This window comes from Methylophaga sp. SB9B (assembly GCF_004832235.1).
In the GTDB taxonomy this organism is placed as follows: Bacteria; Pseudomonadota; Gammaproteobacteria; order Nitrosococcales; family Methylophagaceae; genus Methylophaga; species Methylophaga muralis.
Genome location: NZ_SSXS01000010.1, coordinates 1 through 57,301 on the forward strand (window position 1 = coordinate 1; position 57,301 = coordinate 57,301).

58 protein-coding genes, 3 tRNA genes and 2 pseudogenes are annotated in these 57,301 nt (G+C 44.5%); 35 read left to right on the top strand and 28 right to left on the bottom strand.

The features are described 5' to 3' along the window. A pseudogene (locus tag E8Q33_RS16130) lies at window positions 1-122 on the top strand (IS3 family transposase); the annotation flags it as partial. Window positions 123-151: 29 nt separating this feature from the next. Here the strand turns inward: E8Q33_RS16130 and E8Q33_RS11025 are convergent. The 6 genes and pseudogenes from E8Q33_RS11025 to E8Q33_RS11045 form a co-directional block, all read right to left on the bottom strand. Beyond that, window positions 152-640 (bottom strand): annotated as a pseudogene (locus E8Q33_RS11025) (type I restriction enzyme HsdR N-terminal domain-containing protein); the annotation flags it as partial. A 179-nt stretch (window positions 641-819) separates the two neighbouring features. Further along, window positions 820-906, bottom strand: a tRNA-Leu gene (locus E8Q33_RS11030). A gap of 52 nt (window positions 907-958) precedes the next feature. Then, window positions 959-1,579 (bottom strand): hypothetical protein, encoded by a 621-nt coding sequence (locus E8Q33_RS16135; RefSeq protein ID WP_247870059.1) that lies wholly within the window; start codon window positions 1,577-1,579, stop codon window positions 959-961. Beyond that, window positions 1,546-2,691 carry a chloride channel protein gene (locus tag E8Q33_RS11035; RefSeq protein WP_247870060.1) on the bottom strand — a complete coding sequence of 382 codons (1,146 nt, stop codon included), beginning with the start codon at window positions 2,689-2,691 and terminating at the stop codon, window positions 1,546-1,548. Before E8Q33_RS11035 ends, E8Q33_RS16135 begins: the two co-directional genes overlap by 34 nt. A 5-nt stretch (window positions 2,692-2,696) precedes the next feature. Continuing rightward, window positions 2,697-4,070 carry an oxygen-independent coproporphyrinogen III oxidase gene (gene hemN / locus E8Q33_RS11040; RefSeq protein ID WP_136554781.1) on the bottom strand — a complete coding sequence of 458 codons (1,374 nt, stop codon included), beginning with the start codon at window positions 4,068-4,070 and terminating at the stop codon, window positions 2,697-2,699. A gap of 86 nt (window positions 4,071-4,156) precedes the next feature. Then, window positions 4,157-4,828, bottom strand: coding sequence for a TIGR00730 family Rossman fold protein (locus tag E8Q33_RS11045; RefSeq protein WP_136554783.1), 672 nt, complete (start codon window positions 4,826-4,828; stop codon window positions 4,157-4,159). 196 nt (window positions 4,829-5,024) lie between these two features. On the opposite strand from E8Q33_RS11045, the gene purD reads away from it, so the two are divergent. The 4 genes from purD to hemF are packed head-to-tail and all read left to right on the top strand — an operon-like array spanning window position 5,025 to window position 8,724. Continuing rightward, on the top strand, window positions 5,025-6,317 hold the full coding sequence (purD, locus tag E8Q33_RS11050; protein WP_136554785.1) for a phosphoribosylamine--glycine ligase: 1,293 nt from the start codon (window positions 5,025-5,027) through the stop codon (window positions 6,315-6,317). 29 nt (window positions 6,318-6,346) lie between these two features. After that, a complete protein-coding gene (locus E8Q33_RS11055) occupies window positions 6,347-7,219 on the top strand; it encodes a phosphoribulokinase (protein ID WP_136554787.1) in 873 nt (290 codons plus the stop codon). Between the two features lie 36 nt (window positions 7,220-7,255). After that, a complete protein-coding gene (locus E8Q33_RS11060; protein ID WP_136554789.1) occupies window positions 7,256-7,810 on the top strand; it encodes an L-threonylcarbamoyladenylate synthase in 555 nt (184 codons plus the stop codon). Further along, window positions 7,807-8,724, top strand: coding sequence for an oxygen-dependent coproporphyrinogen oxidase (gene hemF, locus E8Q33_RS11065; protein ID WP_136554791.1), 918 nt, complete (start codon window positions 7,807-7,809; stop codon window positions 8,722-8,724). The genes E8Q33_RS11060 and hemF overlap by 4 nt, the downstream gene beginning before the upstream one ends. On the opposite strand, the gene prfA is transcribed toward hemF, so the two are convergent. After that, window positions 8,721-9,809: a peptide chain release factor 1 gene (gene prfA, locus E8Q33_RS11070; protein ID WP_069296415.1), complete on the bottom strand. Its 1,089-nt coding sequence runs from the start codon at window positions 9,807-9,809 to the stop codon at window positions 8,721-8,723. The genes hemF and prfA overlap by 4 nt on opposite strands. A 3-nt stretch (window positions 9,810-9,812) precedes the next feature. After that, on the bottom strand, window positions 9,813-11,072 hold the full coding sequence (hemA, locus tag E8Q33_RS11075) for a glutamyl-tRNA reductase (RefSeq protein ID WP_069296416.1): 1,260 nt from the start codon (window positions 11,070-11,072) through the stop codon (window positions 9,813-9,815). Between the two features lie 121 nt (window positions 11,073-11,193). Here hemA and E8Q33_RS11080 point away from each other — a divergent pair, with 121 nt between their 5' ends. The 13 genes from E8Q33_RS11080 (at window position 11,194) to E8Q33_RS11140 (ending at window position 21,117) form a co-directional block, all read left to right on the top strand. After that, window positions 11,194-12,969: a tetratricopeptide repeat protein gene (locus tag E8Q33_RS11080; RefSeq protein ID WP_136554793.1), complete on the top strand. Its 1,776-nt coding sequence runs from the start codon at window positions 11,194-11,196 to the stop codon at window positions 12,967-12,969. After that, window positions 12,966-13,565 (top strand): lipoprotein insertase outer membrane protein LolB, encoded by a 600-nt coding sequence (gene lolB / locus E8Q33_RS11085; RefSeq protein ID WP_069296418.1) that lies wholly within the window; start codon window positions 12,966-12,968, stop codon window positions 13,563-13,565. Before E8Q33_RS11080 ends, lolB begins: the two co-directional genes overlap by 4 nt. Further along, on the top strand, window positions 13,562-14,431 hold the full coding sequence (gene ispE / locus E8Q33_RS11090) for a 4-(cytidine 5'-diphospho)-2-C-methyl-D-erythritol kinase (RefSeq protein ID WP_136554794.1): 870 nt from the start codon (window positions 13,562-13,564) through the stop codon (window positions 14,429-14,431). Before lolB ends, ispE begins: the two co-directional genes overlap by 4 nt. Before the next feature lie 20 nt (window positions 14,432-14,451). Further along, a tRNA-Gln gene (locus E8Q33_RS11095) sits at window positions 14,452-14,526 on the top strand. Between the two features lie 89 nt (window positions 14,527-14,615). Beyond that, a complete protein-coding gene (locus tag E8Q33_RS11100) occupies window positions 14,616-15,551 on the top strand; it encodes a ribose-phosphate diphosphokinase (protein ID WP_176718921.1) in 936 nt (311 codons plus the stop codon). 115 nt (window positions 15,552-15,666) lie between these two features. Then, the gene (locus E8Q33_RS11105; protein WP_069296421.1) at window positions 15,667-16,335 is read left to right on the top strand and encodes a 50S ribosomal protein L25/general stress protein Ctc; all 669 of its coding nucleotides are present in this window, start codon (window positions 15,667-15,669) and stop codon (window positions 16,333-16,335) included. A 20-nt stretch (window positions 16,336-16,355) separates the two neighbouring features. Further along, the gene (gene pth, locus E8Q33_RS11110) at window positions 16,356-16,928 is read left to right on the top strand and encodes an aminoacyl-tRNA hydrolase (protein ID WP_136554796.1); all 573 of its coding nucleotides are present in this window, start codon (window positions 16,356-16,358) and stop codon (window positions 16,926-16,928) included. 103 nt (window positions 16,929-17,031) lie between these two features. Beyond that, on the top strand, window positions 17,032-18,123 hold the full coding sequence (gene ychF, locus E8Q33_RS11115) for a redox-regulated ATPase YchF (RefSeq protein WP_069296423.1): 1,092 nt from the start codon (window positions 17,032-17,034) through the stop codon (window positions 18,121-18,123). A 61-nt stretch (window positions 18,124-18,184) separates the two neighbouring features. Next, window positions 18,185-19,249, top strand: coding sequence for a phospholipase A (locus tag E8Q33_RS11120; RefSeq protein ID WP_069296424.1), 1,065 nt, complete (start codon window positions 18,185-18,187; stop codon window positions 19,247-19,249). 57 nt (window positions 19,250-19,306) lie between these two features. Beyond that, window positions 19,307-19,383: transfer RNA gene (locus E8Q33_RS11125), tRNA-Met, on the top strand. Between the two features lie 223 nt (window positions 19,384-19,606). Continuing rightward, on the top strand, window positions 19,607-19,990 hold the full coding sequence (locus E8Q33_RS11130) for a hypothetical protein (RefSeq protein WP_069296425.1): 384 nt from the start codon (window positions 19,607-19,609) through the stop codon (window positions 19,988-19,990). An 80-nt stretch (window positions 19,991-20,070) separates the two neighbouring features. Beyond that, window positions 20,071-20,634, top strand: coding sequence for a hypothetical protein (locus tag E8Q33_RS11135; protein WP_136554798.1), 564 nt, complete (start codon window positions 20,071-20,073; stop codon window positions 20,632-20,634). Between the two features lie 48 nt (window positions 20,635-20,682). Next, complete coding sequence (locus E8Q33_RS11140; RefSeq protein ID WP_136554800.1) at window positions 20,683-21,117, top strand: hypothetical protein; 435 nt, start codon at window positions 20,683-20,685, stop codon at window positions 21,115-21,117. Between the two features lie 3 nt (window positions 21,118-21,120). Here the strand turns inward: E8Q33_RS11140 and E8Q33_RS11145 are convergent, their stop codons facing one another. Both E8Q33_RS11145 and E8Q33_RS11150 read right to left on the bottom strand, forming a co-directional pair. Then, complete coding sequence (locus E8Q33_RS11145) at window positions 21,121-21,864, bottom strand: hypothetical protein (protein WP_136554802.1); 744 nt, start codon at window positions 21,862-21,864, stop codon at window positions 21,121-21,123. Window positions 21,865-21,950: 86 nt separating this feature from the next. Continuing rightward, window positions 21,951-22,928, bottom strand: a complete 978-nt coding sequence (locus E8Q33_RS11150) for a hypothetical protein (RefSeq protein ID WP_136554804.1) — start codon at window positions 22,926-22,928, stop codon at window positions 21,951-21,953. A gap of 184 nt (window positions 22,929-23,112) precedes the next feature. On the opposite strand from E8Q33_RS11150, the gene mscL reads away from it, so the two are divergent. Continuing rightward, window positions 23,113-23,514, top strand: a complete 402-nt coding sequence (gene mscL / locus E8Q33_RS11155; RefSeq protein ID WP_069296430.1) for a large-conductance mechanosensitive channel protein MscL — start codon at window positions 23,113-23,115, stop codon at window positions 23,512-23,514. 107 nt (window positions 23,515-23,621) lie between these two features. On the opposite strand, the gene E8Q33_RS11160 is transcribed toward mscL, so the two are convergent. The 14 genes from E8Q33_RS11160 to E8Q33_RS11220 form a co-directional block, all read right to left on the bottom strand. Further along, window positions 23,622-27,770, bottom strand: coding sequence for an EAL domain-containing protein (locus tag E8Q33_RS11160; RefSeq protein ID WP_247870061.1), 4,149 nt, complete (start codon window positions 27,768-27,770; stop codon window positions 23,622-23,624). A 217-nt stretch (window positions 27,771-27,987) separates the two neighbouring features. After that, entirely contained in the window at window positions 27,988-28,971 is a 984-nt protein-coding gene (locus E8Q33_RS11165) for a vWA domain-containing protein (RefSeq protein ID WP_136554808.1), read from the bottom strand. Between the two features lie 12 nt (window positions 28,972-28,983). Further along, window positions 28,984-29,556, bottom strand: coding sequence for an MxaK protein (locus E8Q33_RS11170; protein WP_245652135.1), 573 nt, complete (start codon window positions 29,554-29,556; stop codon window positions 28,984-28,986). Then, window positions 29,553-30,182, bottom strand: coding sequence for a vWA domain-containing protein (locus E8Q33_RS16140; RefSeq protein ID WP_247870062.1), 630 nt, complete (start codon window positions 30,180-30,182; stop codon window positions 29,553-29,555). Before E8Q33_RS16140 ends, E8Q33_RS11170 begins: the two co-directional genes overlap by 4 nt. Next, entirely contained in the window at window positions 30,164-30,529 is a 366-nt protein-coding gene (locus E8Q33_RS16145; RefSeq protein ID WP_247870063.1) for a hypothetical protein, read from the bottom strand. The genes E8Q33_RS16140 and E8Q33_RS16145 overlap by 19 nt, the downstream gene beginning before the upstream one ends. Further along, the gene (locus E8Q33_RS11180) at window positions 30,526-31,494 is read right to left on the bottom strand and encodes a hypothetical protein (RefSeq protein ID WP_211116147.1); all 969 of its coding nucleotides are present in this window, start codon (window positions 31,492-31,494) and stop codon (window positions 30,526-30,528) included. Before E8Q33_RS11180 ends, E8Q33_RS16145 begins: the two co-directional genes overlap by 4 nt. Next, window positions 31,484-32,314 (bottom strand): hypothetical protein, encoded by an 831-nt coding sequence (locus E8Q33_RS11185; protein ID WP_136554812.1) that lies wholly within the window; start codon window positions 32,312-32,314, stop codon window positions 31,484-31,486. The genes E8Q33_RS11180 and E8Q33_RS11185 overlap by 11 nt, the downstream gene beginning before the upstream one ends. Beyond that, complete coding sequence (locus E8Q33_RS11190) at window positions 32,311-33,345, bottom strand: MoxR family ATPase (RefSeq protein ID WP_069296436.1); 1,035 nt, start codon at window positions 33,343-33,345, stop codon at window positions 32,311-32,313. Before E8Q33_RS11190 ends, E8Q33_RS11185 begins: the two co-directional genes overlap by 4 nt. A gap of 81 nt (window positions 33,346-33,426) precedes the next feature. Further along, a complete protein-coding gene (locus E8Q33_RS11195) occupies window positions 33,427-33,705 on the bottom strand; it encodes a methanol dehydrogenase [cytochrome c] subunit (RefSeq protein ID WP_069296437.1) in 279 nt (92 codons plus the stop codon). Window positions 33,706-33,824: 119 nt separating this feature from the next. After that, complete coding sequence (moxG, locus tag E8Q33_RS11200; protein WP_069296438.1) at window positions 33,825-34,409, bottom strand: cytochrome c(L), periplasmic; 585 nt, start codon at window positions 34,407-34,409, stop codon at window positions 33,825-33,827. A 48-nt stretch (window positions 34,410-34,457) separates the two neighbouring features. Further along, entirely contained in the window at window positions 34,458-35,255 is a 798-nt protein-coding gene (gene moxJ / locus E8Q33_RS11205; RefSeq protein WP_136554814.1) for a methanol oxidation system protein MoxJ, read from the bottom strand. Between the two features lie 177 nt (window positions 35,256-35,432). Next, on the bottom strand, window positions 35,433-37,319 hold the full coding sequence (locus tag E8Q33_RS11210; protein ID WP_069296439.1) for a methanol/ethanol family PQQ-dependent dehydrogenase: 1,887 nt from the start codon (window positions 37,317-37,319) through the stop codon (window positions 35,433-35,435). A 204-nt stretch (window positions 37,320-37,523) separates the two neighbouring features. Beyond that, window positions 37,524-38,177, bottom strand: a complete 654-nt coding sequence (locus E8Q33_RS11215) for a response regulator transcription factor (protein WP_069296440.1) — start codon at window positions 38,175-38,177, stop codon at window positions 37,524-37,526. Between the two features lie 47 nt (window positions 38,178-38,224). Further along, window positions 38,225-39,193, bottom strand: coding sequence for a sensor histidine kinase (locus E8Q33_RS11220; RefSeq protein ID WP_069296441.1), 969 nt, complete (start codon window positions 39,191-39,193; stop codon window positions 38,225-38,227). A 225-nt stretch (window positions 39,194-39,418) separates the two neighbouring features. Here E8Q33_RS11220 and E8Q33_RS11225 point away from each other — a divergent pair, with 225 nt between their 5' ends. From E8Q33_RS11225 to E8Q33_RS11235, 3 genes are read left to right on the top strand one after another with little or no spacing between them, the layout of a single operon-like run. Next, complete coding sequence (locus E8Q33_RS11225; protein WP_136554816.1) at window positions 39,419-39,751, top strand: hypothetical protein; 333 nt, start codon at window positions 39,419-39,421, stop codon at window positions 39,749-39,751. Between the two features lie 34 nt (window positions 39,752-39,785). Next, window positions 39,786-40,310 (top strand): SRPBCC family protein, encoded by a 525-nt coding sequence (locus E8Q33_RS11230; RefSeq protein ID WP_247870064.1) that lies wholly within the window; start codon window positions 39,786-39,788, stop codon window positions 40,308-40,310. Window positions 40,311-40,313: 3 nt separating this feature from the next. Beyond that, window positions 40,314-41,252, top strand: a complete 939-nt coding sequence (locus E8Q33_RS11235; RefSeq protein WP_247870065.1) for a YncE family protein — start codon at window positions 40,314-40,316, stop codon at window positions 41,250-41,252. A gap of 25 nt (window positions 41,253-41,277) precedes the next feature. Here E8Q33_RS11235 and trmL read toward each other — a convergent pair whose 3' ends face one another. Genes trmL through E8Q33_RS11250 form a run of 3 tightly spaced genes read right to left on the bottom strand, consistent with a single transcriptional unit; the run spans window position 41,278 to window position 43,577 of the window. Next, window positions 41,278-41,742 carry a tRNA (uridine(34)/cytosine(34)/5-carboxymethylaminomethyluridine(34)-2'-O)-methyltransferase TrmL gene (trmL, locus tag E8Q33_RS11240; RefSeq protein WP_136554818.1) on the bottom strand — a complete coding sequence of 155 codons (465 nt, stop codon included), beginning with the start codon at window positions 41,740-41,742 and terminating at the stop codon, window positions 41,278-41,280. Between the two features lie 2 nt (window positions 41,743-41,744). Continuing rightward, the gene (locus tag E8Q33_RS11245) at window positions 41,745-43,355 is read right to left on the bottom strand and encodes a LysM peptidoglycan-binding domain-containing protein (protein ID WP_136554820.1); all 1,611 of its coding nucleotides are present in this window, start codon (window positions 43,353-43,355) and stop codon (window positions 41,745-41,747) included. A gap of 9 nt (window positions 43,356-43,364) precedes the next feature. Further along, a complete protein-coding gene (locus E8Q33_RS11250; RefSeq protein ID WP_136554822.1) occupies window positions 43,365-43,577 on the bottom strand; it encodes a hypothetical protein in 213 nt (70 codons plus the stop codon). Window positions 43,578-43,749: 172 nt separating this feature from the next. Between E8Q33_RS11250 and E8Q33_RS11255 the strand changes: the two genes are divergently transcribed. Genes E8Q33_RS11255 through E8Q33_RS11265 form a run of 3 tightly spaced genes read left to right on the top strand, consistent with a single transcriptional unit; the run spans window position 43,750 to window position 46,422 of the window. After that, complete coding sequence (locus E8Q33_RS11255; protein WP_136554913.1) at window positions 43,750-44,553, top strand: DUF2797 domain-containing protein; 804 nt, start codon at window positions 43,750-43,752, stop codon at window positions 44,551-44,553. Window positions 44,554-44,558: 5 nt separating this feature from the next. Then, window positions 44,559-45,578, top strand: a complete 1,020-nt coding sequence (locus E8Q33_RS11260; protein ID WP_136554824.1) for a quinone-dependent dihydroorotate dehydrogenase — start codon at window positions 44,559-44,561, stop codon at window positions 45,576-45,578. 1 nt (window position 45,579) lies between these two features. Continuing rightward, window positions 45,580-46,422, top strand: a complete 843-nt coding sequence (locus tag E8Q33_RS11265; protein ID WP_136554826.1) for a mechanosensitive ion channel family protein — start codon at window positions 45,580-45,582, stop codon at window positions 46,420-46,422. On the opposite strand, the gene gloB is transcribed toward E8Q33_RS11265, so the two are convergent. Further along, complete coding sequence (gene gloB, locus E8Q33_RS11270) at window positions 46,419-47,189, bottom strand: hydroxyacylglutathione hydrolase (RefSeq protein ID WP_136554828.1); 771 nt, start codon at window positions 47,187-47,189, stop codon at window positions 46,419-46,421. The genes E8Q33_RS11265 and gloB overlap by 4 nt on opposite strands. A 25-nt stretch (window positions 47,190-47,214) precedes the next feature. Between gloB and E8Q33_RS11275 the strand changes: the two genes are divergently transcribed. The 10 genes from E8Q33_RS11275 (at window position 47,215) to E8Q33_RS11320 (ending at window position 56,839) form a co-directional block, all read left to right on the top strand. Further along, a complete protein-coding gene (locus tag E8Q33_RS11275; protein ID WP_069295426.1) occupies window positions 47,215-47,940 on the top strand; it encodes a class I SAM-dependent methyltransferase in 726 nt (241 codons plus the stop codon). Next, a complete protein-coding gene (rnhA, locus tag E8Q33_RS11280) occupies window positions 47,940-48,383 on the top strand; it encodes a ribonuclease HI (protein WP_069295427.1) in 444 nt (147 codons plus the stop codon). The genes E8Q33_RS11275 and rnhA overlap by 1 nt, the downstream gene beginning before the upstream one ends. A 3-nt stretch (window positions 48,384-48,386) precedes the next feature. Further along, entirely contained in the window at window positions 48,387-49,118 is a 732-nt protein-coding gene (dnaQ, locus tag E8Q33_RS11285; protein ID WP_136554830.1) for a DNA polymerase III subunit epsilon, read from the top strand. Between the two features lie 96 nt (window positions 49,119-49,214). Then, complete coding sequence (gene grpE / locus E8Q33_RS11290) at window positions 49,215-49,766, top strand: nucleotide exchange factor GrpE (RefSeq protein ID WP_136554832.1); 552 nt, start codon at window positions 49,215-49,217, stop codon at window positions 49,764-49,766. A 100-nt stretch (window positions 49,767-49,866) separates the two neighbouring features. Next, window positions 49,867-51,789 (top strand): molecular chaperone DnaK, encoded by a 1,923-nt coding sequence (dnaK, locus tag E8Q33_RS11295; RefSeq protein WP_069295430.1) that lies wholly within the window; start codon window positions 49,867-49,869, stop codon window positions 51,787-51,789. Window positions 51,790-51,870: 81 nt separating this feature from the next. Beyond that, window positions 51,871-52,980: a molecular chaperone DnaJ gene (gene dnaJ / locus E8Q33_RS11300; protein ID WP_136554834.1), complete on the top strand. Its 1,110-nt coding sequence runs from the start codon at window positions 51,871-51,873 to the stop codon at window positions 52,978-52,980. 90 nt (window positions 52,981-53,070) lie between these two features. Further along, a complete protein-coding gene (gene dapB / locus E8Q33_RS11305; RefSeq protein WP_136554836.1) occupies window positions 53,071-53,880 on the top strand; it encodes a 4-hydroxy-tetrahydrodipicolinate reductase in 810 nt (269 codons plus the stop codon). A 74-nt stretch (window positions 53,881-53,954) separates the two neighbouring features. Then, window positions 53,955-54,743 (top strand): alpha/beta hydrolase, encoded by a 789-nt coding sequence (locus tag E8Q33_RS11310; protein WP_247870066.1) that lies wholly within the window; start codon window positions 53,955-53,957, stop codon window positions 54,741-54,743. Between the two features lie 44 nt (window positions 54,744-54,787). After that, window positions 54,788-56,152, top strand: coding sequence for a sensor histidine kinase KdpD (locus E8Q33_RS11315; protein WP_136554838.1), 1,365 nt, complete (start codon window positions 54,788-54,790; stop codon window positions 56,150-56,152). Beyond that, window positions 56,153-56,839: a response regulator transcription factor gene (locus E8Q33_RS11320; protein ID WP_136554840.1), complete on the top strand. Its 687-nt coding sequence runs from the start codon at window positions 56,153-56,155 to the stop codon at window positions 56,837-56,839. The last annotated feature ends 462 nt before the right edge of the window (window positions 56,840-57,301 follow it).

The window sequence follows — 57,301 nt, forward strand, 5'->3', positions numbered from 1 at the left end:
CTGCCAAAGCGGATTTATTTGACTATATTGAGCGATTCCATAATCCTCGGATGAGAAGACGAGTCGCTAAGGACGATATGAAGTTATCAACCGTTTTTAAACCGTCCGTAGAAACGGGGTAGAACCCCTGAGAGGCTTTAGGGATATCGGTAATGTCTTCAAAATAGTTTGGATCTTTTCGGTGATAATGGGAGATTTTCTCGCCATTTGTCCAAACTGCTATCGGGGCACCTGTTGCGTTACAGTATGAGCGTAACTGGGCCTTACCATCATTTAGCTTAGGCTTTTTTACTTCTATGATGATGTAAGGTGTTTCAGGCCGATCTTTGTCGAACACAATGATGTCAGCACTTTTTTTCTCACGACCAAAAGTGACACTTTGCTCAAAGCCGATTCTACTTAAAGGATAGCCATAATGATTAACTAGCCTTAGCGTATAGAGTTGTCGAATTACTTCTTCTGGCTTCAGTTGGATATGTTTGTTACGTTTGGTACATTCAATAAAGGCCGTACTTTTACCTCTAATTTCTTTGAAGATAATGCATTCTCTTAATGCTTGAATTTCTTCTGATGAAAATATGGCTAATTTATAGTTGGTATCTTTTAGAATTAATTGAAGGTGATCTTTGATAGAGGTCATTAGGACATGCTTACAGGTAAAAAAACTGATTGTAACAATTATCCAGAGTCTATCGACAAAAGGATGCCTAAATAAGGCTCAGATCTAAGTAGGAAATTAAGTAGGATTGCCAGAAATGGCAGGTTGATATAGTCTAAGGCCTTGATAAAAGGCCTGTTTTATTAGACTTTAGAATTGAATGGTGCCCGGGGCCGGAGTCGAACCGGCACAGCCGCAAAGCCGAGGGATTTTAAGTCCCTTGTGTCTACCAATTTCACCACCCGGGCAGCAAGCGGCACATTATAAACAAGATTGAGCAATTGTTCATACCCATTTCAGTTATTTTTTGCTTGAAGTGGGCAAATGGTAATGGCTTTCGATCATTTCTCTGGTCAAAATCCCATAAATTCGGTCGATCATTGGGGTGCTTTGTCGGCTGACGTATAGCGCCTCAACTTCATATTTATTAAGCGCCTGATAGGCTTCATGCAGGCTGGTATGCAGTGAGATTTTATGTACATTGCGTCTGGTTGCCGGAATTTGCATCAAATCGATTTCCGACTCATCTTCGTCTTCTTTAACGCTTACCGCTCTGGCCAAGTCGCTGGCGGGCATTAGGGCAATTGGGTTGCGTTCTTTGGTGATCACTATCCATTCCGGATTGTTTTCGAGTGTGTGTTGGGCCAGTTCACGAGTGATTGTCTGGTTCAATACGGCGATATTACGTTGCATCGCTGCACCGACACTGATTTTGCGAAGCGTTTGCGAGATTGGGTCATTACGAAAATCCAGCCCTTTTACTCGCATCAAGTTGACGAACATTGGTTCCTGTTTGAAATAATCGTGGGTAATCAAACTGGAAAAGACGATGGCGAGCATGCCGGGCAGAATGATTTCCGGGTTGCCGGTGAGTTCCAGCATGGCCATTAATGCAGCAAGCGCGCTTTTAAAGTGGACCACATCATCGCGCACATGCCTAAAACAGCATAAAAGGTCATTGATGACGCATAGTCGGGCAATATCAACTGACCGAAGTAACCCAAAATAGCGCCAGCACAGGCGCCTACCACCATGGTTGGGCCAATAACTCCGGCTGGAATTCCAAGGCCAACGGTGGCAGAAGATAACAGCAGTTTCATCACCATGATGATGACCAGCGTGCCGATGGCAATATCATTGGCGGAAATACTGCCGATAATGCCGTAGCCCATTCCCATTACTTCCGGCACCATCATGCCGCACAGGCCCATTAAAACTCCGGCGTAAACCGGACGTAACCATGACGGATGATTGGTGTAGAGATTGGTAAACAGCGTCAGCGTTTTTAACGCAATAGTGGCTAAGCCGCCGATGACGATACCCAGGAAAATAATATAGGGCAGCTCCCATAGCGACTGCATCTGAGCGCTGAGGTTAATAAATACAGTATCGTCACCAAAGGTCAGCCGACAGACTACTGCTCCGGTGACGGAAGCTAGAATCACCGGAATAAAACTGGCGATGTAATATTCCATCATGATGACTTCCATAGCGAAAATCACCCCAGCAATAGGCGTATTAAATGAGGCGGCTATAGCGGCGGCGGCACCTGAGGCGACAAGGACGCGAACACTGTTGTTGGGGAGTTCCAGACTATTCGCTAATAAACTGCCGCTAGCTGCACCAAGATGTACGCCTGGTCCTTCGCGACCCACGGAATGACCGGTGATGATGGCAATACTGGTACCGAGAAATTGGCGAACGGCATTTTGCCAAGGTAGACGGCCTTCATAGGCGGAAAGGCGTTCGATAACATGCAGGATGCCGGTGGTGCGTTGTTCTTGAGTTAATCCGCGAAATAGCAGACCGATAAGCAGGCCACCGAGAATAGGCAGACCCAACAGGCCCCACCAGGGCAGGCTGGCAAAACCATCGACTTCGCCGGAGGGCAATAACAGCATTTGGCCATGTTCAATGGTGAGTCTTAGAAGGATAATGGCAAGGCTGGCCAATAATCCGGTGATAACGGCGAGCACATAGAGCTTTACGCCTAATCTACCAAATATGAAGTACTGTCGGATTTTTTCCAGCATCAGCCCTATATAACTTTGGAAAATCGCTGTTTTGCTTGTTGACTGTATTTATCAAATGCCATGCAGATATTACGGATTAACAAGCGACCAGCTGGTAAGACCACAATCTCCTTCCAGTTATACTGCAACAGACCATCTTCGGCAAATTGTTCGAGCTGAGGATAGGCCTCGGCAAAATATTCTTTAAATTGAATGCCGTATTCCTGTTCGATTTCCACGATATTCAATTCGAAATCGCAAATTAAACGGGTAATGATTTGGCGTCGCAGTTTGTCATCTTCTGACAGGCTGATGCCCCGCATTAACGGCAGCTGATTTTGTTTGAGCAGAGTGTCGTATTCGAGCAAGGTTTTTACGTTCTGTGCATAAGCCTCACCGATATTGCCAATCGAGGTGATACCAAAACCTATGAGATCACACTCGGCATGAGTGGCATAGCCTTGAAAATTGCGATGCAGCCGATTTTGTTGCTGAGCCAGACTGAGTTCATCGTCCGGTTTGGCAAAGTGATCCATACCAATATATTGGTAGCCTGCCTGGGTTAATTTATTAATCGACAGTTGCAAGATACTCAGCTTCTGTTCGGCTGAAGGTAAGTCTTCACTTTTAATCTGGCGCTGGGTTTTAAACAGTTTTGGCATATGGGCGTAATTAAATAATGAGATGCGATCTGGATTTGCGGCGATGATTTTGTCGAGCGTGGTATCAAAGCCAGATAACGTTTGCAGCGGCAGACCATAAATCAAATCAACACTGATCGAGCGAAACTGATGCCGGCGCGCGGCATCAATCACCGCTAAGGTTTCGGCTTCAGATTGAATGCGGTTAACCGCTTTTTGCACGGCCGGATCAAAATCCTGTATTCCCAGACTAATTCTGTTGAAACCTATTTTCTTTAACAGGGCGATGGTATCGGCATTGGCTTCACGTGGATCAATTTCAATCGAGATATCGGCATCATCGGCAATATGAAAGTGACGACGGGTTTCATTCATCAGATCCTGCATTTGTTGTTCGCTGATAAACGTCGGGGTGCCACCGCCCCAGTGCAGTTGAGTCACTGGTCTGCTGCTATCAACTAATGCTGCCTTAAGGGCCAGTTCTTTGTAGAGGTTTTCCAGATACGGCGCGGCATGATCACGATTTTTGGTGATAATTTTGTTGCAGGCGCAATAAAAACACACGGTATCGCAAAACGGTAAATGGAAATACAGAGATAGTGGCCCGCCACGCTGATTGGATAGCTCGGCATGTTCGATGAATTCCTTCGCGTTAAAACTTTCGTGGAACTCTAGTGCCGTGGGGTAGGAGGTATATCTTGGCCCGGCGGTATCGTATTTCTGGATAAGTTTGCGGTCCATAATCAGCTGATTTTGCATGGCAAAGTCCTGTAAAACAGTTTGACGATGATTATAAACAGCGGTGTTTTATCGCGAGCGGCTAACGCCCGCTTTATTGATCCAGATCAGACAGGAAAACGTTGCTCGTCTTCCGGATGGGCTCCTAAGGCAGCAAAATGTTGCTGGATAATCGGCAATACTTCTTCGGGTTTATCGACCATATGGAAAAGATTCAGATCTTCCTCCTGAATGCAGCCTACACGTAAAACCTCGGCGCGAAGCCAGTCAATCAGGCCTTTCCAATAATCAGAACCATACAGAATCACCGGAAAATGGCGAATTTTACGGCTTTGGATAAGGGTTAATGCCTCAAAAAATTCATCCAGCGTTCCGAAGCCACCCGGAAACACCACGTAACCCATTGAGGATTTAACAAACATCAGTTTGCGAACAAAAAAGTAACGGAAACTCAGGCTGATATCCTGATTCGGGTTGGGTTTTTGTTCCATCGGTAATTCAATATTAAGACCAACCGAATGCGAGCCTTGTTTGAAGGCACCTGCGTTGGCGGCATGCATAATGCCTGGACCACCGCCGGTAATCACAGAAAATTTTGCCTGAGAAAGTGATTGAGCCACTTGTTTGGCGGCTTGGTAATACGGTGAGTCTTCGCGTAAGCAGGCACTACCGAAAATGGATACGGCGGGTCCCAGTCCATTGAGGGTTTCGATACCATCAATTAATTCAGATTGAATGCGAAAAACCCGCCAGGCTTCTGATGTTTTTAAATCTTCCACAATTATTTCCTAACTATCGGCGCTTAACTTTAATCGCCACATTACTGGACATCACAATAATGAAAAGCCTTGATAGTTACAATCTGTGGCTTGTGCTGGCGATTATTAAGTGGTCAAGGACAGGTATTAATATTTGGTTATACAGTCATCTCCGGTATCATTAACGCTTTATTTCAGTAGGTATGGCAGCAATATAATGAAAGTTCTGGTCATTGGTAGTGGCGGTCGTGAGCATGCGCTGGCTTGGAAACTCAAACAGTCACCGCGTTGCAGTGAAGTTTTTGTTGCGCCGGGTAATCCGGGAACCGCAAATGAAGCAGGTGTCAGCAATGTCGACATCGCAGTGGATGATATTGATGCGCTGGTGGCATTTGCACAGCAGAATGACATCGGTTTAACGGTTGTCGGCCCTGAAATTCCATTAGTTAAAGGCGTCGTCGATGCCTTTGAAAAAGCCGGTTTACGTTGTTTCGGTCCGAGTAAAGAAGCCGCTCAACTGGAAGCTTCTAAATCCTTCACCAAAGATTTTCTAGCACGTCACCAAATTCCCACTGCTGATTATCAAGTCTTTACCAACATCTCTAATGCTATCGAATACATTCTGAAATGTGGCGCGCCTATCGTTGTAAAAGCAGACGGTCTGGCGGCTGGCAAAGGTGTAATTGTCGCGCAAACCGTTGAAGAAGCCATTGCGGCAGTTGAAGATATGTTGTCCGGTAATGCCTTTGGTGAAGCCGGTCACCGCGTGGTTATCGAAGAGTTTATGGCCGGTGAAGAAGCCAGTTTTATCGTAATGGTTGATGGTGAAAATATTCTGCCGCTAGCCACTTCTCAGGATCATAAAGCCCGTGATAACGGCGATAAAGGTCCGAATACCGGTGGCATGGGAGCTTATTCGCCTGCGCCAGTGGTCACCGATACGGTATTTGAACGAGTGATGCGTGAAGTTATTGTGCCCACAGTAAAAGGGATGGCTGCAGATGGTCGTCCGTATACCGGTTTCTTGTATGCCGGTCTGATGATTGATGAAATGGGCGCGCCACGGGTAGTGGAATATAACTGCCGGTTTGGCGACCCTGAAACCCAACCAATTTTGATGCGTCTGCTTTCTGATTTAGTTGAACTGTGTGAAGCCGCTTTGGATAAACGTCTGAATGAAGTTACTGCTGAATGGGACCCTCGTGCGGCAGTCGGTGTGGTGATGGCGGCTGGCGGCTATCCTGACAGTTACAAAAAAGGCGATGTGATTTCCGGGTTGGATACAGTTGATTCGGCTGATACACGCGTATTTCATGCTGGAACAGCATTTGACCAAGATAAAGTCGTTACTGCTGGTGGCCGCGTGTTATGTGTTACCGCACTGGGCCATGGTGTTGCAGCTGCTCAGCAGCAGGCTTACGCTGGCGTTGCAAAAATTCAATGGCAAGATGCCTATTACAGGACTGATATCGCTTACCGTGCAGTGGCTCGCGAACAACAACAAAACTGATTGGTTACGACTTTAAGAGGAGGGTTGAATTGTCTGTATCCCATCCGATTATTGCGGTAACTGGTTCGTCTGGAGCTGGAACATCCACCGTAAAACGGGCATTTGAGGATGTTTTTCGTCGAACTCAGGTTAAACCTGTGGTGGTCGAAGGTGACAGCTTTCATCGATACAATCGTGAGGATATGCGCGCTGCAGTCGCTGCCGCTGAAGCAGAAGGGCGTTCACTGACTCATTTCGGGCCAGAAGCCAATTGTTTGGATAGATTGGAAAGTTTGTTTCGGACATATTCAGCAACTGGTCGCGGCGAAAAACGTTATTACATTCATGATGAAACTGAGGCGACACAGTTCAATCAATCACCAGGTACCTTTACCGATTGGGAAGAACTGGATAGCGACAGTGATTTGCTGTTCTACGAAGGCCTGCATGGCGGTATCGTCACTGACGAATTCAATATCGCCCAATACACCGATTTACTGATTGGTGTGGTGCCGGTCATCAATATCGAATGGATCCAGAAGATCAAACGTGATTGCAGCAACCGAGGATATTCTCAGGATGCGGTGGTCGATATTATCCTGAAGCGCATGCCGGATTATATTCATCACATCATTCCGCAGTTTTCTCGGACTCATATCAACTTTCAGCGGGTGCCATTGATTGATACTTCTAACCCGTTTGTGATGCATGAAATTCCGACGGCAGATGAAAGTCTGTGTGTTATTCGCTTTAAAGATCCGAAAATGGCTGATTTTCCCTACTACCTGTCGATGTTAAAAGATTCCTATATGTCTCGACCCAATAATTTGGTGGTGCCGGGTGTAAAAATGGGGCTAGCCATAGAGGTTATTTTGACGCCGTTTGTAGAAGAAATGATGCAGAAAAAGCGACAAAATGTTTAAGTTGGTTTCTAAAAGTAGCGAAGAGCGGCGAAATATATGAAATTCTCTGATTGGCAATTACGACAAGCATGTAAAGCTCTGGATGATGATGGTGTCATTGCCTATCCGACTGAAGCGGTATTTGGCGTTGGTTGTGATCCCTGGAGTGAAACTGCCATCATCAAATTGCTGGCGATGAAGCGCCGACCATTTGATAAAGGACTGATTCTGATTGCGGCCGACTTTAATCAGTTACAGGATTTTATAGAGCCTTTATCTGCCGATATTCTGGCGAAAATCACCCAAAGCTGGCCAGGTCCTAATACCTGGCTTTTACCTGTTCAAAATCATGTTTCTCCATTTTTGACCGGTGGGCGCTATACGTTGGCCGTACGCGTTACTGCCCATTCTTTAGCGGCAGAATTATGCAGACGATTTGGTGGGCCACTGGTTTCAAGTAGTGCTAATTTGACAGGCCTTCGACCCGCTAAAAATGTGCATCAAGTGCATTGGCAATTACCGGAGTTGGATTATGTATTACCTGGTGCATTGGGTGGGGCAGCGAAACCATCAACGATTCGTGACGCATTAACTGGGGAAATACTGCGATGAGTGCCCCCAATATTGATGCAGTGCGTGAGTATTTACTCTCACTTCAAGACTCTATTTGTAAAGAAGTAGAGATTTCGGATGGTAAAGAAAAATTTGTCGAAGATGACTGGCAACGGCCAGCTGGCGGCGGCGGGCGCACCCGGGTTTTAAATAACGGTGCAGTGTTTGAGCAAGCTGGTGTGAATTTCTCTGAGGTTAGTGGCGATAATTTACCACCCTCAGCTACAGCCAATCGTCCAGAACTGGCGGGCCGTAGTTTTCAGGCAATGGGTGTTTCTTTAGTTATTCATCCACATAACCCTTACGTGCCCACTTCGCATGCAAATGTGCGCTTTTTTATTGCCGAAAAAGCTGGCGAAGAACCTATCTGGTGGTTTGGCGGTGGCTATGATCTAACACCTTATTACACCTTCGATGAAGATGTTATTCATTGGCACCAAACCGCTAAAAATGCCTGCGATCCTTTTGGTGAATCGGTTTATGACGATTACAAAAAATGGTGCGATGAGTATTTCTTTCTTAAACACCGTAACGAGCCGCGCGGTGTGGGTGGTTTGTTTTTTGATGATTTGAATGAGCCGGATTTTGAGCAGTGTTTTGGCTTATTACGCAGTGTCGGCGATAGTTATACAACCGCTTATTTACCAATCGTCGAACGCCGTAAGGATTTAAGTTATACCGAGCAACAACGTGACTTTCAGCTGTATCGTCGTGGTCGTTATGTGGAATTTAATCTGGTGTATGACCGCGGCACATTATTCGGCTTGCAGTCGGGCGGACGGACCGAGTCAATTCTGATGTCTTTGCCGCCACTGGTGAAATGGCGCTATAACTGGCAACCTGAACCGGGCTCTGCTGAAGCCCAGTTATATGATCACTATTTACAGCCGCAGGATTGGCTGGCGAAAGCCTAGGATTCTTTGGACAGTAACGCCAACTGATCAGCCTGATATTCACTGATCAACGGATCGATAACTTGATCCAGTTGTCCTGACATCACTTCATCCAATTTATAGAGCGTCAAATTGATTCTATGATCGGTAATTCGGCCTTGAGGATAGTTATAGGTACGAATACGTTCACTGCGATCGCCGCTACCAACTAATAAACGTCGAGTTTCGGCCTGTTCGGAAGCTTGTTTTTCCTGTTTAGCCGCCATGATGCGTGACTGTAAAACCGACATCGCTTTAGCGCGGTTTTTATGTTGTGAACGTTCTTCCTGACATTCAACAATAATGCCGGTCGGAATGTGGGTAATACGCACCGCTGAATCAGTGGTGTTAACGTGCTGACCACCGGCACCGGAAGAACGGAAAGTATCCATTTTGATATCGGCTGGGTTGATATCAATCTGATCGATTTCATCGGCTTCCGGCAAAATAGCTACCGTACAGGCGGATGTATGAATACGACCTTGCGATTCAGTTTCCGGAACCCGTTGTACACGATGCGCACCGGATTCAAATTTCAATCGTGAATAGGCACCATCACCCACAATACGCGCGATGATCTCTTTATAACCGCCATGTTCGCCTTCTTGCGCGTTTATTATTTCAACCTGCCAGCGACGAATCTCGGCATAACGGCTGTACATACGGAATAAATCGCCAGAAAAGATTGCAGCTTCATCACCACCGGTGCCGGCGCGCACCTCAAGAAAGATATTGCGCTGATCATTTGGGTCTTTCGGCAGCAACAGTTTTTGCAGATCAATTGCCAGCTGCTCCTGTTTTTCTTCGGCGATGGCCAGTTCTTCTTTGGCCATTTCACGTAATTCGGGATCTTTTTCCTGCATCATTGCTTGCGCGTCTTTTAGATCACTCAAGGTCTGCAGATACAGTCCAAAGTGTTTTACAACGGGCTCAAGCTGAGCGTATTCCTGCGATAAGGTGCGAAATTTATTCTGATTGGCCATGGTTTCGGGGTCTGAGAGCAGACCGCTGATCTCTTCATGGCGATCAACCAAGGCTTCAAGTTTATGCCTGATGGAATCTTTCACAGATCAATCCTTAATGTTAAATAAACGGCGAGCAGCATCAATCATGGGATTATTTTCATCTGATTCAAATGCTGAAAGCCGCAGTTGTCTACTAGGTTCATGCAATAATTTATTGGTCAGGGTGCGTGCCAGTTCGGTCATGACCATTTCGGCATTCATGCCTTGTTCCAGTTGACGTAATGCTTTATCAACTGACTGCATACTATGAAATTGCCCCTGATCGCGAATTGCTCTGATGACCGGTACAGCATCCTGACTACGCATCCAGCCGGCAAAATGATCGGCTTGTGTTTCAATGATCTCTTCAGCTTGCTTGGCTGCATCACGGCGAGACTGTAAATTTTCTTCAATAATGTCGTGGAGATCATCAACAGTATAAAGATAGATATCTTCCAGCTGGCCGACTTCGGCTTCAATATCCCGTGGTACCGCAATATCCACCATAAAAATCGGACGACGTTTACGTTGTTTCAATGCGCTTTCGACGGTACCCTTACCTAAAATAGGCAGTTGGCTGGCGGTCGAACTGATGACGATATCAGCTTCGGCCAGATGGGCGGGTATTTCACTTAAGCTGATGGCGTAACCATTTACTGAGGTTGCCAGCATATGGGCTCTTTCAACGGTGCGATTAGCAATGATCAGCCGTTTAATGCCATTATCATACAAATGGCGCGCCACCAGTTCGATGGTTTCTCCAGCACCAATTAACAAGGCAGTGGAGTCGGCTAGATTACTGAAGATCTGTTTTGCCAGACTTACAGCGGCAAAGGCAACGGAAACCGGGCTGTTGCCAATCGCCGTATCTGTACGTACTTGTTTGGCAACGGCGAAAGCATGTTGGAATAGTCTTCCAAGTGATTTACCTAAAGCATGAGCATTCAATGCCTGAGTGTAGGCAGTTTTGAGTTGGCCGAGGATCTGTGGTTCACCGAGCACTAATGAATCGAGACCACAGGCAACCCGGAACAAGTGTCTTACGGCATCGGCGCCTTCATAGTGATATAGATAAGACTGGAGAGCATTAGCATCTTGTTGCTGAAAGTTATGCAACCATAGCAAGACACTATTGTCATAATCCTCGTCAAGGTGACAGTATATTTCGGTGCGATTGCAGGTTGAAACAATGACCGCTTCAATCACGCTGTCATTTAACATCAGTGACGCTAAAGCCAAAGGTAATTTATCAGCATCAAAGCTAAGCTTCTCGCGCACAGCAACCGGAGCGGTTGTGTGATTAATGCCGTAAGTGACAAGATGCATAATTAAGGAGTCGTGTTATATGCTGTTAAACTTTACAGCCTTCAGCTAAGTTGTCTGATATTAGGTCTGGACAAAATTAATTCACCATTCTATCAAACTCAATCAGTCAGGTCGTTGAATTATGGATTTATTGCAACAGTTACGCGGTTATTGCAAGCAGTTTGCCTCATCGGCAACGTGGTTGATGATACCTATTTTACTGTTTGGATGCGCTGCAACTGCTCAGCAATCAGACGAAAACAATTCTCTTGAAGCTGTTGAGCTAATTGATGCGGATACTGAAAAACCAGCGCAAACCGAGATGGATTTGCCGCTTACTCCGGAACTGGTTTATTACATCCTGACCGCTGAAATCGCCGGACAACGAGGGCAACTCGATATTGCAGTCGATTTATACAATCAAGCGGCAGAATTAACCGATTCGCCCGAGTTGGCGGGGCGTTCCGCAAGAATTTCAACTTTTTCACGCGATCCACAACGAATTAACCGTGCCTTGACGCGCTGGCAGGAAGTTTCTCCAGGAGAAGCTGAAGTCTACGTAATGCGGGTGCCATTTTTGTTGATGGAAGATAACTATCCGGAAGTAGTTAAAAGCATGAACCGCGCCTTAGCGCTGGATCCGGAAAATAAAGAAAGATATTTAGAATCGCTGGCGGCCAATTTAAGTGAAAAAGGTGATCCGGAAAGAGGTTTGCAGACACTTCTGGAACTGGACCTTTATCAACAAGACGATCCTGACGCACGTTTTACCTACGCACGACTTGCCGCTTATTTTCAACGCTTTGAAGTGGCCGAAATTGCGGTGGATGGATTGCTTAAGGAATATCCGCGCAATGAAGCTTATCTCGGTTTAAAAGCGGATCTGCTGCAAACATTTAATAAAAACGAAGAAGCTTTAAAACTTATCGCTAAAGCAGCCGAGCAAGATGGTGCCAGTGAATCTTTACGCTTCACCTACGGAAAGCTGTTAGGAGAAAGTGGTCAATCCGATAAAGCAAAACGCATCTTTGAAGAACTGCATTTGGAAAACCCGGATAACCCGGATGTTATTTTTGCACTGGGATTATTAGCTCTCGAACGGGAAGATGGGCCAACTGCTAAAACCTTTTTCAGTCAGCTGTTGCAGATGGGAGATGCGGGAGGTCAAGCCAGTTACTTTATGGGGCTGGCCGAAGAAATGAATGACAATATCGATTCGGCGTTAGTGTGGTTTGCTTCGGTACCTGCCGACAGCCAGCGTTTTGAAATGGCACAAACCCGTTATATCAATTTACTCGCTAAACAAGGCGATATCGATAAAGCACGGCAGCATTTGAAATTATTGCGTCAGGAACGTCCGCAACAGGCAATTGATTTTTATTTGTTTGAAGCTGCTTTTTTGCGCGATCAGGGGATGCCGGAAGAGTCGTTCAATGTATTGAGCGAGGCGTTGATAAATCATCCAGGCAATATTGATTTGTTGTATAGCCGCGCGATGGTGGCCGAATCAATTGATAAACTGGATGTGCTGGAAAGCGATTTGCGCACTATTTTGAAAATCGATCCGAATAATTCACAGGCGCTCAATGCCTTGGGATACACCTTGACCGATCGTACTGATCGTCACGACGAAGCATTGGAACTGATTAATAAAGCATTGGAATTACGTCCCAACGATCCTTATTACCTGGATAGTTTGGGGTGGGTTTATTACCGTTTAGGTGATTTGGAAAAAGCGGAATATTACCTGCGTGAAGCAGTTGCGATTCAAGCAGATGTAGAATTCCTGGCGCATCTTGGTGAAGTTCTCTGGGTGCAGAATAAAAAATCAGAGGCTAGAAAACACTGGGGCGAAGCATCTAAGCTTGATGCTGATAATAAAGTGCTTCAGGAGACCCTGCAGCGGCTGACTAAATGAAACAACTGCTCATCATTATGGCGGTCATGTTGATGACCGCCTGTACCCCTTTCTGGCAAACCAAACCAATCGCTCCTACGGAAGTTATGTGGGAAAACCGCCAGGCTTCATTAAGGCAAATGAACGATTGGTCATTTCGTGGTCGTACCGTTATCCGTCAGGACAAAGAAGGCTGGAATGTTGGCGTAACCTGGCAGCAGCAACAAGACGACTTCAATATACGTTTGTTTGGTCCTTTTTCGCAGGGTGCCGTTGAATTAAAAGGTGATGATGTATTGGTCACCATGACCTTTTCCGATGGCGAAAGCTATTCTGCGGAGACACCCGAACAGCTTTTGGCCGAAGTCTTAGGTTGGTTATTACCGGTAAGTGCTTTGCGAGATTGGGTGAGAGGTTTGCCGCATGAGGCAATCAAAATCGATGAAAAAACACTGGATGAAAAAGGTCGCCTGGCCACACTTTCTCAAGCTGGATGGCAAGTGGAATTTGTCGATTATGTGCCGTTAGAGGGCAATGACATTCCAGCCAAAATTTTTATTGAACATCCGCAATTAAGTATTCGCCTTGTAATGAATGGTTGGAAAGTTGGTAAATGATTGAATGGTGGCCTGCCCCGGCAAAAATCAATTTGTTTCTGCACATCACTGGCCGCCGAGCGGATGGCTATCACGAACTGCAAACAGCCTTTCAGTTTCTGGAGCATGGCGACAAGCTGAAATTTACCATTACAGAAACCCCAGAAATTATTCTGCAAACGCAACTTACCGATGTCGCTGCCGACGATAATCTGATTGTTCGAGCCGCTAAACTTTTACAAACAACAGCTAAAGTCACTTCAGGCGTCGCTATTCAACTCGACAAAAAACTACCTATGGGTGGCGGTCTGGGAGGCGGTAGTTCAGACGCTGCAACCACTCTGGTTGCGCTGAATAAGCTCTGGCAATGTGATTTAACCGAAGATCAGTTGGCAACATTAGGATTACAGTTAGGCGCAGATGTACCGGTTTTTGTCCGGGGACACGCTGCTTGGGCAGAAGGGGTTGGTGAAATATTTACTGAGATTGATCCACCAGAACCATGGTATTTAGTTATTTTTCCAGACTGTGCTGTCTCTACTGCAGAAATATTTTCCGCAACAGAATTGACACGTGATTGTGAACCAATCACAATAGCGGGCTTCCTTGCGGGGGAAGGCAGTAACATTTGCGAATCGGTGGTGAAAAAGTTACATCCACCAGTTGCACAAGCACTGACTTGGTTGGCACAATATGCAGCCATTCCACGTATGACCGGAACGGGTTCTTGTGTTTTTGCCCGCTTTAATTCAGCCGATGAGGCTGAAAATGTTTTACAAAATGTGCCGGAACATTGGCATGCTTTTACTGCCAAAGGGTGCAACGAATCACCGTTGAGTCTTTGTGCAAAAGACTTCGATAGAAGTCTGAATGTAACTGCAAATTGATAGAGTTGTGTAATAACAGTTGGGGTATCGCCAAGCGGTAAGGCAACGGGTTTTGATCCCGTCATTCCCAGGTTCGAATCCTGGTACCCCAGCCACTCTTTTTGTTTATTGAACGAACTCGGCATCTCTCATAGTGACTCAAAACCGACTCCTCCAGTTACATCAGCGTACCGCAGACGACAATATGATGGTCTTCACCGGTAATGCTAATCGTAAACTGTCAGAAAGTATCGCCAATTTCCTGAATATCAGCTTGGGTAAAGCCACTGTTGAGAAATTCAGTGATGGCGAGATCATGGTGGAAATTCTTGATAATGTTCGCGGTAAAGACGTGTTTATCGTCCAGCCGACCTGCATGCCCACCAATGATAACTTGATGGAACTCATGGTCATGACCGACGCTATCCGTCGGGCCTCTGCCAAACGAATTACGCTAGTTGTTCCTTATTTCGGTTATTCCCGCCAAGATCGTCGTCCCCGTTCAGCCCGTGTCGCTATTACTGCCAAAGTTGTCGCTAATATGCTGACTGGTGTCGGTGCCGATCGTGTTTTAACGGTCGATTTACACGCGGATCAAATTCAGGGCTTTTTTGATTGTCCTGTTGATAATGTTTACGCCTCGCCGGTATTACTGGGTGATATCTGGAAGCACAAATATGAAGATTTAGTCGTCGTCTCACCAGATGTTGGTGGTGTAGTGCGTGCACGTGCACTGGCCAAACATCTTGATGTTGAGCTGGCGATTATTGATAAACGTCGTCCGCGCGCCAATGTGGCAAAAGTCATGAATATCATCGGCGATGTAGATGGCCGTACCTGTGTGATGGTTGATGATATGGTCGACACTGCCGGCACATTATGTGCTGCGGCAGCCGCCTTAAAAGAACATGGTGCGACGAATGTAGTTGCTTACTGTACCCATCCGGTATTGTCGGGTGCAGCCGTTGCCAATATTAATAAGTCTTTATTAAACGAATTAGTTGTTACTGACACCATTCCATTGCAGCCCGATGCGGCGGCATGTGACAAAATCCGCGTGCTAAGCATTGCCGAAATGCTTGCAGAAGCGATGTACCGAATTAGTAACGAAGAGTCAGTTAGCTCTTTGTATATGGATTAACCAAAGGTTTTATATTTTTGGTTGTATGTGCTGAACCTGGTCGCGGGGGAGGCGAAAAGCCGTAAAACGGCATATTTAACGGACCTTAGTCCGTTTTTTAGTCTTGGAGAAAAAGATGGAAAATTTATTTGAAGTACATGCTGAAGCACGTACAGACGAGGGGAAAGGTGCGAGCCGCCGCCTACGTCGTTCGGGCAAAGTACCAGCAGTAGTATATGGCGCTGAAAAAGAACCTGTTTCAGTCTCTGTCAATCACAACCAGTTCATCCGTCACCTGGCAGAAGAAGCGTTTTATGCGCATATTCTGACATTGGTTATTGATGGCAAGAAAAATCAGGTTGTATTGAAAGATCTGCAACGTCACCCAGCCAACGACAATAAAATCATTCATGCTGATTTCCTGCGTGTTGATGCCAACCATGCAATGACAATGACAATTCCATTGCATTTTCTTAATGAAGAAAAAGCGGTTGGTGTTAAAGCCGGTGGTTTGGTTTCGCATCTGATGACCGAGGTTGAAATCTCTTGCTTGCCTAAAGATCTGCCTGAATTTATTGAAGTTGATGTGGCAAAACTGGCTATGGATGAAGCAATCCATTTGTCTGAACTGAAATTGCCTAAAGGCGTTACCTTAACAGCCTTGACTCACACTCAGGACGAGCATTTGGAAGAAGGTGAACGTTCTTCTTACGATCAAGCGGTTGTCAGCATTCATGAGCCACGTGTAGCTAAAGTGGATCTTGAAGATGATACCGAAGCTGATGAGGACGCGACTGAAGAGTAATTCAGTCGTCGGGAACCGTTATGACAAACTGGATTATCGCCGGTCTGGGCAATCCCGGTTCTCAGTATGAACAAACCCGTCATAATGTCGGGTTTTGGTGGTTGGATCAGTTGGCTAATGATTTGAGGCTAGGTTTTAAAACCGAGTCACGCTTTCATGGCCAACTGATTCAATACACAACCCCAGAACATAAAATCTGGTTAGTTAAACCACTCACCTTTATGAATCGCAGCGGACAATCTGTTGCGGCACTGGCCAATTTTTACAAAGTCCCTCCAGAAAATATTCTTGTCATTCATGACGAATTGGATTTACCTGCAGGTACGGTTCGTTTAAAACGTGGTGGTGGCCATGGTGGTCACAATGGTTTGCGTGACATCATCAGCCAACTAGGCAGTAAAGAATTTTTACGTTGCCGGATCGGCATTGATCATCCCGGTAACAGCAAGCAAGTGGCAGATTACGTGTTGAGTAAACCCTCAGCAACGGATCGAGAGAATATCCTGACTAGTATTGATAATAGCCTACGGGTTTTACCAGAAATACTCAGTGATAACCTCGACAAAGCCATGAACTGGCTGCACTCACAGTAAAACATGTTTAATTTCACGCTCGGCAGATAACTTTGACGTCTCGGTTCGACGCGAGTTAAAAGTAGTTAAGTCGTTCTAAATAAATGAACCCTAAGGATTTTTCATGGGATTTAAATGCGGTATCGTCGGTTTACCTAATGTAGGCAAATCCACTTTATTTAATGCGCTGACACAAGCGGGAATCGAAGCGCAAAACTACCCGTTTTGCACAATCGAGCCCAATGTTGGCATTGTGCCAGTGCCTGACCCTCGTATGGATAAACTGGCGGCCATTGTGAAACCGCAACGCGTTTTACCGACCACCATGGAATTTGTCGATATTGCTGGACTGGTAGCAGGTGCTTCTAAAGGTGAAGGCTTAGGTAATAAGTTTTTAGCCAATATTCGTGAAACCGATGCTATTGCCCATGTTGTTCGCTGTTTTGAAGATGAAAATGTCGTTCATGTGGCGGGCAAAGTATCACCAGTAGATGATATTGAAGTTATCAATACTGAATTGGCGTTATCGGATCTCGAATCCGTCGAAAAAGCTATTACCAAAACCACAAAAGATGCCAAAGGCGGCGATAAAACTGCCAAGGCACGTCTGGATTTATTAATACAGATTCGTGAACATTTAGATCAAGGTTTACCGGTTCGGGCAATGAATCTGGATGATGATCAATTGGGATTATTGACCGGTTTGCATTTACTGACCATCAAGCCCACGATGTATATTGCCAATGTGGCCGAAGATGGTTTTGAAAATAATCCAGCTTTAGATGCCGTAACCAATTTAGCAGAAAAAGAAAATGCGATTGTCGTGGCTATTTGTGCAGCCATCGAATCGGAAATAGCTGATCTGGCTGATGAAGATAAAGCCGAGTTTCTTGAGGAACTTGGTCAGGAAGAACCGGGTCTGAATCGGGTGATCCGTAGCGGTTATCAGTTATTAGGTCTGCATACCTATTTTACCGCCGGAGTTAAGGAAGTTCGTGCCTGGACGGTAGAAGTCGGCGCGACAGCACCTGAAGGAGCTGGTGTTATTCATACCGATTTTCAGAAAGGCTTTATCCGCGCTGAAGTTATTGGTTATGAAGATTTTGTTCAGTATAACGGTGAGCAAGGCGCAAAAGATGCCGGTAAATGGCGTTTGGAAGGTAAAGAATATGTCATCAAAGACGGTGATGTAATGCATTTCCGATTTAACGTTTAATCCAACATACTGTCTTCGTCATATATGTTTGTCGAGGCGCTCTGAATCTTAAGGAATAATCATGAATAAATGGTTTGTCGGTGCGTTGTTGGCACCTTGTATGATGAGTGTGGCGTATGCGGATCAGACAATGGATTCATGCATGCTGTCTAAAATGGCCACCTCTGATGAGAGTGTGACAGTGGGCAATATTCGTGAACTTTGTACTGCAGAAATTGCGGCGCAAAAGCCAAGTGAAGTTGCACCAGTATTGCTCTCTGATATTCCTGAAGATCAGCAGCCAAGTATTTCCGTTGTAGATGACAGTACAACTATTCAAACAGCAGATGGGTCGGCTTTGTCTCGTCGACTGCTGTTGGAAAAAACGCAATCAAACAATCCATTTGCATTTTTACCACATCGTCCGAATTACTTTATTTTCAGCAATAATCTTGGTTCGGCGAACGAAGCACCTTTTGATGCAGCCGATCCTGATCGTGATTATGATTTTCAACCCTGGGAAAGCAAATTTCAGATCAGTTTAAAACTGCCAGTGGTTCGTGGTTTGTTTGACGGTCGTGCAGACGCATTTATTGCCTACACCAACCGTTCTTTCTGGCAAATGTTTAACAGTGACAGCTCAGCCGCATTTCGTGATTCCAATCATGAACCGGAGGCTTGGCTGTCTTTTGCTAACGACACAGAACTGTTCGGTTTCAAAAACTCATTGATTAATGTGGGTATCAATCATCAATCTAACGGTCAGAGTGGTGAACTTTCACGTAGCTGGAATCGCGTGTTTGCCGAGTTTGTTGTCGAAAAAGGAGATTTCTATTTCTCAGCGCGTCCTTGGTATCGGGTTCCTGAACGTAGCAGTTCAGATGACAATCCCGATATTGAAAAATATCTGGGCAACTTCGATTTCACTTCTGTTTACAAATATGGCGATCATAGTTTTGACCTGATGATCCGCAATAACCTGCGTGGCGATAATAAAGGTGCGACTCAGCTTGGCTGGAGTTTTCCTTTGTATAAAAACTTCCGGGGTTATGTGCAATGGTTTAATGGTTATGGTGAGAGTTTAATTGACTACGACCATCGCACTAATAGTGTTGGTTTTGGTATCCAGTTCAGTGACTGGTTGTAACGCTATCGCTAAATTGTTGATATTTACGGCCCAGACAAGTAAAATGCTCGGCTTCGTGGCTACATAGCTCAGTTGGTTAGAGCACATCACTCATAATGATGGGGTCCCTAGTTCGAATCTAGGTGTAGCCACCACAAATTCAAAAACCTGCTCCGGCAGTTTTTTATGTCTGTAATATTTCATCTGAACATTTACCCCTAAAAATTTCCTGATCGATTGTCAGGGTAGAGCTTATCTCAATAATGACTTCCTGAAATAAATAGGGAAGATCGCCTCAATTATAGCTCGGTAGAAACTTTGAAAATTACTACCTAGTCTGCTTTTGGTTCACCTAACTTATCATTCTGGAGTTAATTCATGTCCACTAAGCCGGTCTATGCCGTATTACTCAGTTCTCTTGTCGGGATATTTTTTACCATCAATAGTTTAGCGATAGCTGGGGATGATGATGGAAGTCAATATGTTGAGTTTTATGAGGAGTCAGATGAGGATTGTGAAAAGAAAGGTGGCGCTAGAATATTTGTTAAAAACAATCATGCAGAGCAAATCCTGGATTTGCATTTAGATCGCTATTTTTATGATGTGCGGCAGGGGGGGCGTTCGATGTTCCCTTTAAAACCTTCTACTTCGCAAGCCTTGGGGTGTAGCCGAGTGTTTGACGCTGAGCAACGATGGGAATTGGTTTCAGCAACGTTTATCAGTGAGGTGGCGGTTAAAGAGCGTTACGGAGATTTTGAATAATCAGTGATTCATTAAAAACAAATCTGTGTGAGTTGTGATTGAACACTTTTAAAACTGTGATTGGCAAACGGAGCATACAAATGACCATATCAGCTTATTTGGCAAACATTAGACGATGGTTGTTTCTCATGTCTGGCTGCATAACTATCGTGGTTTTAACTGGCTGTGAAGATGATACACCGCAACAGTCTCTTGAGTTTGAAGAACAACAGCCTTCTTATGCCATTGTTAAGCCGGTCCCACAGAATTTACAGGGTGGAATGCCCACAGCAAAACCAGCAGAAATGTTGTCTGTTGCAGATCCAACACCTCCTGAACAATGGTTATTAACGCTTTATCTGGGCAAACCAGATGCAGATGAAACGCGAGATATAGGTTATTACCAGAAGCTGTTGTCATCGATTAAATCACATGTGCATGAGCAGCCTCGTGTCATTGCCAATCGCACAGTACAGACGACCCGGCAATTACAGGAAATGGGTATTGAAGCTGATGAAGATCAGCTTCTGCAGGATTTTGCGGACCAATTGAAAACGACGACGGGGCGTTATGTTTACGGAGAGTTGTGCGCTAATTATAGTAATTTGAGACAACAGCAATTAAGCCACCAACAGGCAATGCAGGATCTCTTAGAGTCACTCTAATCTATCTTTTTCAATCGCAAGTATTGCGTCACCACTGGAGTCTTAGACATGCAGGATATCATCCAAGGTTTAATGGTTTGGGCGGTGACTTTAACCGGATATCAACAACCAGTGGATCCGCCAAGGGTTGAGGCGGTTAGTCACCAACAACTGGTCAAAACCTTATGTGATGATCAATTCTGTACGGCTGTGGCCTACTACGATACGAAAACTCAGACTATCTATCACGACGAGCGAATGCAGCTGGAGCTGGATCAAAGTGCCAGAGGCTTTATTGTTCACGAAATGGTGCATTATCTGCAGGATTTAAATGGTGAATTGGTACCAGACGAAATGAGTTGTGAACAACGTATTGAAAAAGAACAGGAAGCATATCGGGTTCAGCGGTATTTTTTACGAGAACATCGCCAACCCACTTTTCAGCTTGATCTGGCGGTTTCTGTGTTAGCCAATGTGTGTAAAAACACCAAGGCCATCGATTAAGGCTTAATGTATCGGCAGATCAATGTAATCATCTTTGAGATCAACCGCCTCTATCAGAACGTTACTTACCGATGTTGGGATTTCACTCACTGTAGGCTCGTCACATCCACTATGGTAATGCTCTAACTTAAATTCATCAGGAGAGTTCTCATCAAACAAAATACGAAATGAATTATGTTCACTGTGCTCGCTGAGTGTTGCACAGTTTTCCTCAACCAACGGAAACCTGCCGAGTAAAGTCGTTGAGCTATTATCTAGAGATATCAGGCTCAAAGTTGTCTCATTGCTGCCTCCTATTCCAAAACCGCTAATCAGGGCTAATTCGTCCAGCCCATCCTTATTGATATCAGCAACGGAATACAAATGATGGGTGCCGCCAGCAAATACAATATTACGAATCAGCTGCTCATTTTCGATGATGGCGAGTCCCATATTGCTGCAACAGCGTGGCCATAAACTAAGTAAATACAACACAGCGGTTTGTTTACTTTCTGGCCGAGTGAAATTACCTTCGGTGCTAGCCATGATTCGGAAATCGTCTTCGTAAACACTATTTTGTTCGAGCCAATAGTTTTTAGCTTGGTCGGAAGCCTGCAAAATAGCGGGATGTGTTGCCCAGCTACTTTGATCGATTCTTTCCAATGACTGGCGACCATCGCCAATGAGATAAAGCTTGTCTGTTTGCTGAGCCTGACTGATATATGGCAAGCTGAGGCAGAGCAACAAGACGATTGAATAGTTATTCATTACCCTGCCTCCTATGCTTTTTCTGCCAGTCATTTCAATCAAGTAATGACAAGTTTTACTTTGTCGATTAGTGCCGGTATAGCTGTTTACTCCGGTTTTTTCTCATCAATATCAACATTATCAATGCTGAAAGTTGGTTCTTTGCGTGCTGTGGTTTTGGGTTTTTCAGCGGCCTTTTCAGGGGCAATAACTACTGGTTCTTTGCGATCGGTCTTGGTTTCTTGCACGATGATCGGCGCTTCATCCATCACCACAGGATCTTTGCGATGAACATTATTCTGTCTGGCTGCTTCCAGGCCTGGTTTCATGCCTTTAGGAAGTTCATCGAAAAATAAAGGATCCAGGCGGCCATTGATATAGCTTAATGGCTGAGCAAGTTTTTGTTGCTGACAGTAGCGAATAACACCGATAAGCACCTGACGAATAGCTTCAACATCCTCCAGATCATCCTCAGTAAAATAAGCAGCCAAAAAGCTAAAACGGTTATCGAGGGCAAATGGCAGGATTTGACGCCATAGACTATAAAGATCTTCGACTTTAATTAAGTCACTTGATACGGCTCGATCCAGATGGCGGAACCAGAATAAAATCTCATCCATTACGCTGGCCGTCAGTAAATCATCCTGATCGGTTATCACAATCATGCGATCTCCCATATGCCAGGAGGTTTGAATATTTTGTGGTGCATGCCAGCGTATGTCTGGAGTAAGGGCCAGAGAAAATTCATAAACCACTTTGGCATCAAAAGTAGATCGGTTAGTCATCCAGACTGCTGGTTTGGTATTGATAGCCAGAAATTGACTTTCCAGCTCCTGCAATAACTGTTGGCGTTGTAGCTCTTTGTTATTTGTAGATGCTGGATTGGCTCGTCGTTTAACCATCCACAATAAAAATAATCCGACCAGTAACATGCCCGAGAGAGTGAGCAATACGGTAGAAAAATATAACGCCAGGTCTGATGACAGTTGTGCCATCTGTTCAGCTGACAATGCTGCAGAATCGTCAGAGCTCGCAACGTTATTGAGAATGTCTTCAATGCGTTTTTGAAAAAAACCAATTGCCATAAATAGCCTTAATAGATTTGTCGATGTAACGAATAAAACGTCGTGGAAAGAACAAGAGACAGTTATTGTCCGCTAATTCTTCCAAAGAAAATTTTTTTATGTCATATATTCTAAACTGCTGATATAAAAGCCGTAACAATCAATTTTGTTGGGAAGTTTATTTAGTTAAAAAAGGAGAGAGATGATGAGCATGGTACAAGAATTTAAGAAATTTGCGATGCGCGGTAATGTAGTGGATATGGCAGTCGGGATCATTATTGGCGCGGCTTTTGGCAAAATTGTTTCTTCATTTGTGTCGGATGTGATTATGCCGCCGCTGGGTTTGTTGCTAGGTGGTGTGGATTTCAAGGATCTTGCGATTGTGCTTAAAGAGGCGGTAGGCGAAACGCCAGCAGTTGTTATTGCTTATGGACAGTTTATTCAAACTATTGTCGACTTTGTGATAATTGCCTTTGCTATTTTCATGGCAATCAAAGTGATGAATAGATTGAAAGCTAAGGAAGAAGCGGCTCCAGAGGCGCCACCAGCACCGACTAAAGAAGAAATTCTGTTAACCGAAATTCGTGATCTGCTCAAAGAGAAGTAAGGCTTAAATTAACAAACCGGATGTCATTTGATATCCGGTTTGTAATCTTCAAAAAACATACTGCTTGAAAATGCACATTGGCTGAATGTCTGCCGGTTTATCATTTATTATGCTGGTGAAGCCAGAAGCTGTTGTATTTCTGCGTACAAGTTTTGTAAATCATCAATACCTTTTCGGGCTAACACGATTTCGTTCTCTTCAAATTGGTTACGCAAACTGGCTGCAGCATGAAACAACTCGTAATAGGCTAGTTTGAGGCGATCCAGCCACAATTGATTAAACAATTCTTCCTGTTTGCCTTGTTCCAACCAATGAGTAAAGTGGCTGCGTTTAGGGTTCATTAACGGCCAGTTGCTGATTTGAGCGGGACTACTGCGAAGGTTATCAATGACCAGTTGCAGCCATTGTTCTCCCTGCATTTGCATCAATGTCAGCAATCGCTGTTGAGGTGATAATGAATTGCGAGCATGATTCAACCAGCGGGGTTCAGGTTGGTAGTTGTGCATCCATTGAGTTAACTTCTCTGCAGGCATGGGCTGGGCAATGATGAAGCCTTGAGCCATATCACAGCCAATGGTCATCAACATTAAACCATGCTCTACACTCTCAACACCTTCGGCAATTACCTGATGTTGAAAGGCATGACTTAAACCAATTACACCCTCAACAATAGTAAAGTCATTTGGATCATCCATAATGTCGCGGACAAAACTCTGATCGATTTTAATCACATCGACCGGCAAATGCCGCAAATGGCTTAACGAAGAATAGCCCGTACCAAAGTCATCCAAGGCGATTCGAACCCCAAGGCCATCTCGGCAGGTGCCGATAATCGAAGATATGCGGTGGATGTCGGTTAACACACTGCTTTCCAGTACTTCCAGTTGTAAATACTCTGCTGGTAAATCCGGATATTTCGATAGCAGTCTTTCGAGCGTGTCAAAAAAGCCAGACGATTGCAGATGATGTGCAGAAATATTGACACTGATTTCGATCATCCGACCTTGTTGATGAAAGCTCAGTAATTGTTTCAACGTTTGGTCGATAACCCAGTTACCGATACGAATTTCCAGATCGGTGCCGGCTAATGAACTGAGAAAAGTTGGTGGTTCGAGAATGCCGTGCTCCGGATGATCCCAGCGAAGCAGGGCTTCAGCACCATAAATACGCCCATTGCGCATATTGATTTTAGGCTGGAAGTACAGGCAAAACTCATTATTGGCAAATGCCAGGTGCAGATTATTTAATTGAGTGCGTTGCAGTAAAATTTGCTTGTCATGTATCGCATCAAATATCGAATAACGATTTCGACCATTTTGTTTAGCCTGATACATTGCCTGATCAGCATGACGTAACAATGTGTCGGCATCAGCCTGATCTAATGGATAAAGCGTGACGCCCATGCTGGCACCTAATTGGATTGTATCGCCATCAACTCGATAAGGCAGTTGAATGGTGCGTAATAGTCTGCTGACTAAGCGCTCACAATGTTCTACCGAGCTGATGTCATTCAGCAAAATAGCAAACTCATCTCCACCTAATCTTGAAGCTGTGTCATCCAGTCGAATACACGCTTTGATGCGCTGAGCTACCTCAATCAACACTTGATCGCCTATTTCATGACCGTAGTTGTCATTGATTGGCTTGAAGCCATCCAGATCCAGAAACACCACGCCTAAAAGACTGTGTTGACGAATACTGTGTGCGATAGCCTGCTGAAACCTGTCCGCAAATAATGTGCGATTCGGCAATTGAGTCAGCATGTCAAAATGCGCCATCATTTCCAAGGCATGCTGCTGCTCTTTGATTTCGGTGATATCTGAAAATAAACCCAGATAATGCAAGGTTTCCCCATGGTCATCAGTTAAGGTCGATATGGTTAATAACTCGGCAATTAATTCGCCATTTTTACGACGGTTCCAGATTTCTCCCTGCCAATAACCTTTCTCAATCAGGCTCAGCCACAATTCCCGGTAAAAGGTTTCACTGTGTTTGCCGGACTTAAATAGAGACGGTTGTTGATTAACTACTTCCTCACGGGTGTAACCGGTGATGTTACAAAATGCCGGGTTTACATCGACAATTCGACCATCCGGATTGGTGATCAGAATGCCTTCATGTGCTTGATGAAATACCCGGCCAGAGAGTTTCAATTTTTCTTCAGCAAGCTTGCGTTCGCTAATGTCATAAAAAATAGTGATAAACACATTGGCATTGCCATCTTTAATGACTGTGCTGGAAATCAAAACTTGTCTGGCTTGCTTTTGTTGCGTCAGTATTTTTACTTCAACTGCCTCACCTCGATAAGGAAGCGGTTGCTGTAAAGCTTCGGCCACAAAGTCATTCCACATTTTTTTGATTTTCAGGCGATAAAGCGGATCAGGATAGGCAAGTTCAAACCATACATCCAAGTTCGGTACTTTAGTTTCATCAAAACCGAAGCTTTCGACAAAAGCCTGATTCATATAATGAATTTTGTGTTTTCCGTCAGATATTACATGAGGTATTGGAGAGGCATTTACGATATTGCGTAATTTAGACTCGTTACGGGCTAATATCTCGCCAGACTGCTTGAGGCGGTAGATCCATATGGCAAAAACCAGAATAATGGCAATGATGGACAATGTAATATTGATAATCGTTGTTCTGGAGATGTCGTGGTTAATCGTCAGCCCCATCCAGTTTTGTTCTATACGTTGTCGTTCTTCTTCACTGAGCGTGTTCAGAGCCTTATTGATAATGGATTGCAGCTCAGGGTGTGAAGGATTCACGCCCATGCGATAGGCATTGTATTGACGGGTTTGCCCGGAGAATTGCAGGTTAATCAGATTGGCTTGTTTGATTGCATAATTGGCATAAGCGGCATCACCGACATAGGCATCCGCATCTCCTGTGGCAACTTTCTTTAATGCTTCAATGGTAGTGTCGGTCAGAAGCAGCGTTATATCAGGGTAGTTCTGCGCCAGATTTTCCTGAACATGGTAGTTTTTTTCCACTGCTACCGTTTTACCCTTTAGGTTTTCCAGACTGCCGATATAACCAAAGCGGTTAGCATTGACGATAACGACGGGGTTTGTAATGTAGGGTTGACTGAATAATAAATATTCAGACCGTTCTGGGCTCATATTCAAACATGACAGCATATCCAGCTCGCCACGTTGTGCCATCGCGATTATTTCATGCCAGGGTTTATCTGCAATGATCTCAAACTCCACGCCTAGCTTGGCTTGCAATAACTGGATATATTCTGCCGCAAGACCTTGATAATGGCCTTTGTCACTCATCCATTCATAGGGGGCAAAGTCACGATCAATACCGAGTTTGATAACCGGATTATCATCCAGCCAGGATTGTTCCTCTGGCGTCAGTCTTAGCGCGGCGTTTGACTGATAAATAAATCCTTCTAATTGGGACTCAGATAACGCAGGGGCAATATTTAAACGTTCGTAAATTTGAGCACTACGGCGTAAACGTGCCGGATCCAACTGTCCTAGAGGAATCAACTCGGGCAAAATCAGTTTCTTAATTTCACGGGCTTCATGTTGTAGTTGTTGGCGACTGGCCTGACTGCCGTATTGATTGATGATCAAGTCAATCAATTTATCGGGATTATCAAGTGCGTATCGCCAACCCTTTAAGGTTGCCCGTCGAAAACGATCAGCTCGGCCAGGATGGTTACGCAGCTCTCGGTCGCTGGTAAATAAAATGTCGCCGTAAAAATCAAAACCATAGCTTTGCGGATTAATAATATTAACTGAAACACCCTGCTCCGCCAGAGTAAAGAGTTGATCGGTTCGATAAATTGACATGACATCAACTCGATCATTAATCAAACTGTCGAGTTGTTGATCTTGAGCAATAAATTGGTAGTCTTCCGGCGAGATGCCAGCATCAGCAAACATGGCAAGGAATACTGCATCATTGCCCGCTGAATCATCAAACATGAGACGTTTGCCAATCATTTCGTAGGGGCTGATGATTCCTGATTGGGCTTTGCTGACCAGTACTAATGCGTCGTGTTGAAATATAGCAGCCAATGCTCTGACAGGACTGCCACCAGCATACTCGGCTAATAACCCAATACCACCGACGCCATAATCTGCACGGCCACTGCTGACTTCATTTAATACATTAATACCGGGATGACGTTCGCGAAGAGTGACCTGCAGGCCTTCTTGCTGATAATAACCTTGATCAATAGCCGCATAAAAACCGGCAAACTGAAACTGATGCCGCCACTTGAGTTGCAGGGTCACTGAATCAGCCGAAGCCGCATTTGCTTGAACAAAAAAGCTGCTAGCAAAAAGAGTAAAGAGTAACTTTATAGTTAGTTTGTAGAGGGTGACGTGCATGTGATTCGTCTTAAAAAAGCTTGCCGATAATAGCAAGAATTTCAATTTCTTGACGAATTAATCCACCGATAAAGTATTGATAGGTTTGATTTTAATCATAATTAATTAACTAACCATTAAGTTAGCCAGACATTATTTTTCTCGATTTATGTTTAAAAGAGAGCAAGTTCTCTGGCAGATACGCTAAAAACAAAAAGATCAGCGCCAACGCGGCAGGGATAAAACTTAAATCTGTTTGGCGGATTTGTCGTTGAGAGAAGTCTTCATGGGTTATAGCGTCATACAATTCATTAGCACTCTGCAGATGGTGATAATGCAGTTTTGCTGGTTCAGCCAATGATTTTAAATAATCTTCTTTAACGTTGGAAAGATGCTCACTACCGGCACGAGCTTGATTGCCCCATGGGGCATTCCTCGGTACATAACCTTCAATTTGACTGGGGTCTTCTGGTAAGCCAAAGGTGGTGCCCTGAGGTACATCCTCAGCGGTATAGAAGCCTATCTGTAGACCTTCTTCATCATATTTTGGGATTCGGCTCAAAGCATGATCACCAGTGCCAATAATGATACCTTTGATGGGATTACGATCTTCTTCTGCGAATTGTATCTCTGCCAGATCCGGCGCATAACGGGAATTCATCGGCGGAGCTTCTTGACCATCGGTAAAAAACACTAATGTGGTGTTGCTTAGTTCTACCGTATGTATCAATTCAAGTGTGTTCGCCAAGGCTTGAATGATATTACTATCCGCCACCCAGGCCATCCGCCAATCTATTCGCCTAATGCTCTCACGTATTTCGGGGTAGTCTGAACAGACTTCCATTGGTGTATAAAGTAGCGTCGGCATGCGTTCGGTAAACACACCTAGACCAACACGCGATCCGCATGGCAGTTTTTGTATAGCAAGCAATGCATCTGCTTTGACTTTTTCCAACCGGCTTATCGGATCTCCGTTGTTATCCTGGTAATCCTGAACATTCATGCTTCGGGTAATATCCAGCATAAAAAAATAATCATATTTTTTACTGGGGAAAGGCAGATTGGGCATCAAAACCGCAGTTAGCAGTAGCAGTGCTGAACTGATAAGTAACCAGATGGATTTCATCAAACAAATACCTCAGGGCAGCCCAATTGGAAAGCCGGGCATAGCAGACCATAGTTCTGTGCTGGCATCTTGAGACTCTTCGCTGATAGTGACATCCCCCATTGGCAAATCTCGCGATAGGCGCTGTGCTGCTTCTAAGTTGTATTTTGCTTCCCAGAATGTCGGTTGATTTTTTAATGAAGACCGATAGAAATCTTTTGCTACATCGGCCATTGCCACAGCGCGATCAACATAAAGATTTTCTGCTAAATCAATAGCCTGAGATAAATAAAGGTTGCCAAGGTTATAGTGAATTTGCACCAACTGTTGCTGGTTAGCAAGGCGTTCCGTAGCGCTATAGGTTTCAACAGCTTCATCAAATAAATTTAATCTGCGCTGCAGGTGGGCGTAAGCAATTCTAACCTCAGGTGATCGCATATTTAATGCCTCCATATCAACCATTTCACCTTGATTGAGCAGGGAGATTTGCTGATTGATCTGCTGTTGCTGCTTTAATGTGTAAAGGTTATAAACCAATCCGCCAATAACCATAATTGTCAGCAAGCTAATCAGGTGAATAAGTTTATTTCGATTTAGATAGATCATTTTGCCTCCAGCGCTTTGATGCCGACTAAAAGTAGAACTGCAAGCAGGGCGCTCAAAAAACATAAACGCGTTAAATCATTGCGGGGAATCAATTCGTTATAAACCAGTGGCAGGCTTTCCAAATCATCTAATTGATCGATGGCAGCTTCAAGCGATTCCGGGGTATCTACTTCATAGGCGTGATAGGGAATCGGCAAGGTACGGAAAAACTGATCGAGATAGCGCTCAGGCATAACCCGAGGATTATCATCTCTTGCCGAACCCGGCTCAGAAGTAATGCCCAAACCGTTTTCGGTACGCAGGAAAAACCAATATAAACTGACTTGATAACGTTCAAACCACTCACGAAGTACCCGCTGCGCACGGTGGTCCAATGTTGCTGCGCCATCCGATACCAATACGATGACGCGAGAGCCGGTATGCGGTTGATCCTGGAAGTAACTCAGCCCCATGCCTAAACCTTTTGCCACATTGGTAAATGCGAGGCCTGGACTGGTTAAACTGTTAATCGCCGCTTGGGTGGCTGATTTGTGTTCGGTGAGTGGGCTGATAAAAAAAGGTTGGGTACTAAATCCAACAACCCCGAATAAATCATGTGGACGTTCATCTACAAAATTGGATAACAAACGGCGCGCCACCTGACTTTTAGCTGGGGTGTCCTGATCAGAACTTTGCCACCAAAGGTTTCATTCATACTGGCACTGCGATCCAGTACAAAGACGATATGTGCGCCGGTACCAGTGCGAGTGAAGGTTTTTTCTGATTGGTACATTCCCGCCAAACCCAACACAACGCCTGTGAAGGCTAATAAACCTAACAGTTTGATGATTCTGTTGACCCAGCGGGTGACATCTGAGGCTGGAATTAAACGATTCCAGCTTGCAGGCCGCTTCTGGAAGATTCCACCTAAAAAAGGCAACAAGACAAATAGCAATAAAATAAGTGCCCAAGGTTGGGCAAACGCGATGTTCATGATTTTTTCAGAGCCAGTTTTTCGGCGCCGGCCAATTGTTTGCAAAGACTTAATAACTGATCGAAGTCTGTTGGGTCACCCTTTTTCTGTTCTGAGTAAAGTGTTTCGGCAGAGAGCTGATAAAAGTTATCAATCTTTTCTTGATAGGCTTTTAGTTCTGGGTGCTGTAACACAAAGTCTTCTATTTGATGGGCAAATAATGCTTGTTTGGCACGACGATTAAACGCCCGATGAACGGCTTGTAACGCCTGGCTAAAAGCCGAGTCTTCAGCGTGGTACTTACGTAGTTTTTTTACTTCATGAAAGGCTTGTTGAAAAGGCGAACGGGTAAATGAAAATAGGTAACCATTCAGACTTAACCAGAGAATGACCAGCATAATCAGGCTAACCGCCAATATCCATATTTGTTGTTTCAGGTCAGCAGTTGAAATAGTTGTAGGACGCAGATCTGCTTTCATAAAAGCATTTTGGGTTGAATCACTGGCGACACCACGCGGCACAATTTCCTTAATTGGAGACATGGTAAAACCCCAGGCAGGGATGGTGATTTGATGCGCATTATCGTCAGCGGTAAATCGAACGGCTAATGACGGAATGGTTAATGCTCTGACATCAAGAGGGGCATAAAATGTTTGAAAGGTGAAATGCAAACGATAACGACGCAGTTGATCGTTTTCACTAATTAATTGGTAATCGCTGTTCAGTAACTCCAACCAATAATCCATATCCCCATTTGGCGGTAAGGATGCGGGTGTCAAATTGTAGTTCGCGGGGACTTGAACAACATAATAATGTTCAATGATGTCACCTACCACGATACCGAAATCCCTTCCTAATGATTGTTCGACGATGCCAATATGGGGGGCTGGTTCAGCATTAATCGGACGGATAAACATCATTAAAAACAGCAAAACAATAAAGTTAGCCTTATTAATATTTAGATTTAGAAGTGGATTAATGACCATGAAAATATTCACTCATGTTTTGTGCTGAAAATTGATCAATCATCCAAATGGCTCTGCTGTTATATTTTTGAAAAAGTTTATTGAGGAATAACTTGCGATCAACAAACGTTGATTCAATAAGTTTTTTTTGCTTTGGAGTGACAAAAACCAAACGATTTTCGCCAGTTTCAGCATCCCGCAGTTGTACAAAACGCCATAACGGAAAATTTTCATACTCAGCAGAGCGCCAGATAACAATCGGTACCAGATAATGCCCTGACAAGCTGTTGAAAACCTGATGCAGCTTTTCGTTGCTCCAATGAAAATCAGATAACAAAAATATTAATGAGCGACGAACAGGTAATAAGCGGTCGATATCAGCAAAAGCATTTGCAGAGTTGTGATGCTCTCCATTCCCTAAAGCAGAAAAATACTCTGTTAAAGTTTGCGGATTCGTTACAGAGTGAATTGAATCGCTAAATAAATAACTTTGATACTGGTCATTGCGTGCAGCAACAGAACAGGCAATGCTTGTTTCGCTCAAATTCAGCAGATCAGCTTTTCCGGGGATAGTCATTGAGTCAGAACCATCAATGAAAGTGAGCACATCAAGTTTGCTGCGTTGTCGAAAGGTTTTGACATAAATGGACTCAAACGGATCGGTTACGCTGCTTGCCAGATCAATCCGAGCAGGATTGGGGTCGGCTAAAAAAGCGGATTTTTTGTAAAAATCACTGCCTGGTCCCTGACGTTTGCTTTTATGTTCACTTTCGCGCAAGGCATTGAGCAAAAATGGGGTTTTATAATCAAAGACTAAATGTTGAATATCACGCTGATTCATGGAGATGGAATAGTATTCAGTACACCACTTATCAGTTCTTCGATAATGGCTTCACCGTTATAGTTGTATACAGGATTGAGAAAAATACGGTGTTTGCTGATTGCACGTATAACAGCGTGAAAATCTTCAGGGATAACATTGTTGCGTTGTTTCAGCCAGGCATTGGCTCTGGCGCATCGCGCTAAATAACTTATGCCGCGTGGCCCCATACCGCCTAAGACTAATTTTTCACTATCGACATCACTTATCTGGATGTTGTAGTCCTGTGGGCGACGTAGCGCCTGACACAGGTGATAAGCATAATCCTGAACGGCATCACTGGCGTGGATCTGTGACTGAATCGCCGTGGCAATATCATTTAATTGGTTAAACGGTAACACCGCTTTATCAGCGCTATCGACTAATTTATCCGCATCGTAATAGCGGGTATTGAACATCAATTCCTTGAGTTGAGCTTCTGCTTTGGGTTGTTTTATATGCAGTTCCATCATAAAACGATCACGCGCAGCAGCGGGTAATTCAAAGGTTTCGTCTTTTTCAATTCGGTTCCTATCGGCAAAGACTTGCAGATGCGGAAAATGAAACGTTTTATTAAATGCAGTAACACTACGTTCAGCCATCACGCGTAGCAATAATGAATGTACTTGAGGTCTGGCGCGGTTTATTTCATTAAAGAAAAAGATAGATAAATCTTCACCGTGCTTCAGTAATGGGCCTTCACTAACAGCAGGTTTACCGTCACTGGAAATATGCGTGTAATACACCAAATCATGAGGCATTAAATCTATCGTGCCTTCAATACGCTCAAAATCTCCACCCAAACTCTCTGCTGCCGCTCTTAATAAAGTTGTTTTACCTACACCAACATCACCTTCCAGCAGAATATGGCCTCGGCAAAATATTGCTAACACCATTAGTTCAATGATGTTTTCCTGGCCTAAAATTGTCTGGTTGATGTTGTTTTGCAGAGTGACGGCTTGTTGATGCCAATCGCTTAGATAGTTATCAGAGTATGTAGCAGCGTTGCTCATGAGTTTATGCCTGGACAGACGGTGATGTCATTAATAAAAAAGAGGCCAGTTGTTACCAACTGGCCTCACTTAGGTTTTGGCTTAGTAAGACCACTTACCCGTTTGTTTGAAGTTTTCTACACGCTTAGCATTACGTGCTTCCATCGCTTCCATTGCACTGGTTTGTTTGTCCAGTTCAGTTTGGCTATGTTTAGGATCAAATTTAGATCCTTTGATTTTTTCAGGAAATCCTGGTTTAGCTTCCCAGCAGTTGCCTGATGCTTTGCATTTTGTACCGTCGTAAGCCATTGCTGATGACATGCCGAAGGTTAACAAGATTGCTGTCGCGCCAGTTACGGCTAATGTTTTAATTTTCTTCATATTTCTCTCCTTTTGGTTTTGACAACATAATGCTTGATAGCGTGGTTGCCCTGAGCTGGCTAAGGCCACGCTATCAATCACTAATCTTTAAAATTTGTCTTGAGACACATTTAATTTCATTAATGTGTTTTATTAAAATTTTCTAAAGCTTCTTTGAACTCGGCTGGCATTTCCGCAGGAACCAATTTGGCGCGTTCCTCTTCAGGTAACCACAGCGCTTTTTCTGGCTCATCCCAATAAACACTGCGAACGTAAGCCATAACCTGCAAAATCTCATCAATACTTAGGTTGTTACGTTGCGGCCCCATCATTGCCCGTGCACCGTCATAAATGATTTCAAAGAAACCTTTGTCATAACGACCTGCAGGATAAGTCCAATACGCATCACCTAAAGCTGGGCCCAATTTGCCTTCTACATGGTGACCATGACAGCCTGAACATGCTGTCATATAAAGGTCTTGGCCGATTGTGATGGCTTCTTCATCCTGGTTGTAAAGATTTTCTGCTGTTTCCATAAAATGTTTTACGGCTTCAGTTTCTTCACCTTTTTTACCAAATGAAAAATCAATCACATCACCTGTTGTGGCATTACGAAAGGTGACTTGAGCTTCTGCAGTCATTGGCGTCAAGCTGACAGCAGTAATCATCGATAAACCCAGCAGGCATGCTGCTTTACTGGTTAAACTTTTTACATTTTTAATCATAGTGTTTAAGTAGTCCTGTTGAATTAAAAGAGACTGCATGACAAGGCATCAAAGCAGTGGAATCCCTTCTTTTTTGAGGATGGCATTTATCTTCGGTGCCGCATCAGCCAAACCTTTATTTATTGCTTCCAATAAAGCCTTGTCATCTTCACGAACTGCTACAGATTGATCGTAATGTTGAACAATGCCTTCACCATTTTTAAGCTCACCAAATTCTGGTGATAAGACCATTTTTAATGGTGTACTTGAGTCACGGACATATCGAGCTACTTCTGGTGCCCATAGATGAGCAATATCGCCATTACCTGAAGTGACTTCACCAATTAATTTGGTGGGTTCTAGGCGAACGTATTTATTACGTGGAGATTTGTAGCCGGATAAGGATTTTGTGTAGTTGAAATTACCTTCAAACTTTCCAACTTCCCGTAGCATGACTTCAGACGGGCTGCCTGGAATAACCACAAAACGATTGAGTTTTTGAATATCAGGACTATCCCAGTCACTAATTTCGAGATTTTTATCGGCACGGTAAACAAAAACATAGCCTGATTTATAGTAAGGCTGGCTAGTCGCAACGCGCGGGTCATCACTATCCACACCCATAACGACATCGCATTCTTTTCTTAGTAAATGTTCTGTTACCAGAAAAATCGCCGCCTTATCGGACCAGACAAACTCCAGAGGCATATCCATACTTTCTGCGAGAACTTTGGCGATTTCGTTTTCAAAACCTTGCTGTTGCGTGTTTGAGTAAGGCATTTCATTGCCTGCCGCACAGACTTTTAGTGTTTCTGGTACTGCATTGTTTGCTTGAGCTGGGCTCAACACAGTGAACAGTGAAGCCATAAGCAGGCTGCAATGAGTTAATAATTTTGTGCTGCCCACTTTCTTTTTGGTTTGTAATTTATTGTTTAGCATGTCTTACACTCTCAGAAGGGGCTGGCAACACAAGCTTTGTGTTGCCAGCCGGATTGAATACAACGATATAACTCGATACAACCAAGTTATATTGAGAATCAGTGATTACATTTCGTATTCACCAACGCTCAAGTCGTCGTAAGGTCCTTTACCATCCAGAGCAAAGACCATCAGACCACCACCCATTTGAGTGTTACGTGCCAGTTCTTTAAAGGCACCTACAGCACCCAGACCAGCGGATGGATCGTTCAAGTCAAATACCAGACCAACAGCAGGCCAACCACCTACACCATAGTTAATGGCAACGTATTGAATGCCATCATGGGTGTAAGTCATTGGATGACCGATAGCGCCTGAAGGAAGTTTGAATTTCCACAGCAAGTCACCGTTGTCTGCATCACGAGCTTTGATGAAGCCATCCAATGTGCCGTAGAATACCAAGCCACCAGCGGTTGCCATGGTGCCGCCCCAGATTGAGAATTTTTCCATTTTTTCCCAAGCGAACTCACCAGTAATGGCGTTGTAGGCTTTAACCTGGCCAGAACCGATACCACGTTGACGATCACCTTTAGGTCCAGGATAGCTCCATACGTTTGCACCTACGAAGAATTGACCTGCACGGTAAGGCAGCATGAACGGTTCCCAATCCATACACAGATGGTTCAGACCGAGATAGAACAATTGTCTTTCTGGATCATATGAATCCATACCTTGGTTGTGGAAACCCATGGCTGAAGGACAAATATCACGTGAACGGTGACCCATACGAGTACTAAATTCTGGATCACGAATTGGCAGACCTGTTTCCAAATCTACTTTTTTCACCCAGTTTGCAGTGTCATCCATTTTGTCTGCAGAAACTAAATCACCTGTTTCACGATCCAGCGTGTAGATAATGCCGTTACGATCCGGGTGAGTCAGTAATTTACGCATTTTGCCGGATTTGTCTTTTTGCTCAGAAAGCATCATGACGTTAACGCCAGCGTAGTCCCATTCATCATGTGGTGTTTTTTGGTAACCGAATTTAGCTAAACCGGTATCCGCATCACGACCCCAGATAGTCATGGTCCATTTGTTGTCGCCTGGACGCATGGTTTCGTTCCAAGGAGCAGGGTTACCTGAACCGTAATAGAACATTTCTAAGTCTGGATCATAGGCATACCAACCCCAGTTAGTACCACCACCGATTTTCCAGGCTTCGTCTTCCCAAGTTTTCAGACCCAGATCTTTTTGACCGTAATGTGGGTTAGCACTGTTGAAGTCTTTTGCTAAACCAATTTCGTCATCAGGACCTGTTGCATACCAACGCCAAACCATTTCACCAGTGTGGATGTCAAATGCTGTGACGTAACCACGCACACCCAGTTCAGCACCTGAAGAACCTTGGATAACCAAGTCTTTAACAACAAACGGTGCTTGTGTTTGAGTTTGACCAACACTGATATCACCGTTTTCAACTTGCCAATGCACCGCACCTGTTTCAGCATTTAATGCTACGACATGTCCATCCAATTGGCTTTTCAAGATCATTGCAGGTGTTTTGTCATCGCCAGGCCAATAAGCCAAACCACGGTTAACGACGTCACAACATGCTACTGCGCGAGCAGCAGGATCTTGTTTTGGTTTATGTTCCCAGACGATAGTGCCAGGATCTTTTAAGTTGATTGCGAAGGTATTGTTTGGGAATGGTGAGTGGATGTACATCATGTCACCAATAACCAGAGGAGCACCTTCATGACCACTTAAAACACCTGTGGAGAAAGTCCAAGATGGCGCCAATTTACTGACGTTCTTTTTATTGATTTGTTTTGAAGAACTGTAGTGATCAGCAGAATAGTTTTTACCCTGCATAACCCAGTTAGCTTCGTCCTTTTGAAGTTCAACCAGCTTGTCATTGGCGAAAGCAACGCCTACTGTCATCATACCGATGACAGAGCTGACCAATGCAGCTGAACCGGTTTTTGTTAACCGGCTTAGTTTTTTCTCTCTCATATATCCTCCTATTTTAACTGGATGTCAGCTTGCGCTGACCCTGTGTCTCAGCACACATTCGAAAATGCGGCTGTGCACCGGTGATATCATCAGTTTTTAAAGGGGGTGGGGGATAGAGAGTGGCGCCATCTGTGTTATAGGGAAGACTTCACATAATTGTCAGGGTTATAGGCTTTTTCCGTTATTTTTAGGGGATGTAAGCCTTTATTGATTGTTAGGCGGGTGAATCAAACCAATTTTCTGTGCCAGAAAAATAATGTCTGCCAGTTTGGTTGTGCCCAATTTTCGCATCATATTCGTCTTATAGTTGGAAACTGTTTTTGGGGCCAAAGTGAGACTCTTGGAAATTTCCTCAATACTCATTCCTTCTGCAACCATTCGAAAAACAGCAAATTCCTGATGAGATAATGAGTCAATTTTCTGATCGGTTTTGATCAGCTTTTCCATCGCAATAGAACGTGCGACTTCAGCTCCAAGATAATGACGTTTCTCAGCAACGGCCTTAACCGCTTCAATTAATACATCAGAAGAACAGGATTTAGTAATGTAACCCATAGCACCTAATTCAAGAGCACGCATGGCGAGCGTGGTTTCTTCATGCATGCTGCAAACCAGAATACGGGCATCTTTGTCCCGGTTACAGATCCTGCGGACACACTCCAACCCACCTGTTCCAGGCATGGTCAGGTCAATAATGCATACTTTTGGTTGTAACGCGATAAATGCCTGATAACCATCTTCTGCATTTCCAGATTGGCCGATAACTTCAAATCCAGCGGATTCGAGTAATTGCTGATATCCCTCCCGAAGGATGGCGTGATCATCAATTAATAATATGGTCGTTCTCTGCTTGTTCATTTCTATAATTGCCTCATCACATATGTGAAATTAGATCCTGTCGATATTCATAACGGAATAGTTAAAGTTAAAACGCTACCTGTCGGTTCTGCTTGATGCAGATTGAACTGACCATGAAGAGCGTGAACCCTTTCTCGTATGCCAATTAGTCCCAGACCTTTACCCATGCCTTCAGCTGGGTCGAAGCCTTTACCGTCGTCACGAATGGTCAAACTGATGTCGTATCCATGTATGGATTTGTTCTGGGTTACTAGATGTATATAGATGTTATGGGCATCAGCATGACGCGTAATATTGGTGAACGCTTCCTGTAAACAACGGTAAACCGTCAATGCTGTGTCATACCCTACCAGCTTGTCATCAACATCTATGTTTATATCAATGGCGTAATTCGTAAATGACATCTGCCACTGAGAAATAAGATCTTCAATAGCTGCAGAAAGCCCAACGGTCTCCAGACCGGGTGGTTTGAGACTGCGTAATTGAGAACGAGTGACATTGCGAAGATAGCTGGCACTGTCCTGAATGGTTTTGAGTATTGCTTGAAGTTTCGGATCTTCAGTTTTGTATTTAATTGCGACAGAAGCATTTACATCAATCGCTGCCAGGTATTGTCCAAAGACATCATGCAGCTCTGACGCTAAGTGATTCCGTTCTGCTTCTCTAACCTGAGTTATATGTTTAATGAGGGCTCGGTTTTGTAACAGTAGCTTTGCATTGTCTGCATTTTGCATTTCAAGCTTGGTTTTAATTTCAAGGTTACGTTTCAAAGTTTCCTGCAATTCGATGTAGCGTCTTCTGCCAAACCACATCAAACCGGTGCTTAGCACCAGCAAAACAAAAATGATCTCATCAAGCTGATAAAACTCACCAAGTGCTGCCCAATTAATCCAGCGCTCGGCTAAGTCGTAATATCCAGCAACAAGATAAGTTAGCAATGATGCAGCCACAATGATCGCTAAATCAGTTTTGCCCCTGTTTTTCTTATCAGTTAGGGATAATTTAGGTGACAGCATTCAGACTAAGTCCATATATAACTTTAAAATTAAACACCTATTTTATGATGATTAATTTTAATATGTATATGCCAATATTGATGATAAATACAAAAAAACATAAATCAGGAAAAAGTCATAACAATAAGCGTGACATATTCCCTATCTCATATAAGTCAACTGCTCTATTTGGCCGCTGTGCACTGTCTGTAGGATAGGGCGAGTTTTTATTGGAGCACATTGTTAATGAAAAAACTTTTTAATACGCTGGCCATGTCTGCCTTTCTGGCACTCTTCTCATTCAATATTGCTTACGCTGATTCAAAGCTGCAAATACCAGTGGCAGAATTTGAGTTCGTCAAAATTTTTTCTGGAAAAGATGCTGAATTTGTAAGAGATAAATTAGGTGAGCCAGCAGAAATAATGAAGCGTGAAAATGAAAGTGGATCTGTTGAGTTTTGGATTTATAAAGATATTGTTAAAGTAGGTAATAGTGACAAAACATATAAATATACTCAGATTGGAATTATAAATAATTATATTGAGACTTTAGGTAATACAAATAGAAGTCCTAAGTAAATTTTTATCATAGCTAAAAGAAAAAGGTTTGAAAGTGAATACAATTATTAAGAAATTTTCTCTGGCAAGTTTAAGTTTGGTTTTGATGAGCAGCAGTGTTTTTGCTCATGGACCTACACCGCAACGCGTTGATGAACAAATAATTATTGATGCGGATGTTGCAACGGTATGGCAGCAAGTTAAAGCCTTTGACCAACTGGATAAATGGCATCCGGCAGTTGAATCAATCGCTATGCAGGATGATACAACTAGAATCGTTACCTTGAAATCTGGTGGTGAGATCACAGAGAGTCTGGATGAGTCAGATGCTGAACGCCATTACATTGGTTACCGATTATTAACTGAAAATATTGAAGCTATGCCAGTCAGTTTCTATACCATCGGAATTGAGATCGAAGCGGCGGATAAAGGTAGTAAAGTCAGCTGGAGTGGTCGTTTCTACCGTGCAGATACTGGTAATTTCCCGCCAGAAAATCTAAACGATGAGGCAGCTGTTAAGGCAATGACGGAGTTTGCAACTTCTGGACTGGAAGGTTTGAAAGCCTCTTTGGAAAAATAAACCGTGAAGTCATTTAAGCCGATTATTTTGTGCCTCACATTGTTGCCAAGCATGGTGATGGCGAGTGATTTTTATATAACCAGCCAAGCAGCTAATCAATTATCGTTATTTGATTCTGATGCCAAAGAAATCAAGAAGACTTTTGAGATATCTGCAGCTCCGGTGATGATTGCCATTGATAAACCGGGCAATGCAATCTATTTGTCTCATCCTGAGCAAGGCAAAATATCCGTCTTCGATCTGACAAGCCATCAGTTAATCAGTGAGATAAGAACTGGCGGGCAACCTTTTGCCATGGTTCTTGATAGCCAAAAACCGCAGATGTTTGTTTCAGACTGGTCACGTAATACCGTGCTTGTTATTAATACGACCAGTAAACAATTAGTGGATTTGCTGGCCGTTGGAGAAAGCCCGGCAGGGATTGCGATTGATTCGGTCGGTAGGAAAGTGTTTGTGGCAAACCGTGAAAGTAATTCTTTGATGGTATTAAACGCCGATACACCTGATTTACATGCAACGATTGAAACGGGTGAGCGTCCCTATGCGTTAGCCTTTAATCCACATAATGGTCATGTGTATGTAGCTTGTGTGCATGATGATTCACTGACAGTGATTGATTCAAAAAACTATCAAAAAATTGCGGATCTGAAACCAGGTCGTGCGCCGTATGGGATCACGGTCAGCGACAATGGCGAACAGTTTTACGTAGTAAACCAGAATGACAATACCCTGGTTGAGTTTGATGCTGAAAGTTTAGAAATCACTAAGACGATTCGAACCGATAAAATGCCAGAAAGTGTTGTGCTTTCAAGCAACCAGCAACATGCTTATGTAACCAACTGGTTTAGCAATTCATTGTCGGTCATTGACTTGCAACAAGCGAAACAAATTCAATCCATCCCGCTTAAAGATGGGCCTCGTAGTATCAGTTCAGCCCAGTAAAGTCTGATGCTAGTGGAGCGGTGGTTCACACCGCTCCGTTATATCCCAGTTGTCGCCAGGCCTCATACAAAATAATGGCCGTAGCATTAGAGAGATTCAAGCTTCGACTATTCGCATGCATCGGGATACGAATCTTTTGATGGTCCGGTAAGATGTCTAGAACCTGTGCCGGTAACCCCCGAGACTCAGGTCCAAACAATAAAATACTCTCATCTTGAAAGCTTGCCTGGTGGTGATACTGCTTTGCTTTGGTAGTACAGGCGAACAAAGGGCGATTTTCTTGCCATAGTTTGAATGCTGCAAAATCGCTATGCACTTTGACATCAGCAAATTCGTGATAATCCAAGCCGGCTCTTCTGAGACGTTTGTCATCCAAGACAAAGGCCAGTGGTTCAATCAGATGCAATTGCGCCCCTGTATTAGCACACAGACGGATGATATTACCGGTATTGGGCGGAATTTCCGGCTCATACAGCGCAATGTGTAACACGACTAGCTTTGACTGATTTTCAGCGTTGGATCAACGTAGAGTGTCAATTTCTGTCCTGGTTGCAATAAGGTGCGATCACTTAAACCATTCCATTCTTTAACCTTATCTACGGTCACATTAAACTTGCGAGAAATGGTCCACAGTGAGTCGCCATTGCGGATGGTGTAATTGATGGCTTTCAGTTTTGAAGCAGTTTGGATCGGCTGCCAGATAACCAGTTGTTGTCCAGAATGCAGAACATCTGAAGGTGTTTTGTTATTCCATTGGGTCAGCTCAAATACATCAACCGTATAGGCTTTGGCTATATTCCACCAGGTATCACCAGCTTTAACCGAATAATTCAGTTGCTTGCCCTGCTGTAAGCGACGATTGTTGATAGCATTAGCTTCGGCTTCATCAGCTTGAGCTGTAGAAATCGGAATTAACAAGTGCGCACCAGCACGGATAAAGTTAGTGGTGATTTTGTTTGCTTTCTTAAGCTCTGGAACAGTAGTTTGATGCTGAGAGGCAATACTGCTTAGGGATTCGCCAGGTTTTACTTCATGACGTTTCCAACGCAGTCGGTCTTCTGTTGACAGTCCTGACAATGCGGTTTTAAAAGCACCTGCCTTTTCAGAAGGTAAAACCAGTTTATGTGGCCCTTGCGGTGCAGTTGCCCAGCGATTAAAGCCGGGGTTTAACAAATACAATTCATCAAGCGTGATATCAGCCAAATCAGCAGCTAAAGATAAGTCAATCTGACTGCCTACATTGATTACACTCAGATAGGGCTCATTGGCAATTGGACTCAGTTTCAAATCATATTGAGCTGGTTGCTTAACCAAATGCGCTACAGCTAGTAGTTTAGGCACATAGGCAGTGGTTTCAGCAGGTAGCTCTAAAGACCAGAAGTCTGTAGGCAGTCCTGCTTCTGCATTACGTTTAATTGCACGACTAACGGTACCTTCACCGGCATTATATGCTGCTAATGCCAGCTCCCAATCATTAAAATCATTATGCAGTTTTTGCAGATAGTCTAAAGCGGCTTGAGTTGATTTAATAACATCACGACGGCCGTCATACCACCAATTTTGTTCCAGTCCGAAAACACGACCTGTTGCCGGAATAAATTGCCAGATACCGGCTGCTTGCCCGGATGAAAGTGCAAAAGGTTGATAGCCGCTTTCCACAATCGGTAATAAGGCAATTTCCAGCGGCATTTCGCGACGCTCTAATTCATCAACGATATGAAATAGATATGGGCGGGCACGCTCGACCACTTTATCGACATATTCTGGGTTGTTCACAAACCAAGTCAGTCGGTTTTGTGTTTCCGGATGCAGACTACGGTATTCAGATAAGCCATAACCATCACGAATCCGTTGCCAGACATCGTCAGTTTGCGGGCCTACAGTAGAATCATCATCGAGAACAGATAGATTTAAATCCAGTGGACTCAGCTGAGTAAGCTGGTTTTTTTTCCAGTTGGTGTGTTTGGTGAGCGGGCCATAAGATGTGTTTTGAGGTGGATCTGCGCTAACTGTTTCAGTATGTTTTGTGGTGGTGCTACAGCCGGTAAAGAGTACCGAAAGCACTGCAAACAGGGGCCAAAGCCGATTTTTAAATTTTAACATAACGGTTTATCATAATGTCGTAAGCTTATAATTGTGCTCAATATATACCGCAATAGATCGCTTATGACCAGCCTTTAACCCACCTTTACATAAAACAACATCTTCCAACCCAATAAACTGACTTGAGCTGTGGGCAGCATAATTATTTTTATGAAAAAAGCTAAATTGATATTTCATAAGTTTCTTCTGAAATTCTTTTGAGATTAATTCTCCTAACGACAACGCAGCTCTTTCCTGACTGTTTACAGATTAACGATTATGTCGAGCCAGACGTCACCTTCAACAATTAATCCAAGACTTTTATAGGTCAGTTTGTCAGGCTACGTTAAACTAGCCGTCGTCTTAAACAATTAAGGTTAGCTGCGTGACAGAATTTGCAGGACAGTTTAATAAGATGCAGGCAACCCTGCCGGATCGTGATGCCCCCGTAGATTACAAAATGATTGTGGGTGAGCATCAAGTCCCAATGAATCCGCTTATTGGCGAAAACATACAACTTATATATGCGGGCGAGATTCGTTGTCAAAACTGTCAGCGTAAAACCAAAAAAAGTTATAGCGGTGGTTTTTGTTTTCCCTGTTCACAAAAATTGGCGCAATGCGATTTATGTTTCATGAAGCCGGAATTATGTCATTTTGCCCAAGGCACCTGTCGTGAACCCGAGTGGGGTGAACAGGTTTGTATGCAAGACCATATTGTTTATCTCGCCAACAGTTCAGGAATCAAAGTAGGGATCACCCGAATTTCGCAAATACCGATCCGCTGGCTGGATCAGGGTGCTACTCAGGCGTTACCCATTTTTCGCGTCAGCAGCCGTTATCATTCTGGTTTGGTTGAGGTGATGTTTAAAAATCATGTTTCGGATCGTACCGATTGGCGAAAAATGCTGCGAGGTCCAGCCGAGTTCATTGATCTTTTTGAGCAACGTGATCGATTGCAGGCTGAGTGTGCTGACGAAGTGAAGCTGTTACAACAGCAGTTGGGCGAGGGGGCCATCACGCCATTGTCGGACGAAAACGTACTGGAAATAACTTATCCTGTGACACAATACCCCCAAAAAATTAGTTCATTGAATTTTGATAAAACCCCGGAAATTGCTGGAAAATTACTGGGTATTAAAGGCCAGTATTTGATTCTGGATATTGGCGTTCTGAATATCCGCAAGTTCAATGGCTATCAAATCACCATGAAGGTTTAATCGTTATGTATCCCCTGCTACGAAATCTGATGTTCAAACTGGATGCTGAGACATCCCATCATTTAGGTATGACCAGTTTAAAGTGGTTGGAGATGACAGGACTGCTGGGATTGTTGATGCCCAAAATGCCAACCGTTCCGGTACATGTCATGGGGCTGCGATTTCCCAATCCGGTCGGACTTGCTGCGGGTCTCGATAAAAACGCCGATTATCTTGAAGCGCTGACAGCCTTGGGGTTTGGTTTTATTGAAGTGGGCACGGTGACGCCAAGACCACAGCCCGGCAATGCCAAACCGCGGTTGTTTCGCATTCCTGAAGCGCAAGCCATCATTAATAGAATGGGCTTTAATAATCTCGGTGTGGATCATTTGCTTGAACAGGTTCAGGCAGCCCAAACAAATGCCATTATCGGTATTAATATCGGCAAAAATGTTGATACACCGGTCGAAAAAGCGCTTGATGATTATCTGATTGGCTTGGAAAAATCCTATGCTCATGCAGATTACATCACCATTAATATCTCCTCACCCAATACTCCCGGACTGCGTAACCTACAATTTGGTGAAGCCCTGGATAATCTGTTGGATGCTTTGAAAAATCGTCAGACGGAACTTGCTGAACAATCGCAACGTTATGTGCCGATGGCCGTTAAAGTAGCGCCAGATTTAACATTGGAAGAAGTGCAGCAACTGGCAGAATGTTTTAGCCGATTTAAGATTGATGCCGTCATTGCTACCAATACCACGCTCTCGCGTGATGCTGTTACAGGACTAATGCATGCTGATGAAGCTGGTGGCTTAAGTGGTCAGCCGGTATTTGCCAAATCAACAGAAGTTGTTCGACAGTTCCGGCAGGCTTTACCGGCTGAAATGCCGATTATCGCTGCGGGCGGCATTATGAGCGCAGAAGATGCGATGCAAAAGCTTGATGCTGGGGCACAGCTGGTACAGATTTATAGTGGCTTGATTTATCAGGGGCCAAAATTAATTCAAGATATTGTCAAAACGATACAAATGAGGAGATAACATGGAAACCGGAACAGGCAGCGTCATAGGCGACATTCTGCTGAACATTTTCTTTGCCGCCGTGATCGTCATCGTCGGTCGCACATTGGTTAGCTGGTTGGTCAAACTGTCTCGTAAAGTCATGGTAAGGGCCAATATGGACCCTATCCTGATTAATTTCTGCAGTTCGATCATCAGTGTCTTGCTGCTACTGTTTGTGTTGATCGCAGCGCTGGATCGACTGGGCGTAAATACCACATCGATGATTGCGGTGCTGGGTGCTGCAGGTTTGGCTGTTGGCTTAGCGTTGAAGGATTCGTTACAGAATTTTGCTGCCGGGGTGATGTTGATTCTGTATCGTCCATTTAAAATCGGTAACTTCGTGGAAGTGTCCGGTGTATTGGGAATTGTTGAGCAAATCACTATATTCAACACCGTGATGCGCACCCCGGATAACCGCGAAATTATTGTGCCGAATGGCAAGATTTACGCCAACACCATCACCAATTTCTCGGCTCGCGATACCCGACGCATCGATATGGTGTTTGGTATCGGTTACGACGATGATTTATTGAAAGCTAAACAAATCATGACCGATATCGTCACCGGACATAAATTGGTATTGAAGGATCCTGCACCGATTATTCGTATTGCTGATCTTGGTGATAGCAGCATTACTTTCAATGTCTGGCCATGGGTAAATTCATCTGATTTGGCGACTGTAAGGGCCGATCTAATTGAAACCATCAAACTTGCGTTTGATGCAAATGGCATCAGTATTCCTTATCCACAAATGGACATACATTTTAATAATGTGGATGCCGCCAATGAATCATCTCGTGACGAAAAAAACCAAGCAGGTTAAAACTCGTCTTTCCAGGCGCGTAATACTTTAAATACATCAAGTGGCGTTTCAAGCGGCTGACCAGCATATGTTTCAGCCGCTTGTTTAATTTCAGCAGCATCACATCGTAAAAAAGGATTGGTCTGCTTTTCTTCTAACAAAATAGAAGGCACTGTCGCAATATCCTGCTCCCTTAATGCCTGAATTTTAGCAAAGCGTTCCTGCAGAACAGGGTTGTTTGGATCAACTGCCAGAGCAAATTTCAAGTTGTTTAAGGTGTATTCATGTGCACAATACAATTTGGTAGCGTCGTCTAATCGTTTGATTTTTTCCAGTGAATCGAATAATTGTTCCGCTGTACCGCCAAGCAAGCGGCCACAGCCACCGGCAAATATAGTATCGCCGCAGAACAGGTTATCTTCTATTAAATAGCTGATATGTCCAGGAGTATGACCAGGCGTATCCATTATTTTGAAGTGAGGAAATGAAGCGTGCAGTAATTGATCTGCTTGAGCATACAGAGGTGTATCAACGGTTTTGATATGCTCGCGTTGTGGACCGAAAACTGGCAAATCATATAAATCATCCAACCGACGTATGCCGCCGACATGATCTGCATGATGATGTGTGACTAAAATAGCAGCAGGTTGCAGATCATTTTTTTCCACAAATTTGATCACCGGCCCGGCATCGCCCGGATCGATGATTAATACATCATGATTCTGGGCTGATTGAATCAACCAGATATAATTATCGCTGAATGCCTTCACGGCATGAATTTGTAACATTAATTTACTCCGCCGGAATGGCCTTATGTGTGATTATAAAGAGCATGACCAAGAGATGACACAATGGTGGCAATCTTCTCTTGCCTGCTATTTGCAAAGTCAGGAGCAGCAATGGTTACAGCATCAGCAGACCAAGCTGCACGGTTTTTTTCAATTGCAGCTTGGCGGACAAAAAGTCATCTTGCCACCCTCTTTACGTCCTAGTTATCAGGCGTTAATGGGCAGTCACGGGCAGTTTCATGCACAGGTTGAACACTTACCGTTTAAATCAGACAGTGTCGATGTGATGTTACTGCAGCATGTGGTCGAGTTTTCCAGACAGCCACATCAGTTATTACGTGAAGCTGACAGGGTGTTAAATGAAGATGGCACCTTGATATTGCTATGTTTCAATCCGTTTAGTTTCTGGGGCTTGCGTCGCTTATTCTCCTGGCAGGATCAACTGCCTTGGCGAGGGCAGTTCTTTTCACGGCAACGTTTAAAAGATTGGCTGGCCTTACTGGATTTTGATGTTGTTGAAGCCAAATCCATCATCTATTGTCCGCCGTTGCAAAAAGAGCGCTGGATCAAACGCAGTGGTTTTCTGGAAAGATGGGGCCGGCGTTTGTGGCCATATTTTGGTGGTGTAACAGCGATTGTTGCCAAAAAACGTACCTTGCTGGTGACCCCGATACGCAGCCGGTGGCAAAATAGAAATTTATTTCCCAGACCTCAGCTGGTGAATTCATCAGCAACAAGAAAAGAGCATTAATGGAACACGTTGAAATTTTTACTGATGGTGCATGTAGTGGTAACCCGGGACCGGGCGGTTGGGGAACGATATTACGTGCCAAAACCAGCGAAAAAGAATTATCTGGCGGCGAAAAAATGACCACCAATAACCGCATGGAAATGATGGCGGTGATTGCCGGTCTGGAAGCTTTGAAAAGACCCTGCCATGTTACGATCACCACCGATTCGCAGTATGTAATGAAGGGTATGACCGAATGGTTAAAAGGCTGGAAAGCCAAGAATTGGAAAACCGCGGCCAGACAACCAGTGAAAAATGCTGATCTTTGGCAGCGTATGGATGCTGCAGCTCAACCACATAAATTAGAGTGGCAATGGGTTCGCGGTCATGATGGGCACCCGGAAAATGAGCGTGCTGATCAATTAGCAGTTGATGCTCGCACTTTAATTGCAAAACAGGATTAACCGATGGCAGAGCAAAGCAGTTCGCGGCAAATTGTTTTAGATACTGAAACCACCGGTTTGAGCACCGCCGATGATCATCGGATTATCGAAATCGGTTGTGTGGAACTGGTTAACCGTCGATTAACTGGTGAAACCTTTCATCAATATATAAATCCTCAACGTGCAATTGATGCCGGAGCGATGGAAGTCCATGGCATCACCAATGAATCACTGGCTGATAAACCGCTCTTTGCGGATATTGCCACAGATTTTCTGCGTTTTATCGAAGGTGCTGAGCTGATTATTCATAATGCTGCGTTTGACGTGGGGTTCTTGAATCACGAATTAGCTAAGTTAGGCCAAACTCCCAAGATTGAAGATGTCTGCAGTGTTTTAGACACACTGAAAATGGCCCGCGATAAACACCCGGGACAGAAAAATAATCTGGATGCTTTATGTAAACGTTACGGAGTAGATAATTCCAACCGTGAATTGCACGGCGCTTTATTAGACGCCGAAATCCTGGCCGATGTTTATCTGATGATGACCGGCGGTCAGGTCAGCCTCTCGCTGGCGGCTGAGCAATTTGAACCGGAAAATGATGCAGACCAAAATGAAATCACCACCGTCGAGCGTCCTCGAACGGCATTAAAAGTGATTGAGGCCGATGCTGCAGAATTAGTCGAGCATCAGGCAATGCTTGAAAAACTCCAGGCCAGCAGTGATGGAAACTGCGTCTGGTTAAAACAAAGTTGAATTTGTTTTCACAAAAAGTTCTGTTTCTAGCTTGAAATCAGATTTTTGACCCCCAAATAACCGCTTTGAGTTGAGCAACGCGGAATCTGATTAATCATGAGCAATGAAGAAATCGAAAAATCAACGACTGAAGCTGAATCAGTCGAACCCTCCCCAGAAATGGCAGAGCAACAGGCAGCATCCGACGTTGATGTCGTAAAACAGCTGGAAGATGCACGCAATAAAGCCGATGAGCATTGGAATGAATTATTGCGAGCCAGAGCTGATTTGGAAAATATGCGCCGCAGACACAGTCGTGATCTGGAAAACGCCCACAAACATGCTTTAGATAAATTCATCGCCGAGCTGCTACCAATCGGTGACAGTCTGGAATTCGGGTTGAATGCAGCAAAAAATGATGATGCCAACCTTGTTACCGTGCGTGAAGGCATGGAGATGACGCTGAAAATGTTTATGAGTTCGATCGGTAAGTTCGGTCTTGAACAATTAGACCCAGAGGGTGAAGCATTTGATCCAGACTTGCACCAAGCCATGGCAATGCAGCCGGCCGAAGGTGTTGAAGCCAATCAGGTATTGAAAGTCATGCAGAAAGGTTATCGCTTTAACGGACGCCTATTGCGTCCAGCCATGGTTGTGGTCTCTCAATAACCGGACGAAATTTAAGGGCTTGAAATCAAAATTTCCTGCCCCATCTATATCACAACGGCTGGAAAAGCCAGACGAACTAAGTACGATGGAGTAAAAAATTATGGGTAGAATTATTGGTATTGATTTGGGTACGACCAATTCATGTGTGGCGGTGATGGAAGACGGCAAAGCCCGTGTCATCGAAAACAGTGAAGGCGATCGCACAACCCCGTCAATTGTTGCATTCAACAAAGACAACGAAGTAATGGTCGGTCAGTCTGCTAAACGTCAGGCGGTGACTAATCCTAAAAACACACTGTATGCGATCAAACGCTTGATCGGTCGTAAATTTAAAGATGATGTTGTACAGCGCGATATCGATATGGTGCCGTATAAAATCGTTGAAGCGGATAACGGCGATGCTTGGGTTGAAGCCAATGGTAAAAAAATGGCGCCACCTGAAATTTCAGCACGTGTTTTGATGAAAATGAAAAAAACCGCTGAAGAATTCCTGGGTGAAGAAGTCACTCAAGCGGTTGTTACTGTTCCTGCTTACTTTAATGACTCACAACGTCAAGCAACCAAAGATGCCGGTAAGATTGCCGGTCTGGAAGTTAAACGTATTATCAACGAACCAACTGCTGCGGCTCTGGCTTACGGCATGGACAAAAAACGTGGTGATTCAACCGTCGTTGTTTACGATTTGGGTGGTGGTACATTTGACGTATCAATCATTGAAATTGCCGACATCGAAGGCGAGCATCAGTTTGAAGTATTGGCTACCAACGGTGACACATTCCTCGGTGGTGAAGACTTTGATCAACGCATCATTGATTTCCTGGTCGCTGAATTCAAAAAAGACCAAAGTGTTGATTTGAGCAAAGATGCCTTGGCGTTACAACGTCTGAAAGATGCTGCGGAAAAAGCCAAAATCGAACTGTCTTCAAGCTCACAAACAGACATCAATCTGCCATACATCACGGCTGATGCGTCTGGTCCAAAACATTTGGAAATCCGTTTGACCCGTGCCAAGCTGGAATCATTGGTTGATGATTTGATTACCCGCAGCATGGAACCATGCAAAATGGCGCTTAAAGATGCTGGTCTGAAAATCAGTGACATCAATGACGTTATTCTGGTTGGTGGTCAAACCCGCATGCCGAAAGTGCAAGAAGCGGTTAAAGAAATGTTTGGTAAAGAACCACGCCGTGACGTGAATCCTGATGAAGCAGTTGCTGTTGGTGCTGCGATTCAGGCTGCTGTTCTGGCTGGTGATGTAAAAGACGTGTTGTTGCTGGACGTTACCCCATTAAGTCTGGGTATCGAAACCATGGGTGGTGTAATGACCAAACTGGTTGAGAAAAACACCACTATCCCAACCAAAGCGAATCAGGTGTTTTCAACAGCGGATGATAATCAACCAGCTGTAACGATCCATGTTTTGCAAGGTGAGCGTGAAATTGCCTCAGCCAATAAATCACTGGGGCGTTTTGATTTGGCAGATATTCCGCCAGCCCCACGCGGTACGCCACAAATCGAAGTTACCTTTGACATTGATGCCAACGGTATTCTGAACGTATCTGCCAAAGACAAAGCGACTGGTAAAGAGCAGTCGATTGTAATTAAAGCTTCAAGCGGTCTGTCTGACGAAGAAGTGGAACAAATGGTTAAAGATGCTGAAGCACATGCTGAAGAAGACCGTAAATTCCATGAGTTGGTCACAGCACGCAACCAGGCGGATGGTTTGATTCACGCCACCAACAAATCACTGACCGACTTAGGTGATAAGGTTGAAGCGGATGAAAAAGCCAAAATCGAATCTGCTATTGAAGAGTTGCAACAAGCTCTGAAAGGTGAAGATAAGGCTGACATCGAAGCTAAAACTGCTGCATTGTCAGAAGCGGCTGGTAAATTAGCTGAACGCGCTTATGCAGAAAATGCAGAAGCTGGTGACAGTGCTGCATCAGAAGGTGCTTCAGCGCAAAACGATGATGTGGTTGATGCTGAGTTTGAAGAAGTCGATGACGACAAGAAAAACTCATAATCTTTCACACAATTAACTAAATACAGGCGTAGGCATTGAGCTTACGCCTGTCTTGTTTAAGAGATACAAGAAAAATAAAACATGGCCAAACAAGACTATTACGACCTACTTGGTGTATCGCGCACTGCGACTGAAGCTGAAATTAAAAAAGCCTATCGTCGTATGGCGATGAAATATCATCCAGATCGTAATCCGGATGATGCAACCGCAGAAGCCAAGTTTAAAGAAGCAAAAGAAGCTTACGAAATTCTCTCTGATTCCCGAAAACGTGCTGCATACGATCAATTCGGCCATGCCGGAGTAGATAACAGTGCTGGCGGTGGCGGATTTAGAAGTTCAGGCGGATTTAGCGATATTTTTGGCGATGTATTCAATGACATCTTTGGCGCTGGTGGTGCTGGCGGTCAAAGTTTCCGCGGTGCCGATTTACGCTATCGACTGGATTTGACGCTGGAAGAAGCCGTTGCCGGTACCACAGCGAAAATTCGTATTCCGGTTAATGTCGAATGTAAAACCTGTGATGGTTCCGGAGCCAAGCCCGGCACCCAACCTGTCACCTGTACAACCTGTGGTGGCCATGGTCAGGTTCGTATTCAACAAGGCTTTTTTACCGTTCAGCAAGCCTGTCCACATTGTCATGGCACCGGTAAGATGATTCAGGATCCTTGTCATGATTGCCATGGTCAAGGTGTTGTACAAGAACACAAAACGCTTTCCGTTAAAGTCCCTGCTGGGGTGAACACTGGAGATCGTATTCGACTGGCTGGTGAAGGTGAAGCCGGTTCACGTGGCGCACCTGCCGGTGATTTATATGTTGAAGTGGCGGTGAAACGTCATGATGTATTTACCCGTGATGGCAATAATTTGTTTGCTGATGTGCCAATCAGTTTCACTACCGCCTGCCTGGGCGGTGAACTTGAAGTACCGACTTTACAAGGCAAAGCCGTGTTGAAAGTCCCCGAAGGCACGCAGACAGGACAGCAATTCAAACTGCGTGGCAAAGGTGTCAAATCAGTCCGTACCGGCGAAGTTGGTGATTTAATGTGTCGGGTCATTATCGAAACACCGGTGAAGTTATCGAAAAAACAGAAAGAGTTATTGCAGGAATTTGCTGAGACGATGGAAGGTTCTGGTGCCACCCATAGTCCAAAACATGAATCCTGGCTGGATGCTGTAAAACGTTTTTTTTGAATAACATATTTGCCAACAGGAAGCTGACTGGGCTATTTTTGCCAGCCAGCTTTTTTATTTTCTAAAAAACCGCCATTAAGGATATTCGTCATGGCCATTAATATTGCAATTAACGGTGCCGCTGGCCGCATGGGCCGTTGTCTGATTCAAGCCGTCACGGAAACCGAAGGCTTGCAGCTATCCGCTGCTATTGATCGGCCAGAGTCTTCTTTGATCGGCGTGGATGCTGGCGAATTGGCGGGAGTCGGTAAACTGGGTGTTATGTTGTCAGCCGATCTGGAGCTGGCGACTCAGCAATCTGATGTGATCATCGACTTCACTATCCCTGAGGCCACCATGGCATTGTTGCCATTATGTGCCAAGAATCAATGCCGTCCGGTGATTGGTACAACGGGTTTTGACGAAACTCAGAAACAAGCAATTCAACAAACCGCCGATCAGATCGCCAGCTTATTAGCCCCGAATATGAGTGTTGGCGTCAACCTTTCCCTGAAACTGCTCGATATGGCCGCCCGTGTTTTAGGCGATAGCGTCGATATCGAGATCATTGAGGCACATCACCGCCATAAAGTAGATGCACCTTCCGGCACCGCTTTACGAATGGGTGAAGTAGTTGCTGAAGCTTTGGGCCGCGATCTGAAAGATTGTGCTATTTATGGTCGTGAAGGCCGTACCGGCGAACGCGATCGCAATACCATTGGGTTTGCGACTGTCAGAGCAGGCGATATTGTTGGTGACCACACCGTATTATTTGCTGCCGAAGGTGAGCGAGTAGAAATCACGCACAAAGCTTCAAGCCGAATGACCTTTGCTTATGGTGCGATGCGAGCATCCAAATGGCTGATGGATCAGCAAACAGGTTTGTTTGATATGCAGGATGTTTTAGATCTACGCGACTAAACATCCGACCTGTTGACGTTGGTCTAAACCCCGTGCAAGTGCATAACCCTTTTTTATCTACCATGATATTTATCATGGTAGTGGTTATGACGGGTTGTGCCGATATTTCGCTGACCAAACGAAATGACATCGCAGATAACCTTGCCTTCCAGCACGGCTGGCAGAAAAGCACACTACAAACGACTTTTTTCTCTCACCGAGCGTATCTTCCAAACTCGACTCAAAGTGACCAGTTAACGGTCTATATCGAAGGCGATGGTCTGGCCTGGATAAGCAGAAATAAACCCTCGTCCGATCCCACTCCATTAAACCCGCTGGCACTGAAACTGGCATTAGCCGACGGCACAAACAACGTGGCCTATCTTGCAAGACCCTGCCAGTACGTAAACTCCAATCAATGCGAGCAGCGTTACTGGACTTCGGCCCGTTTTGCAGAAGAGGTGATTGCCTCAACTGACCAAGCGCTCTCTCAACTGAAAAAACAGACTGTTGCACAGGAATTAACGCTTATCGGTTATTCGGGCGGTGGCGCAGTTGCTGCTTTGGTTGCAGCCAGACGTAATGATGTGGTTCGTCTGATAACGGTTGCAGGCAACCTGGATCACAAAGCCTGGAGTTATATACACCATATTTCGGCGTTAACGGGCTCACTTAATGCCGCAGATGAATGGCAAAATTTGGCAGATATTTCTCAAATTCACTTTGTTGGTGCTCAAGATAATATCGTGCCGTTGGCCGTAGCTCAGTCTTATCAGCGACGGTTTACCACAGGATATAAACCTGAGGTAAAGGTGATCGAAGCCACCGATCATCACTGTTGCTGGCTTGAGCTGTGGCCGGAGTTGCTTGAAAGTAAATACTGATTCCCCTATCTTGATCAATCGATAATGTAAGGTAGGAAAGTTCAGTGGTGTTAGCCGATTTACGCACGCTGGTTTTGCTGTTGGCAGTTACATCATTTGTGTCAGCCATAGCGCTTTATTTGTTTTACCGTTTGTTGCCGGAAGTACCTGGTTTAAAGCAGGCTGCTATCGCAGGTGCCTGCCAATCCATTGCATCAATCTTCCTGGTGAGCCGGGACTTCATCGATCCGATGCTTTCCATCTTGGTATCAAATGCCGCTTATTTCCTTGCCAGCGCTTTCTATTATCAGGCTGTACGGCTGTTTTGCGATCTCGCTATGGCGTGGCGTTGGCCAGTGATTATTCTCGGTACACTGTACCCCTTGTTCATATTGTTTCCGGGTAATGAAAATCTGGGTGAACGAATTATTATCAGTTCAATTGGCTTGGCTAGTCTTAGCCTGATGACCAGTTGGGTGTTATGGCAAGACAAAGCGCGTTTGCCAGGAAGGCGTGGTCTGGCGATCACTTTTGGGGTGATCGCATTGATTTGTGGAACCCGAATCTTATCCATACTCATCGAACCTATTGGCAGCATGAGTTTTCTGGACTTTAACAGGAGCTCCATGATCTTCATCTGGGGTATTGTTACCAGCATAGCCGTGACAGTAGGGGTAATCGTGATGACTTCCGAGCGGCTGCGCGAACAGCTGAAAATTCAACTGCGAGAAGTCACGGTCGCTCATGACGTTGCGAACAATGCTTTACGTGAGCAAAAAAACTTTCTGGCCATGCTGTCGCATGAGTTCAAAACACCCCTGAGCATTATCAAAGCCAATGCCGATGCGGTAACGACTATAGACAATCCACCCGCGTCGTTCATAAAAGAAAGCTTGGAGCGAATACAGCAAACATCCATGAGATTGAATGGCTTGGTTGATGGTTGCCTCAATGATCAATGGATTTCTCACACTATCGAAAATAATGAACTGTCCATGACGAAACTGAACTTGGCTGAAATGCTGAGAGAGCTATGCCATGAGTATGACATTCGCTTTATAAACCATAGCTCAGCTGACACTGCACAGGTAAAAGGCGACCGTAACCTTATCCCCATTCTGTTTTCCCGTTTGTTCGACAATGCCCGCAAATATGCTCATCACCACGACACCATTGAAGTTCGGCTATTGCAAACCGCAGACACGATAACAGTACAAATCTACGACGATGGCCCCGGCATTGCTGAGGAAGAGCACGAACGGATCTTTGATAAATATTACCGGGTACCAGGCGAAACTCGGCAACATGGCTCAGGATTAGGGCTTTTCTTTGTCAAAAGGATTGTTGAACAGCATGGCGGCATGATCAATGTGGAATGTCGACAGGGCACTACTTTTACAGTGATGCTTCCAGCTTTGGGGGACTATTAAATGCCCAAGCTCAGAGTGTTAATCGTTGACGATGAAGAGCAGTTTCGCGCTCCGATTAGGGCCGTATTAGCCAGTCGAGGCCTGGAAGTCATCGAAGCTGGAACCGCAACGCAGATGGATGCCTTACTGAGCCGTTTCGAGATCGACATTTTATTACTGGATGTTAACCTGCCTGGCGAAAGCGGTTTGCAGATCGCTAACCGACTTAAACAAACCAGAAATATCGAGATCATCATGCTGTCCGCTTTTGGCGAGGTCGAACATCGGGTGAACGGCCTGATCTCTGGCGCCGACTACTATCTGCCGAAACCGGTCGATATCAGAGAACTGCTTGCGGTCATAGAATGCTGCAAACGACAAACCTATGATGACAGTGCCGCACCAGCGTCATGGCAGTTTGATGCTGCAAAATGGTTGCTGATTACACCGGATGGTGTGGAACATTCACTTTCCAAATCCGAACTGAATATAGTGAATGCCTTAATCTCTATGGCTGGTAAAACGGTGACACGCGAACAACTCTATGCCGCCATGGGCATCCCAGATTACCCTCCCGAAAGCAGAAGTTTGGATGTCCATATCACTCGGATCCGCCGCCGCTTTACCACAGACAGCTACGCCATCCCGATTATAACGGTGCGTAACGTGGGCTATCTTTTCAACGACGCGGTAAAAATCCACCGTTAGGGGGCATTGCCTCAATCATAGGTTCACGCGAGATCGAGTAGCCATGAGCGGGGAAAGGTGACTGCTCGGTAGCTTTGATGCGCGATCACCGCGCTTTCATAAAAATCCGCTGACGCAACTTTCTGTTCAACATACCAACGGTGATTCCTTCCAGTTGAATCCAATTACCTTGATTCTCCCCATACTGGCTTTGTCACTTCAAACCACGACGGACTAACGCTATACATCGTATCAAGATACATAGACCTTACTCAGGTTACCTCGGAAAAAGCCAAGGAAAATCGATCTAAAACCCGTCATCGAACACCTCTGTTGGTTGCTAACAAACTGAATAAAAAGATGTTTTCCTGTCATGTTACATACTGAAACATAGTTTTTTTGTGCGCTGTGCTACCTTAAAAAAATTGTAAAAAACCCATCAAAAGAACAGGTTAATCCGCACCACACAAAGGAATAGGTCGC

Excerpts from the sequence above, each read along its gene's own strand:
- E8Q33_RS11245 (WP_136554820.1), bottom strand. The coding sequence starts at position 43,355 with ATGTTAAAATTTAAAAATCGGCTTTGGCCCCTGTTTGCAGTGCTTTCG.
- E8Q33_RS11310 (WP_247870066.1), top strand. The coding sequence starts at position 53,955 with ATGGTAGTGGTTATGACGGGTTGTGCCGATATTTCGCTGACCAAACGA.
- ychF (WP_069296423.1), top strand. The coding sequence starts at position 17,032 with ATGGGATTTAAATGCGGTATCGTCGGTTTACCTAATGTAGGCAAATCC.
- E8Q33_RS11130 (WP_069296425.1), top strand. The coding sequence starts at position 19,607 with ATGTCCACTAAGCCGGTCTATGCCGTATTACTCAGTTCTCTTGTCGGG.
- lolB (WP_069296418.1), top strand. The coding sequence starts at position 12,966 with ATGAAACAACTGCTCATCATTATGGCGGTCATGTTGATGACCGCCTGT.
- E8Q33_RS11320 (WP_136554840.1), top strand. The coding sequence starts at position 56,153 with ATGCCCAAGCTCAGAGTGTTAATCGTTGACGATGAAGAGCAGTTTCGC.
- E8Q33_RS11140 (WP_136554800.1), top strand. The coding sequence starts at position 20,683 with ATGCAGGATATCATCCAAGGTTTAATGGTTTGGGCGGTGACTTTAACC.
- dnaQ (WP_136554830.1), top strand. The coding sequence starts at position 48,387 with ATGGCAGAGCAAAGCAGTTCGCGGCAAATTGTTTTAGATACTGAAACC.
- purD (WP_136554785.1), top strand. The coding sequence starts at position 5,025 with ATGAAAGTTCTGGTCATTGGTAGTGGCGGTCGTGAGCATGCGCTGGCT.
- pth (WP_136554796.1), top strand. The coding sequence starts at position 16,356 with ATGACAAACTGGATTATCGCCGGTCTGGGCAATCCCGGTTCTCAGTAT.
- E8Q33_RS11105 (WP_069296421.1), top strand. The coding sequence starts at position 15,667 with ATGGAAAATTTATTTGAAGTACATGCTGAAGCACGTACAGACGAGGGG.
- E8Q33_RS11035 (WP_247870060.1), bottom strand. The coding sequence starts at position 2,691 with ATGCTGGAAAAAATCCGACAGTACTTCATATTTGGTAGATTAGGCGTA.
- E8Q33_RS11120 (WP_069296424.1), top strand. The coding sequence starts at position 18,185 with ATGAATAAATGGTTTGTCGGTGCGTTGTTGGCACCTTGTATGATGAGT.
- E8Q33_RS11190 (WP_069296436.1), bottom strand. The coding sequence starts at position 33,345 with ATGAGCAACGCTGCTACATACTCTGATAACTATCTAAGCGATTGGCAT.
- dnaJ (WP_136554834.1), top strand. The coding sequence starts at position 51,871 with ATGGCCAAACAAGACTATTACGACCTACTTGGTGTATCGCGCACTGCG.
- E8Q33_RS11260 (WP_136554824.1), top strand. The coding sequence starts at position 44,559 with ATGTATCCCCTGCTACGAAATCTGATGTTCAAACTGGATGCTGAGACA.
- E8Q33_RS11080 (WP_136554793.1), top strand. The coding sequence starts at position 11,194 with ATGGATTTATTGCAACAGTTACGCGGTTATTGCAAGCAGTTTGCCTCA.
- E8Q33_RS11170 (WP_245652135.1), bottom strand. The coding sequence starts at position 29,556 with ATGATCTATCTAAATCGAAATAAACTTATTCACCTGATTAGCTTGCTG.
- moxJ (WP_136554814.1), bottom strand. The coding sequence starts at position 35,255 with ATGGCTTCACTGTTCACTGTGTTGAGCCCAGCTCAAGCAAACAATGCA.
- moxG (WP_069296438.1), bottom strand. The coding sequence starts at position 34,409 with ATGATTAAAAATGTAAAAAGTTTAACCAGTAAAGCAGCATGCCTGCTG.
- E8Q33_RS11265 (WP_136554826.1), top strand. The coding sequence starts at position 45,580 with ATGGAAACCGGAACAGGCAGCGTCATAGGCGACATTCTGCTGAACATT.
- hemN (WP_136554781.1), bottom strand. The coding sequence starts at position 4,070 with ATGCAAAATCAGCTGATTATGGACCGCAAACTTATCCAGAAATACGAT.
- E8Q33_RS11165 (WP_136554808.1), bottom strand. The coding sequence starts at position 28,971 with ATGAAATCCATCTGGTTACTTATCAGTTCAGCACTGCTACTGCTAACT.
- E8Q33_RS11215 (WP_069296440.1), bottom strand. The coding sequence starts at position 38,177 with ATGAACAAGCAGAGAACGACCATATTATTAATTGATGATCACGCCATC.
- dnaK (WP_069295430.1), top strand. The coding sequence starts at position 49,867 with ATGGGTAGAATTATTGGTATTGATTTGGGTACGACCAATTCATGTGTG.
- E8Q33_RS11185 (WP_136554812.1), bottom strand. The coding sequence starts at position 32,314 with ATGAATCAGCGTGATATTCAACATTTAGTCTTTGATTATAAAACCCCA.
- E8Q33_RS11220 (WP_069296441.1), bottom strand. The coding sequence starts at position 39,193 with ATGCTGTCACCTAAATTATCCCTAACTGATAAGAAAAACAGGGGCAAA.
- rnhA (WP_069295427.1), top strand. The coding sequence starts at position 47,940 with ATGGAACACGTTGAAATTTTTACTGATGGTGCATGTAGTGGTAACCCG.
- E8Q33_RS11135 (WP_136554798.1), top strand. The coding sequence starts at position 20,071 with ATGACCATATCAGCTTATTTGGCAAACATTAGACGATGGTTGTTTCTC.
- E8Q33_RS11100 (WP_176718921.1), top strand. The coding sequence starts at position 14,616 with ATGATGGTCTTCACCGGTAATGCTAATCGTAAACTGTCAGAAAGTATC.
- E8Q33_RS11225 (WP_136554816.1), top strand. The coding sequence starts at position 39,419 with ATGAAAAAACTTTTTAATACGCTGGCCATGTCTGCCTTTCTGGCACTC.
- E8Q33_RS11195 (WP_069296437.1), bottom strand. The coding sequence starts at position 33,705 with ATGAAGAAAATTAAAACATTAGCCGTAACTGGCGCGACAGCAATCTTG.
- gloB (WP_136554828.1), bottom strand. The coding sequence starts at position 47,189 with ATGTTACAAATTCATGCCGTGAAGGCATTCAGCGATAATTATATCTGG.
- E8Q33_RS11210 (WP_069296439.1), bottom strand. The coding sequence starts at position 37,319 with ATGAGAGAGAAAAAACTAAGCCGGTTAACAAAAACCGGTTCAGCTGCA.
- dapB (WP_136554836.1), top strand. The coding sequence starts at position 53,071 with ATGGCCATTAATATTGCAATTAACGGTGCCGCTGGCCGCATGGGCCGT.
- E8Q33_RS11145 (WP_136554802.1), bottom strand. The coding sequence starts at position 21,864 with ATGAATAACTATTCAATCGTCTTGTTGCTCTGCCTCAGCTTGCCATAT.
- grpE (WP_136554832.1), top strand. The coding sequence starts at position 49,215 with ATGAGCAATGAAGAAATCGAAAAATCAACGACTGAAGCTGAATCAGTC.
- hemA (WP_069296416.1), bottom strand. The coding sequence starts at position 11,072 with ATGCATCTTGTCACTTACGGCATTAATCACACAACCGCTCCGGTTGCT.
- ispE (WP_136554794.1), top strand. The coding sequence starts at position 13,562 with ATGATTGAATGGTGGCCTGCCCCGGCAAAAATCAATTTGTTTCTGCAC.
- hemF (WP_136554791.1), top strand. The coding sequence starts at position 7,807 with ATGAGTGCCCCCAATATTGATGCAGTGCGTGAGTATTTACTCTCACTT.
- E8Q33_RS11180 (WP_211116147.1), bottom strand. The coding sequence starts at position 31,494 with ATGGTCATTAATCCACTTCTAAATCTAAATATTAATAAGGCTAACTTT.
- E8Q33_RS11150 (WP_136554804.1), bottom strand. The coding sequence starts at position 22,928 with ATGGCAATTGGTTTTTTTCAAAAACGCATTGAAGACATTCTCAATAAC.
- E8Q33_RS16145 (WP_247870063.1), bottom strand. The coding sequence starts at position 30,529 with ATGAACATCGCGTTTGCCCAACCTTGGGCACTTATTTTATTGCTATTT.
- E8Q33_RS11060 (WP_136554789.1), top strand. The coding sequence starts at position 7,256 with ATGAAATTCTCTGATTGGCAATTACGACAAGCATGTAAAGCTCTGGAT.
- mscL (WP_069296430.1), top strand. The coding sequence starts at position 23,113 with ATGAGCATGGTACAAGAATTTAAGAAATTTGCGATGCGCGGTAATGTA.
- E8Q33_RS11275 (WP_069295426.1), top strand. The coding sequence starts at position 47,215 with ATGTGTGATTATAAAGAGCATGACCAAGAGATGACACAATGGTGGCAA.
- E8Q33_RS11255 (WP_136554913.1), top strand. The coding sequence starts at position 43,750 with ATGCAGGCAACCCTGCCGGATCGTGATGCCCCCGTAGATTACAAAATG.